Source organism: Paenibacillus sp. HWE-109 (genome assembly GCF_022163125.1).
In the GTDB taxonomy this organism is placed as follows: domain Bacteria; phylum Bacillota; class Bacilli; order Paenibacillales; family NBRC-103111; genus Paenibacillus_E.
In genome coordinates this window covers 6,166,256-6,223,926 of record NZ_CP091881.1, presented here as the reverse complement: position 1 = coordinate 6,223,926, position 57,671 = coordinate 6,166,256, and the positions used below count along the sequence as shown (strand labels likewise).

Annotated in this window: 48 protein-coding genes (2 of these 48 running past the window's edge); 28 read left to right on the top strand and 20 right to left on the bottom strand. The window is 48.1% G+C overall.

The features are described 5' to 3' along the window. Positions 1–1,386, bottom strand: the 5' portion of a protein-coding gene (locus LOZ80_RS26575) for an AraC family transcriptional regulator (protein ID WP_238167487.1). The gene continues 201 nt to the left of window position 1, outside the view; the window shows 1,386 of its 1,587 coding nt (coding positions 1–1,386); its start codon is at positions 1,384–1,386; the stop codon falls past the left edge of the window. Between the two features lie 289 nt (positions 1,387–1,675). Here LOZ80_RS26575 and LOZ80_RS26570 point away from each other — a divergent pair, with 289 nt between their 5' ends. The 9 genes from LOZ80_RS26570 (at position 1,676) to LOZ80_RS26530 (ending at position 10,541) form a co-directional block, all read left to right on the top strand. Then, the gene (locus LOZ80_RS26570; RefSeq protein ID WP_238167486.1) at positions 1,676–2,608 is read left to right on the top strand and encodes a hypothetical protein; all 933 of its coding nucleotides are present in this window, start codon (positions 1,676–1,678) and stop codon (positions 2,606–2,608) included. A gap of 77 nt (positions 2,609–2,685) precedes the next feature. Further along, complete coding sequence (locus LOZ80_RS26565) at positions 2,686–3,423, top strand: ABC transporter ATP-binding protein (protein WP_238167485.1); 738 nt, start codon at positions 2,686–2,688, stop codon at positions 3,421–3,423. Continuing rightward, positions 3,416–4,165, top strand: a complete 750-nt coding sequence (locus LOZ80_RS26560) for a DUF2705 family protein (RefSeq protein ID WP_238167484.1) — start codon at positions 3,416–3,418, stop codon at positions 4,163–4,165. The genes LOZ80_RS26565 and LOZ80_RS26560 overlap by 8 nt, the downstream gene beginning before the upstream one ends. Positions 4,166–4,170: 5 nt before the next feature. Then, a complete protein-coding gene (locus tag LOZ80_RS26555) occupies positions 4,171–5,646 on the top strand; it encodes a sensor histidine kinase (protein ID WP_238167483.1) in 1,476 nt (491 codons plus the stop codon). After that, positions 5,643–6,332: a response regulator transcription factor gene (locus LOZ80_RS26550; protein WP_189014723.1), complete on the top strand. Its 690-nt coding sequence runs from the start codon at positions 5,643–5,645 to the stop codon at positions 6,330–6,332. The genes LOZ80_RS26555 and LOZ80_RS26550 overlap by 4 nt, the downstream gene beginning before the upstream one ends. A gap of 146 nt (positions 6,333–6,478) precedes the next feature. Next, positions 6,479–7,162 carry an MgtC/SapB family protein gene (locus LOZ80_RS26545; protein ID WP_238173124.1) on the top strand — a complete coding sequence of 228 codons (684 nt, stop codon included), beginning with the start codon at positions 6,479–6,481 and terminating at the stop codon, positions 7,160–7,162. A 1,574-nt stretch (positions 7,163–8,736) separates the two neighbouring features. After that, positions 8,737–9,678 (top strand): TrmB family transcriptional regulator, encoded by a 942-nt coding sequence (locus LOZ80_RS26540; protein ID WP_238167482.1) that lies wholly within the window; start codon positions 8,737–8,739, stop codon positions 9,676–9,678. Between the two features lie 24 nt (positions 9,679–9,702). After that, positions 9,703–10,356, top strand: coding sequence for an HD domain-containing protein (locus LOZ80_RS26535; RefSeq protein ID WP_238167481.1), 654 nt, complete (start codon positions 9,703–9,705; stop codon positions 10,354–10,356). 35 nt (positions 10,357–10,391) lie between these two features. Then, positions 10,392–10,541: a hypothetical protein gene (locus LOZ80_RS26530; RefSeq protein WP_238167480.1), complete on the top strand. Its 150-nt coding sequence runs from the start codon at positions 10,392–10,394 to the stop codon at positions 10,539–10,541. An 82-nt stretch (positions 10,542–10,623) separates the two neighbouring features. On the opposite strand, the gene LOZ80_RS26525 is transcribed toward LOZ80_RS26530, so the two are convergent. Then, positions 10,624–11,451 (bottom strand): DUF2935 domain-containing protein, encoded by an 828-nt coding sequence (locus tag LOZ80_RS26525; RefSeq protein WP_238167479.1) that lies wholly within the window; start codon positions 11,449–11,451, stop codon positions 10,624–10,626. Between the two features lie 165 nt (positions 11,452–11,616). On the opposite strand from LOZ80_RS26525, the gene LOZ80_RS26520 reads away from it, so the two are divergent. The 4 genes from LOZ80_RS26520 to LOZ80_RS26505 are packed head-to-tail and all read left to right on the top strand — an operon-like array spanning position 11,617 to position 15,485. Continuing rightward, positions 11,617–12,864 carry a DUF445 domain-containing protein gene (locus LOZ80_RS26520; protein WP_238167478.1) on the top strand — a complete coding sequence of 416 codons (1,248 nt, stop codon included), beginning with the start codon at positions 11,617–11,619 and terminating at the stop codon, positions 12,862–12,864. Positions 12,865–12,906: 42 nt separating this feature from the next. Beyond that, a complete protein-coding gene (locus LOZ80_RS26515) occupies positions 12,907–13,746 on the top strand; it encodes an ABC transporter ATP-binding protein (protein WP_238167477.1) in 840 nt (279 codons plus the stop codon). Continuing rightward, positions 13,679–14,443, top strand: a complete 765-nt coding sequence (locus tag LOZ80_RS26510; RefSeq protein ID WP_189018391.1) for an ABC transporter permease — start codon at positions 13,679–13,681, stop codon at positions 14,441–14,443. Before LOZ80_RS26515 ends, LOZ80_RS26510 begins: the two co-directional genes overlap by 68 nt. Before the next feature lie 16 nt (positions 14,444–14,459). Further along, entirely contained in the window at positions 14,460–15,485 is a 1,026-nt protein-coding gene (locus tag LOZ80_RS26505) for an ABC transporter substrate-binding protein (RefSeq protein ID WP_238167476.1), read from the top strand. Positions 15,486–15,541: 56 nt separating this feature from the next. On the opposite strand, the gene LOZ80_RS26500 is transcribed toward LOZ80_RS26505, so the two are convergent. After that, on the bottom strand, positions 15,542–15,988 hold the full coding sequence (locus LOZ80_RS26500) for a bactofilin family protein (protein ID WP_238167475.1): 447 nt from the start codon (positions 15,986–15,988) through the stop codon (positions 15,542–15,544). Further along, positions 15,985–16,998 carry a M23 family metallopeptidase gene (locus tag LOZ80_RS26495; protein WP_238167474.1) on the bottom strand — a complete coding sequence of 338 codons (1,014 nt, stop codon included), beginning with the start codon at positions 16,996–16,998 and terminating at the stop codon, positions 15,985–15,987. Before LOZ80_RS26495 ends, LOZ80_RS26500 begins: the two co-directional genes overlap by 4 nt. A gap of 230 nt (positions 16,999–17,228) precedes the next feature. Here LOZ80_RS26495 and LOZ80_RS26490 point away from each other — a divergent pair, with 230 nt between their 5' ends. Continuing rightward, a complete protein-coding gene (locus tag LOZ80_RS26490) occupies positions 17,229–18,425 on the top strand; it encodes a WD40/YVTN/BNR-like repeat-containing protein (RefSeq protein ID WP_238167473.1) in 1,197 nt (398 codons plus the stop codon). Positions 18,426–18,581: 156 nt separating this feature from the next. Continuing rightward, on the top strand, positions 18,582–20,459 hold the full coding sequence (locus tag LOZ80_RS26485; protein ID WP_238167472.1) for a DUF6583 family protein: 1,878 nt from the start codon (positions 18,582–18,584) through the stop codon (positions 20,457–20,459). An 870-nt stretch (positions 20,460–21,329) separates the two neighbouring features. Here the strand turns inward: LOZ80_RS26485 and LOZ80_RS26480 are convergent. The 5 genes from LOZ80_RS26480 to LOZ80_RS26460 form a co-directional block, all read right to left on the bottom strand. After that, the gene (locus tag LOZ80_RS26480; RefSeq protein ID WP_238167471.1) at positions 21,330–22,058 is read right to left on the bottom strand and encodes a polysaccharide deacetylase family protein; all 729 of its coding nucleotides are present in this window, start codon (positions 22,056–22,058) and stop codon (positions 21,330–21,332) included. 286 nt (positions 22,059–22,344) lie between these two features. Then, a complete protein-coding gene (locus LOZ80_RS26475; RefSeq protein ID WP_238167470.1) occupies positions 22,345–22,848 on the bottom strand; it encodes a hypothetical protein in 504 nt (167 codons plus the stop codon). 25 nt (positions 22,849–22,873) lie between these two features. Continuing rightward, positions 22,874–24,055: an MGDG synthase family glycosyltransferase gene (locus LOZ80_RS26470; RefSeq protein ID WP_238167469.1), complete on the bottom strand. Its 1,182-nt coding sequence runs from the start codon at positions 24,053–24,055 to the stop codon at positions 22,874–22,876. A gap of 64 nt (positions 24,056–24,119) precedes the next feature. Beyond that, positions 24,120–24,698 carry a thymidine kinase gene (locus LOZ80_RS26465; protein ID WP_238167468.1) on the bottom strand — a complete coding sequence of 193 codons (579 nt, stop codon included), beginning with the start codon at positions 24,696–24,698 and terminating at the stop codon, positions 24,120–24,122. 45 nt (positions 24,699–24,743) lie between these two features. Continuing rightward, positions 24,744–25,721 carry an HD domain-containing protein gene (locus LOZ80_RS26460; protein WP_238167467.1) on the bottom strand — a complete coding sequence of 326 codons (978 nt, stop codon included), beginning with the start codon at positions 25,719–25,721 and terminating at the stop codon, positions 24,744–24,746. 377 nt (positions 25,722–26,098) lie between these two features. On the opposite strand from LOZ80_RS26460, the gene gltB reads away from it, so the two are divergent. From gltB to LOZ80_RS26445, 3 genes are all read left to right on the top strand, one after another. Continuing rightward, positions 26,099–30,691 carry a glutamate synthase large subunit gene (gene gltB, locus LOZ80_RS26455; RefSeq protein ID WP_238167466.1) on the top strand — a complete coding sequence of 1,531 codons (4,593 nt, stop codon included), beginning with the start codon at positions 26,099–26,101 and terminating at the stop codon, positions 30,689–30,691. A 53-nt stretch (positions 30,692–30,744) separates the two neighbouring features. Continuing rightward, the gene (locus LOZ80_RS26450) at positions 30,745–32,229 is read left to right on the top strand and encodes a glutamate synthase subunit beta (RefSeq protein ID WP_238167465.1); all 1,485 of its coding nucleotides are present in this window, start codon (positions 30,745–30,747) and stop codon (positions 32,227–32,229) included. 214 nt (positions 32,230–32,443) lie between these two features. Next, positions 32,444–32,908: a hypothetical protein gene (locus tag LOZ80_RS26445; RefSeq protein ID WP_238167464.1), complete on the top strand. Its 465-nt coding sequence runs from the start codon at positions 32,444–32,446 to the stop codon at positions 32,906–32,908. Between the two features lie 416 nt (positions 32,909–33,324). On the opposite strand, the gene LOZ80_RS26440 is transcribed toward LOZ80_RS26445, so the two are convergent. Both LOZ80_RS26440 and LOZ80_RS26435 read right to left on the bottom strand, forming a co-directional pair. Continuing rightward, the gene (locus LOZ80_RS26440; protein ID WP_238167463.1) at positions 33,325–34,014 is read right to left on the bottom strand and encodes a response regulator; all 690 of its coding nucleotides are present in this window, start codon (positions 34,012–34,014) and stop codon (positions 33,325–33,327) included. A gap of 132 nt (positions 34,015–34,146) precedes the next feature. Then, complete coding sequence (locus LOZ80_RS26435; RefSeq protein WP_238167462.1) at positions 34,147–35,349, bottom strand: sensor histidine kinase; 1,203 nt, start codon at positions 35,347–35,349, stop codon at positions 34,147–34,149. 111 nt (positions 35,350–35,460) lie between these two features. Here LOZ80_RS26435 and LOZ80_RS26430 point away from each other — a divergent pair, with 111 nt between their 5' ends. Together LOZ80_RS26430 and LOZ80_RS26425 are read left to right on the top strand one after the other, a co-directional pair. Beyond that, complete coding sequence (locus LOZ80_RS26430) at positions 35,461–36,396, top strand: ABC transporter ATP-binding protein (protein WP_238167461.1); 936 nt, start codon at positions 35,461–35,463, stop codon at positions 36,394–36,396. Beyond that, a complete protein-coding gene (locus tag LOZ80_RS26425) occupies positions 36,380–37,324 on the top strand; it encodes an ABC transporter permease (RefSeq protein ID WP_238167460.1) in 945 nt (314 codons plus the stop codon). The genes LOZ80_RS26430 and LOZ80_RS26425 overlap by 17 nt, the downstream gene beginning before the upstream one ends. Positions 37,325–37,397: 73 nt before the next feature. On the opposite strand, the gene LOZ80_RS26420 is transcribed toward LOZ80_RS26425, so the two are convergent. The 3 genes from LOZ80_RS26420 to LOZ80_RS26410 form a co-directional block, all read right to left on the bottom strand. After that, positions 37,398–38,132: an HAD family hydrolase gene (locus tag LOZ80_RS26420; RefSeq protein WP_238167459.1), complete on the bottom strand. Its 735-nt coding sequence runs from the start codon at positions 38,130–38,132 to the stop codon at positions 37,398–37,400. 86 nt (positions 38,133–38,218) lie between these two features. Continuing rightward, entirely contained in the window at positions 38,219–38,671 is a 453-nt protein-coding gene (locus LOZ80_RS26415) for a bactofilin family protein (protein ID WP_238167458.1), read from the bottom strand. 4 nt (positions 38,672–38,675) lie between these two features. Continuing rightward, positions 38,676–39,704, bottom strand: a complete 1,029-nt coding sequence (locus LOZ80_RS26410) for a M23 family metallopeptidase (RefSeq protein ID WP_238167457.1) — start codon at positions 39,702–39,704, stop codon at positions 38,676–38,678. A gap of 194 nt (positions 39,705–39,898) precedes the next feature. Here LOZ80_RS26410 and LOZ80_RS26405 point away from each other — a divergent pair, with 194 nt between their 5' ends. Then, the gene (locus LOZ80_RS26405) at positions 39,899–40,990 is read left to right on the top strand and encodes a ParM/StbA family protein (RefSeq protein WP_238167456.1); all 1,092 of its coding nucleotides are present in this window, start codon (positions 39,899–39,901) and stop codon (positions 40,988–40,990) included. Between the two features lie 334 nt (positions 40,991–41,324). Here LOZ80_RS26405 and LOZ80_RS26400 read toward each other — a convergent pair whose 3' ends face one another. The 3 genes from LOZ80_RS26400 to LOZ80_RS26390 all read right to left on the bottom strand — a co-directional run bounded on the left by LOZ80_RS26400 (position 41,325) and on the right by LOZ80_RS26390 (position 45,792). Beyond that, positions 41,325–42,695 carry a GerAB/ArcD/ProY family transporter gene (locus LOZ80_RS26400; protein ID WP_238167455.1) on the bottom strand — a complete coding sequence of 457 codons (1,371 nt, stop codon included), beginning with the start codon at positions 42,693–42,695 and terminating at the stop codon, positions 41,325–41,327. Between the two features lie 261 nt (positions 42,696–42,956). Further along, positions 42,957–44,129, bottom strand: a complete 1,173-nt coding sequence (locus LOZ80_RS26395) for a Ger(x)C family spore germination protein (RefSeq protein WP_238167454.1) — start codon at positions 44,127–44,129, stop codon at positions 42,957–42,959. Continuing rightward, positions 44,116–45,792 (bottom strand): spore germination protein, encoded by a 1,677-nt coding sequence (locus LOZ80_RS26390; protein ID WP_238167453.1) that lies wholly within the window; start codon positions 45,790–45,792, stop codon positions 44,116–44,118. Before LOZ80_RS26390 ends, LOZ80_RS26395 begins: the two co-directional genes overlap by 14 nt. 219 nt (positions 45,793–46,011) lie before the next feature. Between LOZ80_RS26390 and cls the strand changes: the two genes are divergently transcribed. Next, complete coding sequence (gene cls / locus LOZ80_RS26385; protein WP_238167452.1) at positions 46,012–47,439, top strand: cardiolipin synthase; 1,428 nt, start codon at positions 46,012–46,014, stop codon at positions 47,437–47,439. Here the strand turns inward: cls and ligD are convergent. Then, positions 47,431–48,318: a non-homologous end-joining DNA ligase gene (gene ligD, locus LOZ80_RS26380; RefSeq protein ID WP_238167451.1), complete on the bottom strand. Its 888-nt coding sequence runs from the start codon at positions 48,316–48,318 to the stop codon at positions 47,431–47,433. The genes cls and ligD overlap by 9 nt on opposite strands. Positions 48,319–48,545: 227 nt before the next feature. Here ligD and LOZ80_RS26375 point away from each other — a divergent pair, with 227 nt between their 5' ends. Then, positions 48,546–49,142: a nitroreductase family protein gene (locus tag LOZ80_RS26375; RefSeq protein ID WP_238167450.1), complete on the top strand. Its 597-nt coding sequence runs from the start codon at positions 48,546–48,548 to the stop codon at positions 49,140–49,142. A 634-nt stretch (positions 49,143–49,776) separates the two neighbouring features. On the opposite strand, the gene LOZ80_RS26370 is transcribed toward LOZ80_RS26375, so the two are convergent. Beyond that, positions 49,777–50,232, bottom strand: coding sequence for a VOC family protein (locus LOZ80_RS26370; protein ID WP_238167449.1), 456 nt, complete (start codon positions 50,230–50,232; stop codon positions 49,777–49,779). A gap of 131 nt (positions 50,233–50,363) precedes the next feature. Then, positions 50,364–51,257 carry a helix-turn-helix transcriptional regulator gene (locus LOZ80_RS26365; RefSeq protein ID WP_238167448.1) on the bottom strand — a complete coding sequence of 298 codons (894 nt, stop codon included), beginning with the start codon at positions 51,255–51,257 and terminating at the stop codon, positions 50,364–50,366. A 303-nt stretch (positions 51,258–51,560) separates the two neighbouring features. Between LOZ80_RS26365 and LOZ80_RS26360 the strand changes: the two genes are divergently transcribed. The 5 genes from LOZ80_RS26360 to LOZ80_RS26340 form a co-directional block, all read left to right on the top strand. Further along, on the top strand, positions 51,561–53,243 hold the full coding sequence (locus LOZ80_RS26360; RefSeq protein WP_238167447.1) for a hypothetical protein: 1,683 nt from the start codon (positions 51,561–51,563) through the stop codon (positions 53,241–53,243). Between the two features lie 152 nt (positions 53,244–53,395). Then, on the top strand, positions 53,396–53,962 hold the full coding sequence (locus tag LOZ80_RS26355; protein WP_189018268.1) for a sigma-70 family RNA polymerase sigma factor: 567 nt from the start codon (positions 53,396–53,398) through the stop codon (positions 53,960–53,962). Positions 53,963–53,966: 4 nt separating this feature from the next. Beyond that, entirely contained in the window at positions 53,967–54,830 is an 864-nt protein-coding gene (locus tag LOZ80_RS26350) for an anti-sigma factor domain-containing protein (RefSeq protein ID WP_238167446.1), read from the top strand. Between the two features lie 250 nt (positions 54,831–55,080). Continuing rightward, positions 55,081–57,312 (top strand): AraC family transcriptional regulator, encoded by a 2,232-nt coding sequence (locus LOZ80_RS26345; protein WP_238167445.1) that lies wholly within the window; start codon positions 55,081–55,083, stop codon positions 57,310–57,312. A 276-nt stretch (positions 57,313–57,588) separates the two neighbouring features. Next, positions 57,589–57,671, top strand: the 5' portion of a protein-coding gene (locus tag LOZ80_RS26340; RefSeq protein ID WP_238167444.1) for an extracellular solute-binding protein. The gene runs 1,513 nt beyond the window's last position; only the first 83 of its 1,596 coding nucleotides appear in the window; it begins with the start codon at positions 57,589–57,591; its stop codon lies off the right edge, out of view.

The following is a 57,671-nucleotide window of genomic DNA, read 5'->3' as shown; positions in this document are numbered from 1 at the left end:
GCGATCTGCATCGAAACCGGGCAACTGTTCAGGAATCACCTGCTGATTCGTCTTGATGGGATCCACGCCGCGTGCAGGCACAATCTGAAGATCATCATACAATACAGTGGCAAAGCTTCTGCTGCCCAAAACATGATACTGATTTCCGGTTATTCTCAGGATAAGGAGACTATCGTCCTTCAGGAGAGATTTCACTTGAGCGCTTACCAAATGAGCTTTCCGTTCATAATTTTCAAGCCAGACTTCGGCTATTGCTGTTAGGCCCAGAAACTGAGCGATCAAGTGCAATTGCTTACGCCAATCGGTCTCTGTCCAGGGAACAACAAAGGTGGGGGCAATTTCTTGAAGCCTCGTCTGTTCTTCGGCGGGGATATGAATGTCAAGGCCGATTATAAAATCGGGTTTAACAAGCCGAATTTCCTCCCGTTTACGCACAAAATCAGAACTTAACGGAACTACAGCCTCTGTTGCATACTTTCTCTGATAATAATCGGTCCACGGGTGATCAGCCGGGGCAGCGCTGGGCGTGATCTTAAGCGTAAGCAGATATCCGATGCACAAAGAATCGTAGGCAACGATTTTCAGCTTGCTGTTCTTCATAAAGGTTGCGGGAGGCATGCCTGCGATCTGTTTGAATTTACGTCTAAAATAAATGTCATCCTGATAGCCCACATGCCGAGCGATGTCCTTGAGACGATAATGCTCACCTGTTCGCATAAGCTGCTGCGCTTGTTTGATCCGAAAGTCTGTCAAATAGTCGATTGCACTGCAACCATACCTTTTTTTGAATAATCGCATAAAATGGCGGGAACTCATGCCCGCAACCTTGGCTAGTTGCTCAATTGTCAGATCATGTTGGTAATGCCGCTCGATATAGGCTTTTGCACTTTCAAGTGCGGATTCCGGGTCGTTTCCTTGGTTGAGAAGAGCATCTTGCAAGATGATATACAGCACTTCTTGAAAGAGAATTTGACTGCGAAATCGTTTGAGCGGATCCCCGTCCGATAACTCGTGATAAATGGTTTCACATAAAGCATTAACAGAGACGGGAGAAGAAGTAATCACTTCACCTTTGATCGGAAATACACTTCCCTGCCTGATAATTTCCGCAGAATGGCCGAATGCCCCTGCCTCTTCAATCATGTCAAATCGCAAATGATAAAATCCACGTTCATCAAATGAGTGCGCCGCAGCCTGAATCAGTTGACCGGGAGCGCAAATATAGGCACTGCCTTGCCGCAGCTCGATAAATTGACCGTCAATGGTCAGCCAGCCTTGGCCGCTTGCTGCCAGAATGAGGGTATAAGACTTAATGAATTGAAGCCTTAATTCCCAAGCAATGGCGTGGTTTTGAAACAGTTCGATCTCTCGGAGCTTAAAACTCATATGATCAAGGGACTCGTACGCCCTATTATTAGCTTTATTTTCTATATCCAGTAGGACCACCCTCCTTAATGCTAGCTGAAGAAGCTGAGCTTTGATTCATTATAGTATTACAGTGTTGTGAGGTCTATCCGTTTGACCGTTGCCCACTTTATAAAATTTTAAGAATTGTTTTAGGCAAGCTTAATAGGTGTTTTAGAGGCAATTAAGATCGGGGGGATAAGATGAATACATGGAAGCGAGGAACGCATCCAAATTAGATAGAGCGTTGAATACGCGGAGGCAAACAGATATGAATAAGAAGTTAGCGATGATGGGACTTGGTGTAGCGGTAGGCAGCATGATGCTTGTGACTTCGGTATATGCAGGAGTGGGAGATGCTCCCGGATATGAAGCTTTCAAATCGGCTTTCAAAGAAACAGCAACAGTAGACAATGTAACCCGTCAGGTGAATGTGAGCTTGAAGGACAACGGTGCGCCGCTTCTGAATGTGACATCGACGATCAAAAGCAGCGGCAAGAATCAAGCTGGAAGCGCAGAAGTAACCGTGAAGAGCGGTGCGGAGCAGCAAACGATTCACTTTTACAACCAAGATGGCAAACAAATTGTGAAAACAGACGATTCTGATGTGTATAAATTGTTAGAAGGCGATGGCATGCAGGGCAAGTTCAAAGAGCATGAACGTGCCAACCACACACCGGACCCGCAAGTCATAAGCGAAGTGGAAAATGTGGTTGATGCCTTAGTCGGCAATCTGAAAAATTATGTCACGATGGATCAAGCATCAGGCAATGTGAAGAACATCCATTTTAAACTGTCAGGCAGTCAAATTTCTCCGGTCGTGAACACGATTGGCTCACTGGTCATCAAACATGGCACAGCTGAGAATAACGATCGTCCGCTGCCGGCCAAAGCTGATACGCTGGGTGTAGACGTAACGACACTCAAGAATAGCTTGCCCCAATTAACCTCTGACATCAAGATGGATGAGGTTGAAATGAACGCAAGCGTGGATGCGGATAACCATATCACGAATCAAACAGCGCAAATCCATATTTCCGGCAAAGATGCTGGCGGAAAAGCACATGACGTTGTACTTAGTGTGGATATGACATTGTCCAGCTTGAACTCGACAACACCGGATACCGTTGATTTGAACGGCAAAAAGCTGGAAACCGTGAAGTTCGACGAGAACTCCGGCAAAAACTGGGGTAAACACGAATAAGTATGAACTCATAAAGAAGGGGAGGGCTCAACGTTCAACACAAGTTGACCTCCTTATTTCTTGAAAGGCGGACTCGCATGACAGCGATCGTAGAAATTAACAATCTGACAAAAATGTATAAGAACAAGCGCGGCATTCAGGAAGTAAACATGACGGTGCAGCAAGGCGATATTTATGGCTTCTTCGGACCGAATGGGGCAGGCAAAACCACAGTCATGAAGATCATGACAGGTTTAGCCCGGCCGCAGCAAGGCCATGTGAAGTTGTTCGGCCACGACGTGTCGACCCAGTATGAGCAAGCGATGTCCAAGGTCGGCGTGCTGATCGAAACGGCAGAAGCCTTCACGTTCATGAGCGGCCGCAAAAACCTGGAGCTGGCAGCAAGATTCTATCCGGGCATCGGCAAGCAGCGCGTAGACGAAGTGCTGGAGATCGTAGGTCTGACCCCGTTTCAACAGGAGAAGGTAGCGGGCTACTCGCTTGGGATGAAGCAGCGCTTGGGACTCGCCGCGGCGATGCTGTCGAAGCCGGAATTGCTCATACTGGATGAGCCTACCAATGGTTTGGACATCGAAGGGATGGTCCATATACGCGAAATTATTTTGCGATTGGCCAGGGAGGAACGAATTACGTTCCTGATCTCGAGCCATCTAATTCATGAAATGGAGCTCATGTGCAACCGGATGGGGATCATTCATCAAGGACGGCTTGTTCGTGAAGGACTTATTTCCGAATTAGCCAAAGGCAGCGCATCGCTGGAAGAGGCCTACTTGCGCGAAATTACAGAAGTCAGGAGGCTCGCAGCCCATGCTTAGTTTAACCGCCAACGTCTGGAATGAAACGATTAAAATGGCAGCCAAAAAGAAAACGATATTCTTTCTGGCCGTAACCGTTATTCTGCCGGTACTTGCAGGCGTGCTGCTGGAACGCTTCCAAAGCGGAATTGGGATCGGCGCCATCGCCTCTCAGGACTTCCCGATTCTGATGCTCGGCTTACTAACAAGCATATTCCTTCCGCTCTTCGTCTTCATGGGAGCCGCAGATGTCTTCTCCGGTGAAATGGGTGACCGAACCATGAAAAACACACTCACACGGCCCATCACGCGCTTCAAAGTGTTTACTTCCAAACAAATTGCGCTTGGCATCTATATTGCGCTATTTCTGGTGGCAGGTTTGCTGGCCTCTGTTATATCCGCGTTGTTTTTCCAAAACTTTGGAGGCTTTGGCACGGTTGTTAAGTGGTTTCTCGCCTATGGCTCAGCTTTTGTTCCCCTACTTGTACTCAGTATTATGGCTGTGTTTCTGGCGCAATTCTTTTCCAGCAGCAGTTCCGCTTTGACCGTCAGCATACTTCTATATCTAGCGTTTAAAGTAGCCGCCTTCTTCGTTCCGCAGATTGCTACCTATTCACCTACGGCTTATATGGATTGGCACATGCTTTGGATCGGCAGCCAACTAGCCATAGGCAAAATCAGCAGTATCTTTATGTTTCTAGCGGCATGTAGTATATTGTTTTACACAGCAGGTTTTTATTTTTTCGATAAAAAGGAGATTTGACGCGGATGTCGATTCGTTTACGGCTGGTACTTTCTTACATCGCGATGCTGCTGGTACCGCTTGTGCTCTCTATACTAGCCGTGATCTTAATCAGCATCGCAACCTTCGGAAGCTTGAAGTCCGGTTTCCAAGTAGATTTCTCCCAAGGCAATCCCATAAAGCGCGTTGTCGATCAGGAACTTGAGAATGTCGCTTATATGAAAGCGAAGACAGATACAGAACCGGATGCCTTCCTGGATCCTGCCTTCATCAAGGATTTGGAAGCGCGGTTCCATAAGATCAATATGGGCGTAATTATTCGCAAAGATTTGGAAATTACGTACGTTTCTCCCTACATCAAAGAAGGGGAAGCGGGGAATACGACCAAACTGCCTTCCTACGGCACCTCATCGGGCGAATTTCAGCGCAACCAAGGTTCCCTGTGGATAACTCGGCAGCAAGATTTTTTATTTTCGGATAAAAGCAAAGGCTCCGTATTCGTCTTCCTGGACGGAGGCCCTTTCCAGAAATATTTGCACCAATTTTCCAAATCGGTCATCGTGACGTTTATTCTCATTCTCGTTCTAACCAACGGGGTATTGACCTACTTTGTTTCACGCAGTATCATTAGGCCGCTAAAATCGCTTAAACGTGCAGCGGAGGAAATCAAAGAAGGCAATCTCGACTTCGAAGTTGTCCGGCATTCCGATGATGAGATCGGAGAGCTGAGTACGGCTTTTGAAGAAATGCGGCGCAAGCTGAAGAAGTCTGTTGAGATTCAACTGCAATATGAAGAGAACCGCAAGGAGCTCATTTCGAATATTTCGCATGATCTCAAGACACCGGTTACGGCGATCAAAGGGTATGTCGAAGGCATCATGGATGGCGTGTCGAATTCGCCGGACAAAATGGACCGCTATATTCGTACCATCTACAATAAAGCCGCTGATATGGATCGGCTGATAGATGAATTATTCTTATTTTCCAAGTTGGATTTGGGCAAAGTCCCTTTTCAATTCGAGACTGTGGATCTGGGCCAATATGTGCAGGATTGCGTGCAGGAATTGCAGTTCGATATGGAGAAAAAAGGGGTTCGCTTCGCGCTTACCGAGCTGCCGCAATCGCCTCTGTATGTAACCGCAGACCGTGATAAGCTGAGACGTGTTCTGCTGAACATTATTGAAAATGCAGTCAAGTACAGTGATGAAGGCAACCGCAGCATTACTTTAACTTTGAGAGAGATCGACGGCCATGCCGTCATTCAAATTATAGATAACGGTCAAGGCATCTCCGAGGAGGCGCTCCCGCATATTTTTGACCGGTTTTACCGAGCAGACCCTTCACGCAATACAGCGACCGGAGGGAGCGGGCTTGGGCTCGCGATAGCCAAACAAATCATGGAAGAACATGGCGGCAGAATCGGCGCGACCAGCATGATCGGGCGGGGGACGACGGTCTACATGGCATTACCGCTTAGTCAGCAGGAGGAGAGCGAAGGATGAGTCGGATCTTAATCATTGAAGACGAACAAAGCATCGCCGAGTTGGAACGGGATTATTTGGAGATCAGCGGCTATGTGGTTGATATAGAGAACAGCGGTGACAAAGGGCTCCAGCGGGCGCTCACGAACGATTATGATTTGATTATCCTCGATCTGATGCTGCCCAAAGTAGATGGATTCGAAATCTGCCGACGTATTCGCAGCGAGAAAGATATTCCGATCGTAATGGTGTCCGCCAAAAAAGAAGACATCGACAAAATCCGTGGGCTGGGCCTCGGCGCGGATGATTATATCATTAAGCCTTTCAGCCCCAGCGAAATGGTAGCCAGAGTCAAAGCCCATTTGGCAAGGTATGAGAGGTTGATGGGCAGGCGTGAAACCAAGAATGACGAAGTGCGCATTCGCGGTCTTATGATTGATAAAACAGCGCGCCGCGTCTTTGTGAATGAGAAAGAAGTCGTGTTCACCACCAAAGAATTCGATTTGCTGACTCATCTGGCGATGAATCCCAACCGGGTGTACAGCAAAGAGCAGCTATTCGATCTTCTATGGGGAATGGACGCGATGGGTGAAATTGCCACCGTCACGGTACACATCCGCAAACTGCGGGAGAAGATTGAGCAGGATCCATCCAATCCACAATACATCGAAACCATATGGGGCGCGGGATACCGCTTCCGCATATAAGTCAAAGTCTGAGAAGAGTGCCTAACTCTTCTCAGGCTTTTTGGTGTGCGGCATAAAAGTTTCCTTTATTAACTAGCGGTCATTTACAACTCTCTAATGTTAAGATATTGTAAATGTTAGTTCAATCAGAGGAGACAACCACGATGATGATTTCCGTAGATTTTCATATTTTAATTAAATTGGGCATTTCTGCTATTTTCGGATTAATTATTGGCTTGGAACGTGAAATTCGCAATAAACCGTTAGGACTCAAGACTTCATTGGTCATTTGCCTGAGCAGCTGCCTGCTCACCATTGTTTCCATTGAATCATCGAATAAATACGCCGTTGCCGGACTCCATGTGATGGACCCAATGCGGCTTGCCGCGCAGGTAGTTAGCGGTATTGGTTTCCTCGGAGCTGGCGTGATTCTGCGCAAACACAATGATGTTATTATCGGTTTAACGACAGCGGCGATGATTTGGGGAGCAGCAGGCCTCGGCATTGCTGTGGGAGCTGGCTTCTTCGTCGAAGCTTTCTTCGGACTGGTGCTGATTATGATCAGCGTCGTGGTTCTGCCCTATTTTATTAAGAAAATGGGCCCTCGACCGCTCATCATGAAAGACCTTCGCGTCCGGCTTGTCGTCTCCCATGAAGGGAATCTGACGACGATTATCAAGGCTATTATTGCCCGCGGGTACAAGATGAAAAGCGTGCATATCAAAGAGCTGAACAAGGAGCAGCAGGAGCTCCATTTTATCGTTTTCATCGATCGGAAATATGCTTCCGAGGTTTATGATGATTTGAAAAGCATGGCATATATTGAGATTGCTGAGGTTGAGACTTTGTAATGTGGAACATAACACAACACAGATCGGATAGGGACGGAGCGGGACAGAACAGAACAGAACATAACAGAATACAGATCGGATAGGGACGGACAAAGGCCTTGTGCTTTGGTCCGTTTTTTTTCTGCGTAGTTAATTGATTAGGAGCATTTGAAGATTTGCCACAAATAGAGGATCGTAGTTCACTTTCAGCTTGGACGTGCTGCCGCACAGTCCGGGTTTTGCAGCTACTTTCCCTTGCAGCTACTCTCAGCGTTCTCCCAACCATCTGTCTAAAGTAGCTAAATTCAAGATTCTGCTCCAGACAACAGGAGGAATCTTATTCCGTTGGCCAATGGAATTGTGAATTTTGTTGCCCATCGGGCCGTTTGATTGGATTTATCTAATCAACAACGTGAGGAGCTCCTTAGACTTTGGACGTGCTGCCGCACAGTCCGGGTATTTCAGCTACTTTCCCTTGCAGCTACTCTTAGCGTTCTCCCAACCATCTGTCTAAACTAGCTAATTTCAAGATTCCGTACCAGAAAACATGAGGAATCTTATTCCGTTGGATACATCCAATGTAATCGTGAATTTGGCCGTCAATTGGACTGGTAGATTGGATTTATACATTGAAATCCTCAAATCTGTGGCCTATATGGCGTCTTTTATCAGATACCATTGGATAAATCCAATGTAGATTCAAAATTAACCGCCAATAAGGCTGTTTGATTGGATTTATCCAATCAACAACGCGAGGAGCTCCTTAGACATTGGACGTGCTGCCGCACAGTCCGGGTATTTCAGCTACTTTCCCTAGCAGCTACTCTTAGCGTTCTCCCAACCATCTGTCTAAACTAGCTAATTTCAAGATTCTGCTCCAGCGGGATCGGGATCTTGGAGCCTCAACCATAAACAAAAAGGGCCGCTCTCAAGTAGATACCTTTGGGGACTGCTGTTTGGTTGCTCAAGCTTTAAATTGGTTGCGATTTTGATGAATAAGAATCTTTGAGAACATCTTTTTCTCCCCATAGGGATTTAGAAATCAATCAAAGAATAATACCCCCTTGTGGGAATTGGGCTACCGATAAGGATGATTTACAGCGCTAAACGCTGAATCCGTAGCGTCCGCATCAACTTAACGCTGTAAAACAACGTTACGGTGACAAGAATTAGCGAATCCGGCCGATGGGCAGCCGATAAGGATGATTTACAGCGCTAAATGCTGAATCCGTAGCGTCGGCATCAACTTAACGCTGTAAAACAACGTTACGGTGACAAGAATTAGCGAATCCGGCCGATGGGCAGCCGATAAGGATGATTTACAGCGCTAAATGCTGAATCCGTAGCGTCGGCATCAACTTAACGCTGTAAAACAACGTTACGGTGACAAGAATTAGCGAATCCGGCCGATGGGCAGCCGATAAGGATGATTTACAGCGCTTGACGCTGAATCCGTAGCGTCCGCACCATCTTAACGCCCCTTGCGGTCCTCAGATGAACTATGTCAGTTGCAAGGATAACTACGTTTCCATGTCTAAATCATGGTACAATATGGGTCAAGAATGACTAGCGGTTTGATAAAAGGGGGAGCTCGCATGGAGGACGTTTTGCTGCACTTGAAAAATCTTGGCTTCACGGACCTAGAAGCCAAATGTCTGCATGTGCTGGCCGATAATGGCACACAGACGGGCTACGAAATTGCCAAGCAGCTTGGCGTTTCCCGCTCGAACGTCTACTCCGCGCTTCAGAAGCTCGCGGAGAAAGGGGCGGTGCTCACCAGCCACGGTGAGCCGACGCATTACCAGAGCGTGCCGATCGAGGAGATTGGTGAGCGCATTGAAGCGGAGCTGCAAGCCTCGATCCGCTATGTGAAAGCGCATATGCCCAAGCAGGAGGCGCAAAGGTCCGAGTACTTCAGCCTCGAAGGAGACGCCAAGGTCATGGAGCGAATTCGCAACGAGCTGAGGAAAGCAAAGGAAGAGGCGCTCTTGGACCTATGGCCGGAGGAAGCGAAGCTGCTGAAGTCTGAACTTCGCCAAGTGCCATCGCAAGGCGTGCGCTTGTTGGTTGCGACGACCAGCGAGGTAGACTTGCCAGGTGAGGCTCACCTGTTTAAGCACCGTCGTGACGAAACTTCGTCCGCGCGGAGCGGCCGAAAGTTTACGGTCCTCATTGACCGCAAGCTGGCTATTATTGGGACAAGAGGAGGCGACGAGCCGACTCTTGCGATGCTGACGGAGCATCCGGCAATGGTGGAACTGCTGCATGCACATTTTTTCCAAGATGTGATTCTTCATGAATTGCAACAGGATATGGGGACCAAGCTGGAGGATAAATACGGGAAAAACTTTAAACGTATTATTCAGAAGTACAGCGGTGTGAAAGAAGCGGATACGGGGACCGACGAGGTGAAGGCTTCAGAGGATAAACCTTCGGAAGGCAAACAATTAGAAGGCAAGTCCGCAGATGGCAAATCAACTGAAGGAAAGTTAACTGAAGGCAAGTCCGCAGAGGGCAAGAAGAAAAAGAAAAAATAAGATTGTTTTCTTGGGGGTTTTAGGATGGCTGAAGGGCATGAGAGCATACTGCGCGCAGCCGAAGCGCTTGTGAAAGAGAAGCTTGAACGCGACAGCAGCGGCCACGACTGGTGGCATATCTATCGCGTCGTGCAGACGACCAAGCGCATCGCTGCCGAGGAAGGCGCCGACGCTTTCGTCTGCGAGCTTGCTGCGCTGCTTCACGACGTCGTCGACGAGAAGCTGAACGCGGATCCAGCCGCTGCGCAGCGCGAGCTGGAAGCGTGGCTGGCCGCTAGCGGTGCGGCTGCGGCTGAAGTGGAGCACGTGCTGGAGATCATCGGCACGATGTCGTTCAAGGGCGGCGCGCGTCCGCCGATGCGCACGCTGGAAGGCCGGGTCGTGCAGGATGCCGACCGGTTGGATGCAATAGGCGCGGTGGGCATCTCGCGCGTCTTTGCCTATTCGGGCTGGAAGGGCCGCCCGATTCACGATCCTTCCGTCACCGCGCGCGAGCAGATGACGGAGGCGGAATATCGCGCAGGCAATGACACCGCGATCAATCACTTCTATGAGAAGCTCCTGAAGTTGAAGGAGCTGATGAATACGCCGTTCGCCAAACAACTGGCGGAGGAGCGGCACCGTTTTATGGAACAGTACTTGGAGCAGTTCTATCAAGAGTGGGAAGGCCAACGCTAGGCTGTTCATCGTCCGAGCATCACAAGGCTGCTCCAATGCCAAAAACCTCAATTCCATCACATGGAATTGGGGTTTTTGGCATAGAGAAGCTGCAAGGGAAAGCAGCTAGCTTGATGGACGTTGCGGCAGAACTGAGCCCAACGGACCCGCCGAACCTGCCGCATCATCATTCTGCGTTCCAATGAACGGTATAGACGTTATCGAGTCATTGATAGGCGGAATGGATCAAATAAAGGTTATTGAGTTCGTATGGGGGCTGCCTCAATGCTACTCAAATGACGGCTTGGTTAGCGGGCAATTCGGCAGGGACAGAATTTCTACCTCATATGCAGCTAACTTATGTAAGAAATAGCAAGTTTCCGGCAGGTGATGCTCCAGGAACCTAAGCGTTACGCGGCTGAGCAGCTCGGTATGCTGGTATTCCACAATGACACCTTCAACGACACGATAGAAACCGATGACCGTTTCGGCCACCTGTCGCGCGAATTTTTGCTGAACAGGAAAGTTTGGCGGAGTGAAGCGAAGGAATCCGCGGATAGCGGTGTTTTTGACGATGTGAGCGCTGAATTGTTGGGCGTATAACTGGGTGCTTTTGATCAGATCCATTTCGGTTGGATCAAGGTGATTCCCTAGCAGGACGGCATGACCGAGCTGATCTTCCAGCCACATTTCCATCAAGGTGACAAGCGGCAGGGGTTCATAGGGGACACCGTTCATCCAATAGTGTAAAATACGAAGGTACTCACCGTTTTCCAGAAGTGTGCCATTAAAATAAACAGGCGTTAAAGAAATGACGACTTTATTTTGAATGCGCAAATGCTGCAAATACCCCTCAAACTGATAATACCCCTGAACAACGGGGTAAATATCCTTGGAGAGCTGAACCATCGTTTCCGAGGAGACTGGCAGTAGGGGATCTGTTTGTAAAACACGATTGCGGAGTTCCTTGAAGGCGGCGATGTAGCGCTTTGCGATGGCGATCCATTGCATTTCTTCATTTGCAAGTGCCTCGTCCACAAAGATGGCATGATCCTGCAAAATTTCAACCCAGAATAAATGTTCCTGCCAAGGCGTGATATGTTCATTAAGACTCATGATTCATGATCCCTCCTGTCTGTCAATTGCTGCAGAGTGCCCGCCGATATACATATTATCGATGTGTATTCCGATGCTGAACGTTCAAGAACAGTTTTCGTCGTATTTTGTGGTAAAATAGAAGGAATGAGTTCACAAATTCGAGCAGAGAGAGATGTTATGACGATGAAAAAAGAAGCAAAGTATATAGCGACGGTCTCTTTAGGGGTTATGGGAGCAGGCTTTCTGGCTACATTGCCCGTTTCCTCGACCATTTGGGGAGGGTTCTTGCAGGGTGGTTTTGAAGCAGGCGTAGTGGGCGGTTTGGCCGACTGGTTTGCGGTTAGCGCTCTTTTCCGCCATCCTCTGGGCATACCTATTCCACATACGGCGTTGTTGCCCAAGAATCGGGATAAAATTACGAAAGCACTTGTCTCCACGGTGGAGAATGAGCTGCTGTCCAAAGAAACCATCCGGGCTCGCTTGCAGCAAATTCGCTTTCTTGAGCGTGGGCTTGCGATTGCTGAGACCAACCTGGACAACGCTGCCGTTCACAAAGGGCTAACGACACTTGCCAAGCAAGCGCTCAGCGCCATTGATTTGGAGAAACTGACACCGCTGATTGCAGAAGAAATGCATAAAGCGCTTCAAGATGTCGATACCGGCAAACTGGTTCGTGCCCTCGCGGATACTGTCATCCAAGGTGGTTACGACGGCAAAACGTTCGATTTCGTCATCGATAAAGTAGAAGCTTGGGCGATCAAAGCGGAAACCCGTGATCAACTCGGCGCGATGGCGCTCAAAGCATTCGAAGGGTTGCAGTCCAATGGTTTCATGGCTTTTGCTGTGAATGCGTTCCTCGGTATGGTCAATGAGGAGAAAATCGGCGGTATTATTCAGAACTTTGTGCTCTCTTATATTGAGCAAATGCGTACGAAGAATCATCCGCGCAGAGAATCCGTGCTCTCGTTTATTCGCAGTGAATTGAAGAAGTTGGAGAGAAATCCTAAGCTTTTGGCGGAATTGGACAGTTTGAAGTCGAAGCTGCCGGATATGTTGGATCTGGACGAGAAGCTGGCAGGACTGCTGGAGCGGTTGAAGACCAAGGCAGAGAATTTCGTGGATCAGCCCGATTTTGTGCCTGGTTATGTTCTTCCGATTGTACGTAAAATGCTTCGCTCGATCCAAGAGAATGCTGACATGATAGAGCGCGGCGAGCATTTCATTCAGGATCAAATCGCGGCTTATTTGGAACAAAATCATAGTAAAATCGGTCAACTGGTCAAAGAGAACCTGGATAAGCTGACGAACGAGAAGCTGACTCAGTTGATGGAAGACAAGCTTGGCCCTGATTTGCAGTGGATTCGTGTCAACGGTGCGATCTGTGGATTTATTATCGGTTTGGGCTTGGCCGGTTTGAAAATGCTGTTTTAAGGGAAAACGACGACGGGACAAGCCCGAGTGGAGGTAAGCATCTTGATCGAGATTAAGGGAGTCAGCAAGACGTTTGTGCAACGAATCGGCGGCAATTACCAAGCGCTGGACAATATTACATTAACGATTAAAAAAGGCGAGTTCGTTTCCCTGTTAGGACCATCCGGATGCGGGAAATCGACCGTGCTGAACTTGGTGGCAGGCTTTGATACACAAAGCGAGGGCACGATTGAGGTTAATGGGAAAAAAGTAAGCGGCGCAGGTGCCGACCGTGTTGTTGTTTTTCAAGAGCACGGCCTGTTCCCCTGGCTGACCGTACTCGACAATGTGGCTTTCGGACTCAAGCAGAAAGGCATGGCCAAGAAGGATCGTCACGAGCTGGCGATGGAGCAGATCAAATCGGTGCATCTCAGCCGTTTTGCTGACCGTTATCCGCATGAACTCTCCGGTGGCATGAAGCAGCGGGCTGCGATTGCTAGAGCGCTGGCAATGGATCCGGAAATTTTGCTCATGGATGAGCCTTTTGCCGCTCTTGATGAGCAGACACGCCTTATTTTGCATAAAGAATTGGAAGAAATCTGGATGCGTACGCGCAAAACGATCCTCTTCATTACTCATAATATCCGGGAATCGGTCATTCTTTCTGATCGGGTTCTTGTGATGTCCACCCGTCCCGGGACGATTAAGAAAGAGTTTGCTGTGCAGGCAGCAAGGCCTCGGGATATGGCTGATCCGCTGCTCCATCATGTCGAAAATGCGATTATGGATGCGCTCGCGGATGAGCTGGAGAAAGTGGTAAGGGAGGAGACGGGCGATGAGTACCGCATTAAGAAGAACGATTTTTCTGGTACTGCTTCTGATAGCTTGGGAGGCGGGATTTAGACTATTTGGCTGGGGCTGGAAGTTCCCTTCGGTTACGCAAACCTTGCAAGCGTTTTATGATGGATTGGTCCATGGAGAACTGTTGCAAGCAACGATAGCCAGTATGATCCGTTTATTGGTTTCGTTTGCTTTATCTTTGGCCATTGGGACAACGTTAGGTTTCCTTTTCGCCCGTTATCGGCTGCTTGATGATACGCTTGGATTTCTCGTTGTATCCTTGCAAACGATTCCTAGTATTGCTTGGCTGCCCTTTGCTATTATCTGGTTCGGTCTTAACGAATCTTCGGTTATTTTTATTACGACGCTTGGCGCCACTTGGACGATGGCATTAGCCAGCCGCACCGGGATCAAAAACATTCCGCCCATCTATTTGCGCGCCGCTCAAACGATGGGCACAGGGAATGGATTTAACATGTTCGTGCAGGTGATGATTCCTGCGGCATTTCCACATTTAATCAATGGCGTGCGGACAGCATGGGCTTTCGCTTGGCGTGCTTTGGTGGCCGGTGAGCTGATTGCCAAAGGCGCCGGATTGGGTCAACTTTTGCAGGATGGGCGGAATTTGGGGGATACCTCGCTCATGCTGTGCATCGTTATTATTATTGCCGTTCTGGGCACCGTTTCCGACCACTTCTGCTTCAAGAAACTCGAAGATAAAGTGCTAGAGCGCTACGGCCTCGCTGGCTCGAAGTCTTAAGGTGGGAGCGGGTCGTATGAGAAAACGTATATGGGTGCTAACGCTGATTGTCGTCGCTGCTGCTCTGCTGGGCGCATGCGGGGAGAAGCTGACTTCGTCCGGGAAGGCTGCTGTTGTTCGGGTAGGTGTTTTTAAAAATGTTACGCATGCCGCGGCATATATCGCTCTGGAGAAAGGCTACTTCGCCCGGGAGTGGGGCAATGACGTGAAGATTGAAGTCACCGCCTTCGATAACGGCTCTGATTTATCGATTGCCATGGCGACGGGGGATATCGATGTCGGGTTTGTAGGTCCGGGGCCAGCGACCACCTTCTTTCTGAAAAGCGCAAACTACCGCGTTGTTTCTGGCTCCAATAACGGTGGGGCCGTATTAGTCGCCCGCAATGGATCGGGAATTAACAGTGTGAAAGATTTAGTAGATAAAACAATTGCGATTCCAGCCAAAGGAAACACGAATGAGATTTCGCTTCGTCTGCTGCTGAAACAAGAGGGAGTAAGCTTGGGCCGTGCGGCCGACAATGCTCATCTTATCGTACGTTCTCCTTCGGACGCCTTGGTTTCCTTCCGACAGCAGGAGATTGATGCCGCGCTCGTCCCTGAGCCATGGGGCACGCAGATCGAGAAGGCTGGTCTCGGCAAAGTGGTCGTAGACTGGAAGGCGATCCCGCCAAACAACGGCGATTACCCGACCGTCATCATGGTCGCCAGCGACAAGTTCATTGCTCACCATCGCGATATGGTGAAAGGGGCAATTAAAGCGAACATGGATGGCATCACGTTCATCCAGAACAGCCCGGATCAAGCGTACGATCTCATCAACAACCAGCTGAAGAAATACAGCGGCAAAGGGATGGACAAAAGCTTAATCAAGGCTTCGTTAGGCAGATTGAAGCTCACCACGGACGTTGACGTCAAGGTGATGGAGGAGATGGCGAAAGTATCCATCGATGCCCGATATATTAAGGACATTAAGGAAAATGAGCTGGACCTCAGCAATTTCGTCGATCTATCCATGCTGGCTGAAGTGAAAGCGGGTAAGTGATAAGAAAAAAAAGAGGCTGCTCTCGAGGTTATGTACCTTGAGACAGCCTCATTTTTTTAATTTCCGCCAGAAGCAGCTTGCTGCTCGCTCTTCTGCTGTTTGTGCGCTTTGGCGTCGATGACCTTGCCGCCGCCTTTCTCGCTGCCTGCGGCGATGTTCATCGCACTGCTGCCTTGGAAGATCCCGCCCTCCTGGATGACGAAGGAGCGCACATCAATATTGCCGACCAGCACGCCTGAGCTGGTGACGATGAGCTTGCCCTTGGTGTGGATATTGCCTTTGACTTTGCCGGCAACGATCACATCGCGGGCCTGGATGTTGGATTGCACGACAGCGTTCTCCCCAATGGTGATATCGCCTGCGCATTCAATGTCGCCATTGAGTTGGCCCTCGATGCGAAGGCTGGCTTCGGACATGATTTTACCTTCACAGATGGTGCTGCCGCCGATCAAGGTATCGGTTGTTTTGGCGTCGATCCGTCTTGCTTTCGAGCTTCCTATCATGGGTTTTCATCCTTTCTATCCGTCTTGAGATAAGGTTTGGGGTCGATGGGAACGCCGTTCTTCTGGACTTCGTAATGCAGATGAGAGCCTGTGCTTCGTCCGGTCGTGCCGATGAGGCCGATCTTTTGACCTTTCTTTACTGATTCTCCGCGTTTGACGAGCATTTTATTCAGATGCATATACTCGGTTTGGAGTCCACGGGTGTGATCGATAATAATGTGATTGCCGTGTTCGTTGTCAAAGCTGGCTTCAATCACTTTACCTGCAGCAGTCGCATACACGTCATCATTCATTTCGCCGTCGAGATCGAAGCCTGTGTGCATGGAGGGTTTGGAGGTAAAGGGATCGATGCGTACGCCGAAACCGGATGTAATACTGTGTGTTACCGTCGGCCAGAGGGTAGGGGTGATGCTGCTTACATACAGTGCTTCTTTCAGCTTAGCTTCCGATTCATTCAGATGAAGGAGCAGGGCATTAATATCTCCGACTAACGAAAAAAGTCCTTCTTTGGTGCTGTTCACCAAAAGAGAGACATCTTGCGAAGTAACGGGGACATCGCTGCCTCCGATATCGGAGTTTTTGCCCTTAGGCTGCTGAGTGCTAGGTGCGGCGGTCTTTTTGCTTGTCCCTTTCGCTCCTTCCGTTTCACTCATCAATTCGATCACATGATCGATCTTCTTAATTTCTTCCAACTTCAATTTAAATTCATTGGCCTGCTGGGATAAGTCAATCAAATTGGCTTGAAGTTGTTCCAGTTCACTATTTTTATGAGTAATTTGATCAACCAGTTGGCGTTCTTGTCCATCGAACACTTGCTGCATGTTGTTTCTTGTTCGATGGGAGTGGGTATTCATGAGGTAGATCGTGACAAAAAAACCAATCAGCACGAGCAGGATCACGCTGGGCACAATATAGAGGCTACTGTGCGGAAGCTTGAATCTTACGGTACGGCGGTTGGCGCCCGGAATGATCATTAAGGTGAACTCTTTTTTACCCCAGATGAATCTCAACCGATCCTCTTCCTTTCCGTAACAAAGTCCCCCTCCTTGATTGGATTGTATTCATGTTAAGAGGGAGTCATGCCTATTTTCTCATTTTGAAAATCAGACCAATAGGTCTGGTTGATTATGGGACATACTAATTTTGTCATCCGTTTAATTGGTGAAGGTATCAACTTTTTGCCGGAAAGCTACGTCTATAGAAATAGAAAAATTATTCTACACAAGAGAGAGGCGCAAAAATGATGATTAAAAAATATATGCCAATAGCAGCGATAACCCTTTTCGCCCTAACAGGTTGCCAGTCTTCGGGAGGCGCAAGCGGAGCGGTTGCCGTTACGGAATCACCGACTTTGTCAGCGACAGCATCCGCAGCTCCTACAGCTCCGGCTCCAACCCCAACTGCGGCTCCAACCACAGTTCCGAACAAAAGCACATCTTCATCGAACGTATCGATGTCTACGATAACCGCTGTGCGCTTAGCGGATGCCAAGTCAGGATGGATTGGCGGCAAAGGCTGGATCGCACATACGAATGATGGCGGGACTCAGTGGCAGGTTCAATACCAAGGGGCGGGGGATGCCAAACAGATTTTTGCCTTGAACGGTCAAGATGCCTGGGCCGTGTTTGGCGAGGAAGGCAAGCTGGTGAACACCAAAGACGGAGGTCAGCATTGGGCTTCCGTAGGGCAAATGCCGAATGCTGCATTCTTGCATTTCGTCACGAAGCAAGAAGCTTTTAGCGGTAATGCGCATACCGTTGACGGTGGTGTGAAGTGGACGAAGATGCCTGTACCCGAAGGGACGGTCGGAGATGCTTATTTTCATGACGCCAAGAACGGTTGGGCCGTGAAGCAGGTGAAAGATGCGATTGAAGTAGACCGTACGCAGGATGGAGGCAAAACGTGGAAAGCCGTCCTGTCGCGTAAATCCGCAGTTGCCCCTACGGGAGCGGTGATTCGCTCAGCAGGTGCTGACGATGCCTGGGTCGAGCTGATTGGCGAATCAGGCATGACTCAAACTTCCTACTCGCTGTTCCATACGAAGGATGGCGGGAAGAACTGGCAGACGGTTCTGGCGAACAGCACCGCTGGCGGCGGACCTGCCCCTGGGTTCCAGGCAGGAGACAACACAGGGCCAAAGAACACGGGCACCAAGCCCGGACCCTTGTACGTCGTCAGTCCTGACGTAGCGTTCATGGGCGGGCAGTGCCCGAGCTGCGATAAGCCGAACTCCGTTGGATGGACGAAGGACGGCGGCAAAACATGGGTGAACGGCCAAGAATCGTTCACTGGCTACGGCGAGCTGCTGCTGGCAATGGCCGACGCGAACCACGGCTGGCTGCTGACGAATGATACTGCGCAGCCGAGCGTGATGTATACCACCACTAACGGTGGTGTGAAATGGCAAAAGGCGCATACCTTCGATGCACCCAAATGATTGAAAAAAAGGCTGCAACTCTAGGTTTCATAACCTAGGGGGCGGCCTTTTGTCCTATGTAAAAAGTAATGAAAACCAAATTATGGTATACAACGTAGCTAATTCCATGGTAAAGTGGGCTTTATGTCTGTTTCTAAACATGGAGGGGTTACAAAAATGACTACGTTTGACAATCAATTTGGGCAAGGTCCCACTCGAAAAAAGAATCGTCTCATCTGGCTGATAGCGGCTGTTATCCTAGTTGTTGTGCTTGTTGGCGGGGGCGGAATTGTTGCTTACGCGCAATTTGATGTTTTCAAAAGCACGAAGCTGATTTACTTGCAGTCTGAAATCAAACAAACGACAGGCGCTCAGCAGGCACTTTCCAAAGCCCTGGATACATACAGCAAGGAAATGGAACCTATGCTTAACAAGCCGGTTCATTCTCTGTTCGAGATTTCCGATTTGACGCTGGATATGGCCAGCTCCGATGCAAAGACTAAAGCCATTCTGGACTTTATCAAGAAGAGTAAGCTTTCGGTTGATGCCCAGCAGGACAATTCAGCGCAAAAACAAGTCTACAACATCAAATGGACGCTGGATAACGCAGCTTTCCTAGATGTGGAAACGGCGATTGATCCAGAGCGACTGGCGGTCCGTATTCCGGCTTTTTATGACAAATATGCTTACGTCAATGTGAAGGACTTGGAATCCTTACGCAAAGAGTTCAATTCCAGCAATATTCCTAAAAAAGTACTGACCTACAACGATGTTATGGCAGCTGTCTCCATCAAAAAGGATGAGCTCGAGAAAGCATTGCTGCCATATGCCAAACTCTATGCCGATAATTTGCAGGAAAGTCAGTTTCAGCTTGTCAAAGACGGTCTCATGAATGAAGAGAATGCCAATATCAAGAGCCGCGAAATCACGATTACATTCAGCCAAGAGGACGTAAAACGGATGGTGAACAGTTTATCAGACAAACTTGCCGCCGATACGGTATTGCAGGACATCATTTTCACGCGTGCCAAAAACATGGCTCAACTGTTGAACGATAGCGGCTATCCAACCGAGGCGATAACCCAAGAGAAATTTACGAATTCTTGGAAAGATTTTGCCGACAAGATGAAAAAGTCATCTGAAAAAGGCGATTTAGGCGACGGTGGGAAGATGATTGTCTACATCAATAACGATCATGACATTTTGGAACGTAAGCTAATGTTTCATGTGAAAGAAAACGGCAAGAACAATGAAGTCGTGCTCAAAGCGGCAAGTTGGGAAGATAAAGAGTTCCCGCAGCACTTGCTGTTAGCGGCTAACGTGAAGGAAGAACAAGGAGCAACGACGGAACTCAAACTGCTGAACACATCCAATCTGGATGCGAAGGGCGGTAAAGGCAAATTAACGCTCAATGTGAACGAAACTGGAAGCAAGAGCGCCGCAACAGCAGGAACGCTGCTTGTCGACTACGATTTGAGCCAAACGAACGAGAAACAATCAGGCACTTATACATTTAAATTATCCGGCAGTGGTGAAGCAGAAGGAACGATGGAGGGCAAGATTACAAGTTCCTCAGAGAAAAAAGGGAATGCAACGGATGCCAACTATGATATCAGTCTTACTTTCAAGGATGTCAAAGTAGAAAGCGATTTGAAGGCGTTGGCGTTCAAATTGCATAGTAAACAGGAGACGGGTGTGGAAGTCAAGCTTCCTGCATATACGAAGGATAATTCCCTTGATGTCACGCATATGACAGACCAGGATCGTACGCAGTTTATGATGGATCTGATGGCAGGGGCACAGAAGTTTATGGAGACGCACAAGGATTTACTGCAGAATCTAGGGATTCCGCTTGGAGGCATGCTGCCAGGTGCAGATGATTACGGGTATGGCTACGAGGATGAAGAGTTCCCGTCAGACTGGGATTTAAATCTGGATACAGATAGTCTGCAATCAGAGCTTGCCGATTCGTTGCAGGATCTGACGCCTGAACAGCAGGAAGCACTGCTGGAAGCGCTGAAGTCGATGGAAAAGCAAGGATTGAAAGCAAAGTAAGTTTACTGGAGTGACGCCCCCTGCCAAGTTTGCGCTTTGAGACTCCTCGCCATGATGGAAGGTGCGCTGCGAATTAAGGTAGCTGAAAGAGGTTGTCTCCCAGCGAACCATATAGTAAGAAACCTAGCCGTGGGCTAGGTTTTTTCTTGTAATAATAGAACGTATAAGTTTTGGGTGAATTTAAGGGGTTCTCCCTTTTAGTTGACGTTCACCGCAGGCCTCTTTGCTTAGGAGGTTTTCGGTCTTGAATGGCATCTAATGAACTGTAGGATGCTTATCGACGAGAAAATGGCTACTTTGGAGATGTAATGAACTGGATTGGCGTTATCCGGTACTTTACTGGCCGAATTGCTATCAAATGCTTGCAATAGCGCATCTGGAATTCATTAGATTTTCAGAATGAGCGATTTTGGCCGAATAAAGGTTATTGGGTTCGTAAGGAGTCTTGCGAAGGTGCATGGACTTGAAGACCTAGCGCAGGTTAGGTTTTTCGTGCAAATATAAGAGTTTATATGTTTTGGAGTGAGCGCGGAGTTACTCCAGCCTCCTTGTGCGAACAGAGGGAGGGAATTATAGTCCGCTATTTTGCTGTTTCAAGGCAAATTCAGCGTTTTTCGAGGAAATAAGACCCTGTAGTTGCGCTAATCCCATAGCATCCCTGCTATTTGCCTATATAGCGTCCTCTAGTTCCCTTAACAGGTTTTGTCGCTACTAAGAGGCTGATCTCTCAGGGCGGCGAAGCCGTTTTTCTTAGATTTCAGTATTAACGCTGAAAAACATCGTTAAAGCTAAGGCGGAGCGCATTTCCCCTGCAGTAAGACTGAAAAACAGTCTTAACCGCAGGGAACTGCACGCCGCCGCCGCATGGATCTAATTAATTGATTTTGCCGGTATGGCTTTATTGTAGCCAAGCAGCTCCGATACGGTAATCATCCGGTATCCGCGGCTTTTTAACTCTGGCAAAATGATTTTCAAAGCGGCAATTGTTTGCGTAGGACCTTCAATATAATCGTGAAAAAGCACGATGTTGCCGTTATTCACATTCTTTAATACTCGATTTACAATCTTATTCACGCCTGGCGTGTCCCAATCTTTGGTGTCCAGCTGCCAACTCCACATAATCATCTTGTAGCCTTCATCCCTGACGATTTGCACAAGCCTTTCATTATAGAAGCCTCCGGGTGGACGGAACAGCTGTGAACGCCGGCCTGTTGTGGCATAGATGAGGGCTTCCGTGTCGTTGATTTCCTTCTTGATATTGTTTTTCTGACTCAAATAGGCATGGCTGTAGGTGTGATTGGCGATTTCATGTCCTTGGCTTAGCGTTTGACTAAGAACGTCTGGATATAGCTTGATTTTGTTGCCTACAACGAAGAAGGTGGCTTTGGCTTCATATTGTTTAAGCAGCTCTAGTATTTGAGCGGTGTAAGCCGGATGGGGGCCATCATCGAACGTGAGCGCAAGTACTTTCTCATCCGTCCTGATTTCCCAAACGATGTCTCCCCGTGTTTCGTAGTAGGCGCGATCCTTTTTCGGAGCGGCACTTGCCCCTGACTGCATCAAAAATAAACCGATACACAAAATTGCAATGATTCTCATGGGGTCTCCTTGGATGTTGTGGCTGCTAAGTTAGCATCCCCAAATATGGAAATCCAATTCAGGATAGATTTGGGAGTATGTAGTATGGAAGTGGTTGTTTTGGATGGCGGTGGTTTGGAAGTGGTTGTTTTGGATGCGGTGGTTTGGAAGTGGTTGGTTTGGATGCCGGTGGTTTGGAAGTGGATAGCTTGGATGCCGATGGTGTGCATGTGGATAGTTGGATGCGGTTGGTTTGAACGTGTATGGTTTGGATGTCGATGGTTAGATACAAATAAGCGTCATGAAGTTACGGCAGAGGCTTGTCGCCGTTACCGTTACCATTACCATTGCCACCAGCGCCGCCATTGCCATTGCCATTGAAGAAGGTCGTCGTTAACGCCCGGATCTTCTCCATAAATTTGCCGTAGCCGAAGCCAGTTAAGAAGGCGACACTGATACGGGCAGCCATGGAATCGCCAACCTGCAGTAGCAGGATGCCGCTTTCGAACAGAACGATGGTGATAATAGCTGAGCCAAAGCAGAGCACAGGCCGCATGAGATACCAGTAGATCCACTGTGTAGTGAGATCATGATAATGTTCGTGAAACATGCGCAGCCCGTATAACGCGCCTCCTAGAGCCCCTGCGAATCCGAAACAGGCATAGTCATGATACTGAACGACATCCATACCGAGCAGCTTGCCTTGAACCGTTCCACTGCCAAGCACGGCCATCATCCATAGACTGCCAACGAACCACATAAGTAAATACACGAAGATGAACGGTTTGCCTAATCGGTGAATGGGGTCCATATAGAAAACACCGCCCTATACATGGTTAATACCATTGTATGAGCGGTGTAGTTGTTGATGCCTGAATATAAGGTCGCTTCGCGGATAACTTCAAATATTGCATAATCGTTGAGGAACAATCCTGCGCGCTGTATTTCTGATGGTTGCGAATCTTGCTTCTGCGCTGCGAAAGCTCGGGATATTGTTCAAGCAGCAGCTTGAACCAATGATCGATCATCGCCAGTGACGTAATCTTTTGGCCATATCCTTGTTCCTGGAAATATTGGCAATTCTTCTCTTCTTGTCCCGGAATCGGGCTGTAGAACAGCATTGGGATGCCTTTGGCCATCGCTTCCGTACACGTCATTCCGCCTGGCTTCGTAATCAGCAGATCAGAGATATCCATGAGCTTGTTGATTTCATTGGTATAACCGATCAGATGAACATTAGGCTGCCGGAAAACCTCTTCCTCCAGCAGTTGCTGACGGGCTTTCTCGTTCGTTCCCACACAGATCAGGAGTTGAATATCCTTGCTCCAGCTGGCTAGGTAGGTAAGGAGCTCTTCTTTTTCTTCCTTCTTAAAAACGCCCCAACCGCCGCCCATGACCATAACCGTAGGCATCGCATTCAAGCCGAATTGCTGGCGGGTTTGTTCTTTGCTGTGCTCTAGTCGGAAATTAGGATGTACCGGAATTCCGGTGACCTCAATATTCGTTTCGGGCACTCCGCGGCCCAATAAGCGTTCCCTCACTAGCGGGGTAGAGACCAGATACTTGTCCACTGCCGAATCAATCCACGTGCCATGTACATCATAATCGGTAATAATCGTGAAGAGGGGGACAGCAAGTCCCGCACGTTTCAACCGAGATACTATAATGCTGGGAAAAGGGTGTGTACAGATGATAATATCCGGCTTTAATTGTTGGATAATCGCTTTGGTTTGAGAATAGAACATGCGGTGCAGGAAAAGTCCAGCAAACCGGTTCAACGATTTCTCATATTGATTTCGGTAAAGCATACCCCAAAGTTTGGGTTGTGAAGTAACCGTGCGGCGGTATGCCGAGAAGATCCAAGGTGCAATGGTAGGATGCAAGAATGCGCCAAGCTCGATGACACGCGTGATGACTTCCGATGAACTTTGGCGAAGTTCGACGGAGAGAGCGTGAGCGGCTTGTGTATGACCTTTCCCGAAGCCCTCGGATAAGAGCAAAATCCGTTTTTTTCGCAAGGAACTCACCTTTCTTTTACAACCATCTCAATAGATTTGACGTCAGCCCCTGCAAAACCCTTCATTAGGCGTTCAATGAAGACTTGAGCTTGGAAGCATAGCACTTGCGGCAAACCGGTACATAGCTTTCATTGCCGCCAATTTGGATTTGCTCCCCATGGAATATAGGCTCACCGTCTTTGCAGCGCATATTCATAATGGCTTTCTTGTCACAGTACCAGCATACCGTTTTGATTTCTTCGATCGTATCTGCGACGGCAATCAGCGCGGTGCTTCCTTCGAATAATTGCCCCATGAAATCAGCGCGGAGGCCGTAGGCAATAACGGGAATGTTCAAATCATCGACAATAACAATCAAGTGTGCGACTTGCTCTTTACTTAAAAACTGAGCCTCATCGACGAGAATGCAATTAGGCTGCTCTGTTCGTGCCAGTTCAATCATATTGAGCGTATCGTCCACGACAATTGCGTTCTTTTGCATGCCAATGCGGGAAACGACTTTGCCCACGCCAAAACGGTCGTCGACAACCGGTGTAAGCAGCAGCACTTTTTTGCCTTGCTCCTCGTAATTGTGCGCCACGCGCAGAACTTCAATGGATTTCCCACTGTTCATCGTGCCGTAACGGAAATATAATTTTGCCAAGATGGGCCAGTCCCCTCTGAAATTGTAATGATCACGAACAGTCTCTTATATTGTAAAAAAATAAGTAGCTGTTAGTGTATCCAATTCCGCCAATTTGACGGCAGCTTGGAAGCTCGATTCGGATGCGGGTTTATCACCGATGAGCGGCTGTTTTTTGTATACTTTGCGGATGTTTACTTCAATGCTTCCTGGAACCGGTTCGTCCGTTACTTGAATGCGCTGAGGCTCATAGAGCAAGACATGCATGATGTCGCGTGACGTCTGATTCTTGCTTTGGAGCAGATCTTGAATAAGCTCGTGATCCAGCAGGGAGGGGAGGCGTTCCCTCATGCCCGGTGTTGATTCACTGTGATGAGCGACCGCTTTAGCCAGGAGAGCATCCATAGCCAGAAACTGCGGCCCCAGGAAGATGCGGTGATCTTCAACAACGGCATGCACAAGCGCAGCAGCTGTATCTTCATCTGTTTCTATGTAAGGACCGCGCAGTCGAAGCTTTCTCACCAGTTCGGAAGGCGGCATGAGCTGTTGTCCGGCATAATACGTATCACGCAGGAAGCTATCCAGATGATCGAGACCCATAATGGATGTTTTGTTCGTTAAAGGACTGTCTTGATGTAAAATAGCGACGATCGAAGCAGGCGATATGCCGTGCTTGTTAAGAATATCCGCAACGGTTCCGTTAAGAATTAATTGCTCTGTATGGCTGTGATGATCATAGCCGAGCGTTTTCTCAACGGCATGGGAAAAAGGCAAGTGTCCAATGTCATGCAAAAGTGCAGCAAGGCGAAGCAGAAGTTCATCCGGGTAAAAATGGGCCATTAGTGACCACACGCCAATCGTGTGCTCCAACCGGGAATGGGTCATGGGCGAGAATAACGCCGATGCACCAAAGTGATGCAGAAATTTCAAACGGCGGACCGGCTGCGACCTGAAAAGCTCGGCTTCAACCGGGTGGGCCTGCATATGCCACCGGTACAAAGGCTCCCAAATCATCCCGCTCGAAAAAGTATGCTGTAGACTCAAAGCAGAGTTCCTCCTAGGCTGTGGAATCTGGGTGTAATGTTACATTGCAGCGCATTAGCTATCATAGCATGAAACATAGAAAGTTTGCTATCATGGGCAAATGAAAATGAAACGCCAAATATGGTTTTGACCACGGGTAGCCTGAAATTAAGAATGGATCTGTTCCTATTAAAATGAAAACCTTTTCAAACTAATATTTTTCAATTGAACAATACGATTTCAAGTGGTAATATAATATAAAAAATATTGCGACTATTCCATTTATTTCTAATCTTCTGATTTCGGTGGAATACACACAGCATGTTTCGACAATTTCATACTTTAAACGTACCTTGGAAAAAGTGTGTACAAAAACCAGAAAAGAAAGGTTGCACAACATGACCAAAAACGGGTTACCTCCCAAGCAAGGATTGTACGATCCTCAGTTCGAGCGTGACGCCTGCGGTATTGGCTTTGTAGCGAATATTAAAGGGGTTAAATCTCATGAAATCGTCAAGCAAGCGCTGCGTGTGCTTTGCAATTTAGATCATCGCGGTGGCCAAGGAAGTGAGCAGAATACGGGAGACGGGGCAGGCATTTTGATGCAAATCCCGGATACGTACCTGCAAGCAGCGTGTGCTGCGGACAATATCAAACTTCCTTCAGCAGGACACTATGGTGTAGGTATGGTCTATTTGCCTCAGGAGTTGGAGGCCCGGCAAGCATGTGAGAGCATCATCGAGCGCATCGTTAGTGAGGAAGGGCAGCAATTCTTAGGTTGGAGAACCGTTCCAACGGACAATAGCTCTCTGGGGGAATCTGCGAAGTCAGCGGAACCTTTTGTACGCCAAGTATTTATTGGACAACAGGCAGGTGTGGCTAGCAATCTCGATTTTGAACGGAAATTGTACATTATTCGGCGTAGAAGTGAAAACGCTGTCATAAAATCGCGAAGCGAGTCGCAATTTTATTATTCTAGTTTGTCTAGCAGAACGATTGTATACAAAGGCATGCTAACGCCGGAGCAGGTAGATGCTTATTATCTGGAACTGCAGGATGAGAAAGTGGATTCGGCGCTTGCGCTTGTTCATTCTCGTTTCAGCACGAACACATTCCCGAGTTGGGAACGCGCACATCCCTATCGCTACCTCATTCATAACGGTGAAATCAATACACTCCGCGGCAACGTAAACTGGATGCACGCTCGGCAAGCGATGTGTGACTCCGACCTCTTTGGCGAAGACTTCCAACGCATTCTTCCTATTATTGATACGGATGGCTCCGATTCACAAATGTTCGACAACACGCTGGAGTTTTTGATGCTGGCGGGACGCTCCTTGCCTCATGCCGCGATGATGATGGTGCCAGAACCCTGGTCCAAACATGAGACGATGGACGATAAGAAGAAGGCATTTTATGAGTATCACAGCACCTTGATGGAACCATGGGATGGCCCGGCTGCGATTGCCTTCACGGACGGCAGTCAAATTGGTGCGATTCTGGACCGCAACGGGCTGCGTCCATCACGTTACTACGTGACAACAGATGATCTGATTGTGTTGGCTTCTGAAGTCGGCGTTCTGGATATTGAGCCAGAACGTATTCTCTACAAGGATCGTCTCAGACCGGGACGCATGCTGCTCGTTGATACGGTAGAAGGACGTATTGTGGCTGACGAAGAAATCAAGAGCCGAATCGCCGGGGAACAACCCTATCGCGATTGGCTGAACGAGCATCTTGTGTCGTTGGAAGATCTGGAGGAAGCGCCGATGGTCCTCGGTTCTGATCATGACACGGTGCTTCAACGGCAGCAGGCTTTCGGCTACACCTTTGAGCAGCTGCGCAAAACTCTCGAGCCAATGGCCAAAACAGGCGTAGATCCGATTGGTTCCATGGGCACAGACGCACCGCTTGCTGTGCTGTCTGACCGACCGCAATTATTATACAACTACTTTAAACAATTGTTCGCACAGGTGACTAACCCGCCGATTGATGCGAATTTTGAAGAAATTATTACAGCGCAAGGCACAACAATTGGACCTGAGCGCAATTTAATCCATCCAGAACCGGAAAGCTGCCGTCAAATTCGCTTGAAATCTCCCTTCTTATCCAACGAAGAGCTGGCAAAGCTGCGTCACATTCAGCGGGATGGCTTTAAGACGGTGACGTTATCTACGCTATTCGAAGCAACCGAAGGAACGGAAGGTTTGGAGAATGCGATGAAAGCCCTGTATGCGGCGGCAGATGACGCCATTGGTGAAGGAGCTTCGCTGTTGATTCTTTCTGACCGTGGCGTGGATGCCCGCAAGGCGCCAATTCCGGCCCTGCTCGCGACATCGGGTCTGCACCATCATCTGATTCGTGAGGGAACGCGAACGAAGGTAAGCTTGCTTGTCGAGTCAGGCGAACCTCGTGAAGTGCATCACTTCGCACTGCTGCTTGGTTACGGGGCAGGGGCTATTAATCCTTATCTGGCTCTTGAAACGTTAGACGATATGATCAGACGCAACCAGCTTGCAGGTATCGACCTAGAGAAAGCGACGTACAACTACATCAAAGCGGTAACCAAGGGCGTAGTTAAAGTATTGGCTAAAATGGGAATCTCCACGATTCAAAGTTATCGGGGGGCGCAGATTTTCGAGGCGATTGGCCTCAGCCAAGCGCTGGTCGATGCGTATTTCACTTGGACCCATACGCCGGTTGGCGGGATTGGCATTGACATTGTGGCGCAAGAAGCGCTTATTCGCCACAATCGCGCGTTCTCTCAGCAAGAGGGACGCGATAAGGTGCTTGATACCGGCGGCGACTTGCAGTGGCGACGAGATGGCGAAGACCATCTCTATACACCAGAGACGGTGCATGCTCTGCAAGCTGCTGTTCGCACGAACAATTATGCGATGTACAAGAACTTCTCGAAGCTGATCAAACGGGAAGATGAGAAATATATGGCGCTGCGCGGGCTTCTTAGCTTCAAGGATGGCCGCCAGCCGGTTTCAATCGACGAGGTGGAACCGGTCGAAGCGATCTTCAAGCGCTTCAAGACAGGAGCCATGTCTTACGGCTCCATCAGCAAAGAAGCGCACGAGACGATTGCGATTGCGATGAACCGCATCGGCGGCAAGAGCAATACCGGCGAGGGAGGCGAGCATCCGGAGCGCTTCACGCCGGATGAGAATGGCGACCTTCGCCGCAGCGCGATCAAGCAGGTAGCCTCCGGCCGCTTCGGTGTCACGAGCCATTATCTCGTCAATGCCGATGAGATTCAGATCAAGATGGCGCAGGGCGCAAAGCCCGGCGAGGGCGGGCAGCTCCCGGGAACCAAGGTGTACCCTTGGGTTGCAGAGGTTCGCGGCGTGACGCCAGGCGTGGGCTTGATTTCGCCGCCGCCGCATCACGATATCTATTCAATCGAGGATCTGGCGGAGCTGATCCACGATCTCAAGAATGCCAACCCGCGGGCGCGGATCAGCGTCAAGTTGGTATCCGAAGTTGGGGTTGGCACAATCGCTGCCGGCGTAGCCAAGGGGAAAGCGGACGTTGTCCTCATCTCCGGTTACGACGGAGGTACGGGCGCGTCGCCGCAGACGAGTATTCGCCACGCGGGACTGCCGTGGGAGCTTGGTCTGGCGGAGACCCATCAGACGCTTGTGCTCAACAACCTGCGCAGCCGTATTGTCGTCGAGACCGACGGCAAGCTGATGACAGGACGCGACGTCGTCGTCGCTGCCTTGCTTGGCGCAGAGGAGTTCGGCTTCGCTACAACTCCTCTTATTACAATCGGCTGCGTGATGATGCGTGTCTGCCATCTGGATACATGTCCGGTTGGGGTGGCTACACAAAATCCGGAGCTGCGCAAGAAATTTGCCGGTGATCCGCAGCATGTCGTCAACTTCATGACCTTCATCGCGCAGGATGTGCGCGAGATGATGGCAGAGCTGGGCTTCCGCACCATCGAGGAGATGGTCGGACGGACCGATGTGCTCGAGTCGAAGCAAGCTGTCGAACACTGGAAAGCCCGAGGCGTCGATTTATCGCCGCTGCTGCATCAACCCGCCGTGGGCGAAGACGTAGGCCGCTTCTGCCAAATGACCCAGGATCATGGCCTGGATCGCTCTCTGGACGTTACACAGCTGCTCAGCATCTGTGAGCCGGCCATCGAGCGCAAGGAGCATGTGCATGCGATCCTGCCGATTCATAACGTCAATCGTGTTGTAGGTACGATTGTCGGCAGTGAAGTGACTCGCCGTCATGGCGTAGACGGCTTGCCTCATGATACGATTCGCCTCCATTTCAACGGCTCTGCCGGTCAAAGCTTCGGTGCATTCGTACCGAAAGGCATTACGCTTTCTCTAGAAGGTGATGCGAATGACTACGTCGGCAAAGGGTTGTCAGGCGGCAAACTGGCGATATTCCCTTCCAGCAAGTCGAGTTTTGTGCCGGAGGAGAACGTCATCATCGGCAATACAGCATTCTATGGCGCAACGGACGGAGACGCGTATATCCGAGGTATTGCCGGAGAGCGCTTCTGCGTGAGAAACAGCGGGGTTCGCGCCGTGGTTGAAGGCGTGGGCGATCATGGCTGTGAATATATGACGGGCGGACGCGTCGTCGTGCTTGGATCCACAGGCCGCAACTTTGCTGCCGGCATGTCCGGCGGTATCGCCTACGTGCTCGATGAGTCGGGAGACTTCAAGAGCAAGGTGAACCAGGAAATGGTTTACCTCGAGCAAGTCGAGGAAACGTTCGAAATGAACGAACTGAAAACAATGATTCAGCATCATGCTACATTTACGGATAGCAGCGTTGCCCACAGGGTTATTCAGCACTGGGATGAGTACGTTTGGAAGTTCGTGAAGGTAATACCTAAGGACTACAAACGAATGTTTGATGCCATCGAGAAAGTAAAACGTTCCGGACTAAGCCAGCAGGAAGCCATTATGGTTGCTTTCGAGGCGAATATGCGAGATGTTTCACGCGTCGGTGGAAACTAACCATTTAGAGCAAAATTTGCTTAAGCAAAATGCCTAGGAGGAATTAAACGGTTATGGGTAAACCAACTGGTTTTATTGAATATCGTCGTGAAGTTGCGTCTGAAGCTTCTCCGCTGGTCCGAATCGGCCATTGGAAAGAGTTCGCGACACCGCTGACGGAAGATAAATTGCAGACGCAAGGCTCCAGATGTATGGATTGCGGCATTCCATTCTGTCACACGGGTTCGCTGATCAGCGGGATGGCTGCTGGTTGCCCGGTGAATAATTTGATTCCCGAATGGAATGATCTGGTGTATCGCGGTCAATGGCGGGAAGCTCTGGATCGTCTGCATAAGACGAACAACTTTCCTGAATTTACAGGCCGTGTTTGCCCAGCGCCATGTGAAGGGTCTTGCACAGTAGGCTTGAAGGACTCCCCGGTTGCGATCAAAAGCATTGAAAAAGCCATTATCGACAAAGGGTTTGCCGAAGGCTGGATTACCCCGCAAACACCGGAAATTCGCACAGGTAAAAAGGTTGCTGTCGTCGGCTCGGGTCCATCCGGACTTGCAGCCGCCGCTCAGCTGAATAAAGCGGGGCACTGGGTTACCGTCTATGAACGAGCTGACCGTATAGGTGGGCTATTAATGTACGGAATTCCCAACATGAAGCTGGATAAGAACTATGTTCAGCGCCGTGTAGACCTGCTTGAAGCGGAGGGCGTTACCTTCATTACTGGCGCTCATGTCGGCGTGAACTATCCGATCGAGAAGCTGCAGGAAGAGTTCGATGCCATCGTTCTCTGTGGCGGTGCAACGAAGGGCCGGGATCTGCCGATTGAAGGCCGCGAACTGAACGGTGTTCACTTGGCGATGGAATTCCTCGGCAAGAACACGAAGAGCCTGCTCGATTCCGAGCATGCCGATGGTGCCTTCATCTCCGCCGAAGGCAAGGACGTCATTGTCATCGGCGGCGGGGATACCGGAACGGATTGCGTAGGCACTTCCTTGCGCCACAAGTGCAAGAGCGTTACGCAATTCGAGATTATGCCCAAATCGCCAGATACGCGTCCATTAAACAATCCTTGGCCGGAATGGCCGAAGGTCCATAAGGTCGATTACGGACAGCAGGAAGCGGCGGCCTTGCAGGGTGAAGACCCGCGTACGTATCTCATCAATACCAAAAAATTCGTTGGTGATGAGCATGGCAACTTGAAAGAACTGCACACGGTTCTGATCGAGTGGCAGAAAAATGACAAGGGCGCTTTCGTGCCTGTCGAAGTGCCTGGCAGCGAGAAAGTCTACCCAGCTCAGCTGGTGCTGATCGCGATGGGCTTCACAGGACCGGAGAACACGGTGCTGGATCAGCTCGGGGTCGCCAAAGACGAGCGTTCCAACGCAAAGGCGGACTATGGCAAGTTCGCCACGAGCGTGGAGGGTGTCTTCGCAGCAGGTGATATGCGCCGTGGGCAAAGCCTGGTTGTGTGGGCTATTAATGAGGGGCGCGCAGCCGCTCGTGAGGTTGACCGTTACTTGATGGGATCTTCGAATTTACCATAGGCTTTGTTCAAGCGACTGCTTGCGGGTGGAGGTTCTACCTGTAAGCAGTTTTTTGATGGTTAGAATTTTAATGCTGTTGGACTAGTCGCCATGACCACAGCTGGTTTGCCTCATTAGAATAGTTAAGCGTGAACATTTCCCGAACTTCATGTACAATAAGAGGAAGAAGCAGTTAAGGTTCAGGCTGCAAGATGTACGGGATGGAGGAAAGCACATGAAGAAAGAAGATCTCATTACGTCAGCAGAACTGCACGCTCTGCTAGCTGAGAATGGGGAGTACCCGGAGGGGTTTGAGTTCCATGAACCGATCGGGGCACAGCATCTGAATTCTTTGCAAAAAGCCATTGTGCTTCTTTCCAAGCAAGTAGAGGTACTTCAATCGCAGCTTCATGAGCAGTTTGAACTTCAGAACAGACAGCAAGAGCAGTTGCTTAGGCAATTCAGGCATCAACTTGAAAACAAGCTGCATGAGGATTTAGTTCGGACGATTGTTGTCCAACAGCAGTCTGCGATTCAAGAAGAAACAATGGAGGTAGACGAGTCCTCCGAACTAGCGCCGGAAGCGATTGAATTCAAGGAACAAGCGGATGAGGACATGCAGGCGCCGTACTCCCGAGTGAGAACCTACAGCAAAATTCGAAAACGGAGAAAGGGCTTCCTGGAGAAGCTCTTTGAGTAGCTTAACTGGAAAACCTCCAGTCCGTTGTACCGTTTCATAACAAGCAAGGCTAACTAGAGGGAAAAGCTCCTGTTAATTCTGACGTTTCTCGGTTAAAACGAGAGAAAGGGCTGAATTATAGGGAGCTTTTCCTTTTAAGCAGGCACTATTCTTTGTTTGCAGCACAATTAGCTGGAGGAAATCCTGTTAGCATAGAAGGGGAACTGCACACGGAGCAAACCATATGTTCAATTTATCAACGAATTGAATTTGTAGATACAACAGAAAAAAGACTTTGGCGTCATTGCGTAATTGGCCAAAGTCTCTTTCTGTTCCCTTTCCCAAATCTGCGCAGTGGGACCACCATCATGATGGAGGGTTCGATGCGCTGAGAAAGGGCAGCTAAACGTGCTTATCTAGCTTGCTTAGCCAGCCAGCTACAGCATCCCTTCCTCATGCGCCTTTTTCGAAGCCTGGACACGGTCGCGAACATCCATTTTGGAGTAGATGCTGGAGATATAGTTCTTCACGGTGCCTTCGGAAAGAAATAGCTTTTCAGCAATTTCTTTGTTGTTCAGGCCGTCGGCGATGCAATGAAGCACTTGAACTTCGCGCTCGCTAAGCCCATAGGCATCGGTGCGGGCAGGCTCTTCAGCGACGGGCTTCTGACCAGCGTCAGATGTAGTTGATTCGGCAGCGCCTCGGGCTTGCTGCACAAGCATCTTGGCGATATCCTGCGGAATGAGGGTACCGCCTTGATGCACCCATTTGATGCCGGCTGCAAGATCTTTGGGATGAATGGCTTTGAGCAAATAGCCTTCGGCCCCGGCCCCCAGCGCGTCAACGACATAGCTGATTTCTTGGAAGGTGGTCAAGATAATGACGCGAATATCAGGCCAGGTGGCTTTAATTTGCCGGGTAGCCTCGACGCCGTCCATGACAGGCATGTGGATGTCCATCAACACGACGTTGGGCTGCTGCTCTTCGCATTGCTTGAGCGCGACGCGGCCGTTCTCAGCCAGGCCTACGACTTGAATATCCGGATCCATGTCGAGTACGATGTGCAGGCTTTCTCTAATTAAATCCTGGTCATCGACCAGGAGCAGTTTGAGTGGGGTGGTGGTCATGGCAGACGCCTCCTAAGCGTTTATCGCCAGCTAACTGGCAGGATGGTTACAGCTGGGTATTCAGGCTGGGTATTTCAGACTAGAATGGCAGCAGCCTCATTGTACCATGCAGGCACAGGGGGCGTGAAATGTCTATAGAGAGGACAACTGTTTGGCAGGAATAGAGCAAAGAACGATAGTGCCTTGACTTAAAGAGGAGCTGACTTGCAGTAATCCTTGTACGGCAGTTATACGTTCCTGCATAGCATTGATGCCGAAGCCAACTTTCAGGTGATCGGTGCCGACACCATCGTCTTCGATCCGAATTTGGACTTGATCAGCGGTGTAGGACAGTACGATTTCGACGGAGGCGGCTCGGCCATGCCGCTTGGCATTGGTCAGCGACTCCTGCAAGCAGCGGATAAGGGTGAGCTTGGTTTGCTTAGGAATGTCGTATTCATCGCCGATTGTTGTGAATTTGATCTGGGTCCCGGTATGGAGAGCGAATTCGTTAGCGAGTCTCGTCAATTGCTGAGAAAGCTGCAGATCTCCCTCTTTGGGGACCATTTGATGGATGCTTCGGCGTACTTCTTCAAGTCCGTTGCGGGTTACGCCCCTGAGAACATCCAGCTTTTCTTTGGCTTTGTCCGGCGCAGCTTCGATTAGATAGGAAACGGCGTCCATCCCCATGATTACGGAGGTGAAAGTGTGTCCAACGGTGTCATGCAGTTCCCGGGCCATACGATTGCGTTCCTCCAGAAGCGTTAGCTGTTCAATTTGGTTGGCGTACTGCTCAAGCGCATTATTTTGCTCATGGATGAGCAGATATTGACGTTGATTTTCGGCTAAAAGTTTTTCCGTTTTCTCATTCGAGGTCACGACGCGCTGCAAGCTAAGTCCAATGGAAAAAAATAGGATCGCATTTAAAATAATGCTGAATAATTGCCCAATCCCCATTCCATTGTGTAGGATGAAATAATAGGCTACTGGCATGGCGACTATGAAGACCGGAGCGGTCCACCACGCATTTTTTCGATCAGTGAGGAATCCAATGACCATTAATGGGCAATTAATAGTAAGATAAGCATCCTCTTGCATCCAGGATAAATAGATTTGTAGTGGAATGCCTGTTAGCAGCACTGCAATGGGATAGCAAGTTGAGTCGATATAATTGGGTCTCCAGAATATAAACGGAATGCTGTAGGAGAGGAGAATCGCTAGTATTGCTTGGATGGTAGTAATAGGTGCGTGTTCACTCATATGCAGAAGCGCATACAACAAGCCAAGCAGCACAGATCCTGTTAAAACGATAAATAAGGACCATTCGACACCATGCCACGGTCTTCTTTGGATCATAAAAGGGCTCCTTTGCACAAGATCATATGAGATCATTGTACATAATATTTACGGAAAACCATAGTGAATGCAGTCATATGACTTATTCACAGCAGGAGAGGAGAGAGTGAAATGGCCGTTATAACAGACGCCGGCGCGCCGATTGTTCAGATCGAGCGCATTACGAAGCGTATAGGTTCCAAAACGATTATTGATCAACTCAGTTTTGAGGTTCCACGCGGCGAGGTTTTTGGCTTCCTGGGCCCCAATGGGGCGGGGAAAACAACAACAATTCGGATGATGGTCGGGCTGATGTCTATTACTGAGGGGGATATTCGGATTGGGGGGTATTCGATTCGAACCCATTTTGAACAAGCGATTCGTCATGTTGGCGCGATTGTAGAGAACCCGGAAATGTATAAGTTCATGAGCGGCTATCACAATTTGGTCCATTATGCGAGAATGTTCCCCGGCATCGGGCAGGAGCGGATTCAAGAAGTCATTGATCTGGTCGGAATGGAAAATCGGATTCATGACAAAGTGAAAACCTACTCGCTAGGCATGCGCCAGAGATTAGGGATTGCGCAAGCGCTACTGCATAAGCCGGAGGTGCTCATTTTGGACGAGCCCACGAATGGATTAGATCCGGCAGGGATTCGGGAATTGCGGGATCATTTGCGACAGCTTACCCGGGAGGAAGGGATATCGGTTATCGTGTCCAGTCATTTGCTCGCAGAGATGGAACTGATGTGCGACCGAGTTGCCATTATTCAGAACGGGAAGCTCGTGGATGTCAGGTTGATCAAAGATTTCGCACAGGCGGATGGCAGACAGCAGGTGGCCTTTGAGCTGGATGCGATCGATCAGGGGATTAAGTTGGCAGCAAGTCATGATTTGAGAAGCGAAGTTCAGGGGGATGTCCTCATTCTGACGCTCGACAAGCAAGAAACAGCAGTTTGGAACAAGCGGTTTGTAGAAGCTGGTCTGAATGTTTACAGTATTCGGGCTGCGACGAAATCACTGGAAGATCAATTCTTAGAAATGACGGGAAGTGATCCGATTGTTTAATTTAATTCAAAATGAGCAAATGAAAATCTATCGCCGACTGCGCACATGGATTCTTGGCGGGCTGTTGGTTGCCATTGTTGTGATGGCTTCCATATTTTCGCATCCGAATAGCGATACATCCGATAAATGGAAAGTAAGAGCTGCTGAAACGATCGAACACAATACGAGGGAATTGCAAAATCCAGATCTGCCGGACAAAATAAAGCGGGACTTGAGAGAAGAATTGGCCGAGCAGCAATATAGGTTGGATCATAATTATCAACCGCTCGAAAATACACTTTGGGGCGGTGTCCTGGGGACTTCAGGGCTCATCATGTTGGTAACATTGTTCACCGTTATTATTGCAGGCGATATGGTAGCGGGGGAGTTTACATGGGGGACCATTAAGCTTCTACTGATCAGACCAGCGAGTCGAGCCAAGATTCTCTTATCCAAATATGTGACTACCCTGTTATTTGCGGCTACGCTCTTAGTCGTGCTTTTTCTAAGCTCGCTTATTGCAAATGGATTTCTCTACGGTTTTCAAAGTCTCAGTCTCCCGCATCTGACGGTGAATGCTGCTGGGCAGGTGCAAGAGAAAAGCATGCTTGTGTTTGTGTTTGCGACGTATGCCCTGAAATTGATTGAGCTTGTGATGATCGTCACTTTGGCTTTTATGATTTCTACGGTATTTCGCAGTGCATCACTCGCTATTGGTCTTAGCATTTTCATTATGTTTGCGGGTCAGATCATAACGCTGCTGTTGATGAGATATAGTTGGGGCAAATATTTCTTGTTTGCCAACACGGACTTAACGCCATATTTGGCTGGGCAACCGCTGGCTGAGGGCATGACGCTGGGCTTCTCGATTACGGTATTGGTCTTTCACTTCGTGTTGTTTAATGTGCTTTCTTGGGAAATATTTCGGCGGCGCGATGTCGCGGCTTAAGGAATAGGTACGAAGAACCCAAACAAAACCCCTCCCACCCGAAACTCAGGCTGGAGGGGTTTTGAATGTCATCTTATTTCAAAATATACGATTGAATCGTGGTTGGAACTTCCTCCAACGATTTGAGTTGGAAGAATGCGCCTTGTGGAGCGACATCAATCGTTCCGGTGTTGTATTCCCAATCCTTGTGAGCTGGAATATGGATGGAGTGGATGCCTGCATGAAGGGCGGGCAGCACATCCGTTTTGACCGAATTTCCGATCATCCAAGTATGCCTGCGGTCAAAGCGCTGCTCTTGCATGATCGTTTCCATGAATTCTCTCGTCTTGTGGACGGTGACGAAGATGCGGTCTTCGAAGTAGGCATCCAGGCTGAGATCCTTCACTTTTTTCATTTGAATGGAAGCTTCGCCACCCGTGTACAAGTACAACCGATGTCCGGCATGTTTGAGCTGATCCAGGGTTTCATTCATCAGTGGATAAGGCTCAGCTGTGTAGGCGTAGACCGTATGTCCTAATTCCATGAGCCAAGACTCTTCCTTAGGACTGGTCGGACGGTTGTACTGCGCTGCGAACCAGTGGTAGGTTTCAACGAAAGATTGAGGAAAGCGGTCAGGCATGAAACCATGGATCTGAATGCCAGCCAGGTCAATCTGCAGCTGCCTTTGCTTGATGTCCTGTGCGTGCAGCCCGTGCCCGGAATACCAGGTCAACATCAGGTCTACGAACTGCTCAATGACGAAATCGAAATATTTATTGCAATGCACCAAAGTATCGTCGAGGTCAAATAGTATCGCTTGTTCTTTCATAGGCCTAATCTCCTGCATCAGTTAGTTAGAAATGAATTTCCAACTAGTATATCATGTCAGCCAGGCAACTCCTAGGGCAGAGCTGATTACATAGCAACTGTATTTCCTTTGAAAGCGCCATTCTGGTTAGACGCGGGCATGCCGCCATTCTCTTGCTCGTTAGTATGCAGGGGAGCGGCGGACACTGATTTGGTATCCATTTTGCTGTTTCCTTGGAACAGGCCGCCTTCTTCAATGATGAAGGATGCGGCATTAATATTGCCTTGCAATGAGCCGGTTGAAGTAATGGTCAACTTGCCTTTGGTTGTAACGTTGCCTTGGACATTGCCGGCAAGTACGACATCTCTCGCTGAGATATTAGACTTCACGAGACCGCGTTCTCCAATGATTACGTCTCCGGCGCATTCGATGTCGCCTGTGATGCCGCCTTCAATGCGGATGCTGGCTTCGGATTTGATGCGGCCTTCGAAGGTGGTGCCTTCTCCGATCAAGGTATCTGTCATATTTGGATTCAACAAACTTTTCTTGGTTTTAAACATGTGATTATTCATCCTTTCGAATCGCTTTGAGATAAGGTTTAGGATCGATGCTTTCCCCGTTCTTAAGTACTTCATAGTGAAGATGGGGACCTGTGCTGCGGCCGGTGGTTCCGACGAGACCGATTTTATCGCCTTTTTCTATGGGGTCACCTTTGTTCACTAGAATTTTATTTAAATGCATATACCAAGTGCGCAGTCCTTTAGAATGCTCGATAACGATATTGTTGCCATGGTAGATATCGGAACCGGTGCTGACCACTTTCCCATCCGCTGTTGCGTAAACAGGATCATTGGCTTTGGCACCGAAATCAATACCTGAATGGAAGCTTGGCCGGTGGGTAAAAGGGTCTGTGCGGTATCCGAATGTGGATGTAACCAGTTTGGTGGATGTTGGCCACAGGGTAGGGGTTATCCGCAGCAATTGCTGCTTGTCCGCTACTTTTTGTTTGGTTTCCGTCAGGCTGGTTTGAAGTTCTTTGACTTCGCTGTTTAGAGCTGTGAAGGAAGCTAGCGTCTCTTCACCTAATTTAATAATGTCATCCTGTGAGACGGGATTGGGACTCCCGCCGACACCGCTCTCCCCAGCAGTGTCCATCTCTACATTAGGTCCGTTAAGGGCGCCAGATGACGAAGTGCTGGCAACGGCTTTACCCGTTGTGTTTGTATCCAAGCCTGCAATGGTTTTGAGATCATTTTCGAATTTTTTCATTTCTTCAACCTGTGATTTCATTTGTTCAGCTTGCACGGACAGTTGAATCACTTCGTTTTGCAGTTGCTCGATTGTCTTGTCCTTGGAGGTCAAGGTAGCGCTCCACTGTTGATTGGCCCCGCTTAACTTGGACTGCAGGTCACTGGCTTGTTTCAGAGTATGTGAATGTAAAACATAGATCGTCGTCGTGATGAGCAGCAGTAGGGCTATACAAGCGGCTGCGATGTAAGCGAATAAATGGGGAATTCGAAACCTGACGACCGATTGATTGGCATCGGGTATGATGACAAATGTCAGTTTTTTGGCTTTCCATTTGAACTTCATAGAGGCTTATGTATCTCCTATCATGGTTGAATTTGGCAAAGTTCATCTACAACATTCGTCATTATGTGATAAAAACCTTCTTAATACCTACTAGTCCTACTTAAAATGAGTCCAAAGTAGGAAGGAATCCTGTCGGAAATAATCGAATCTACTTAACAAATACAGGGAATTAGAGATTCGGAGTGGAGGCATGCATGATTAAGCTTGCAGGTATTGATATAGGGAACGATAGTATTAAGTTGGTGTTAGATGGGTCTAGAGAACCGCTCGTGATTCCCAATATCATTGCACCGGGGTACGAAAGGCACATTTTGCAAGAGGAGGATTCCCCTTGGAAGGCGCTGGACGTCATGATTTACAGTCCCTCCTTATCCCAAAGAAATCAGCGCTATTTCGTGGGACAGCTGGCTTTGGAGCATGAAGACAATTTGGAACTGGAAGATACAGATAACAAAGCAATATCCGATCAATCCTTAATTGTCGCGCTTACCGCACTGGCCTATCAAGGCCTAGTTAACCAATCTTTCAACGCCGGGTACGGCAGCATGGACGAAGTGGAGTATACGCTGGGAACAGGCTTGCCAGTACGCGCATTCGCGAAATACAATCAGCAGTTCGAGCAGCGGCTGCTCGGTGAGCATGAAGTAACGTTCCTGTCGACGCCGCATTTCCAAAACCGCAAGATCAAGGTAGCCATCCGCAAAGTGGCTGTTTCCATTGAAGGTGCAGCGGCTATGTTTCATCTGGCTACACATGACAGCCTGCTGGTTAAGGACGAAGAGATCTACAATGGCTGCATCGGCGTTTGCGAGATTGGTGCGCTGACAACAGATTTCCCGGTTATCAAACGGATGGCCATTGACAATCACTTCAGCCATGGTGAGCAAATCGGAATCGCAACCTATCTGGATGCGGTTATTCGCGACGTCGAAGATGCTTACGGCTACGTTTATCCAAGCCGGGCCAAGTTGGTGCAGCGGATCAAGAATCGGGAATTCACGATTCAGTTGCTCGGAGAAGGCCAAGTTGACATTCGTCCGATCGTGGATCAACATTTCCGGCGTGCTGCACTACGCATGATTGAAATGATTAAAAAGCGTTGGCGCAAGTACCCTGATATTCAATGCTTCTATGTCATTGGGGGAGGCGCATCTGCCTTAAAGCCTTATATTCAAGAGGCAGCAGGCTCCTTGAAATTGCGTTTCGCGAATGAAAGCGAATTTCTGAATATGTATGGCTATTTGAAAGTAGCCAAGAGCCGGTTGAACCAAGCCGCTCCCGTCTAACTCTTTGAGCACTTGCCGATAGGCAGGTGCTTTTTTCATAAATATAAGAGTTTATATGTTTTGGAGTGAACGCGGAGTTACTCCAGCTGCCTCCCGCGGACGTAAGGGAACTACGATACGCTATTTTAGCCAAAAGTGTCATTTTCGGGAGGGTGAGGGAACTACAGTACGCTATTTTGCTGTTTCATGGAAATATCAACGCTTTTTGTGGAAATAAGACCCTGTAGTTCCGCTATTACCCTCGCAAGCCTACTTTTTGCCTGATTAGCGTCCCCTAGTTCCCTTACTAGGTTTCCGCTAAGAAGTATCAGGGCGGCCAAGTCGGTTTTCTTCATTATTTACTCGTTTCAGCTTGCTTCAGTACACTCACCTCCATGTAGGTTGTCACCCCTGTCAGGAATAAACAGCAGGCAAATCCAAACGCGCAGACCGTTCCAATTGAAGGATGATATTTGCTAAATACAAGACCAATGAGTAGGCAAACGGTCGAAATAACCATTAGTATATTGCCTCCCCATAGCCATTGTTTGTAGGATAAGCGTCCGCTCATTTTGGCTACCTTCTGTGTAGGCTTCTCTTTGGGTTCCGTATCGGGTACCGTCGAGGTCGTTGTATTCTGCTGTTTGCGTTGCTTTCTTAAAGCAGCAATCAGTAATACAGCAATGACTAATGGCTGGTAAGCCAAAACAATAACTGGCGAACTATAATTGGAGAAAGACAACAATTCGGTTGTACTTTTGAAAGATAGGTAAGTGGTTAAGGCCATAAGCAAAGAAACAGGCTTGTTGATCGTCGGGTAGTTGCGCTTCTTGAAGAGGGAACTGATCCCAAGAAGAAGCGCCATATAGATCGCAATAATTTTGCAAGTCACTGTCGGATACCAAACCATTAGCATTATCAGATCCACGCGATCGAGAAAATCAGTCACATGAATCATTTGGACCAAATTGTAAGTGGGATATAGGAAATTTCCCGGCATTTTCGGCCCAAGCACCACGAGTATGGCAAAAATGAGATAGGTGAGCAGAAACAGGCCTAACAGCGAACCATGGCGGATAGATGATCGAACCTGATTAGCGTTGTACATCATATGAAGGAAAGCGCCCAGAATGAAAATATCCCCTGCACTGCCAATGGTCAGCAGGCTGCTCGCAGCTACGTGCTGGAGCGGCATGGTCATCGCCGGCGTAATAAGGCGAATATAGATTTCGTTGGTGAGCAGCAGAGGCATACTCAAGGTGGCAATGACGAAGAGTGGATAGAAGAGGTCATTGACTCGAGCGATGACTTCTACGCTGCTTTTACCAAAATAGATAAGCAAGAAGCACGGCAATAAGATTAAAATTTCCAAGGGCGTGTCATGCAGCAAGAGCGTGGAGCTGAACCGAGATGTCGCAGAGATATCTCTGGTTACAATTTGCCAGAAGTGAAACAGGATGATGAGATTGACAATGGTGCCTCCCCAATTCCCTAACAATTCTTTGGAGATTTCGAAAATATTTTTTGCTGGAAACACTTTTGCCAAGAAGCCAAAGAAACTGGCAACCCCAAAGACGTAAAAGACGGATAGCAAGTAACTGTACCAAGCATCCATTTGGCTGATGCGGATCAGTACATTTTGCAAGGTGAGAATGCCTCCGCTAGTAATAACGGAAGAGGCTAACCAGGAAAGCTGTCGCTGATTAATCACTTGTTTTCGATCCACGGGACATGTCGCCTCTTTTCTTAGATACCGATCATTCGTTTAAACCATGGTGAAACCGTGTGAATGAAGAACCGCGATGGCATAAGAATGGGCCAATGCATATATTTGCTGACGAAGAGTACGATGCTTAGCAGGATGAAAACTCCGTAGGCCATCCTTATGCTTTTTTTTTCTTTCATCAACATTCTTCGATCTACGATCACTGAGAGGACTAATGTGACTACAAAACTGAGCATGAAGATGCCATTCATGAGATAAGGTTTACATCCCTTCTTTAATGACATTGTTGTTAATAAGACCAGTCTCCGGAATAGAAGCATTGACGGTAATAACGAATTTAGCTTCCTTGAACATCTCCTCCCACTTCGCTTCAAAGTTATTTCTCCAGGCATTTGGCTGATTTCGCCAGACGATCAAACCGAGTTGAGCCGAATCCGTTCCTGCTTTTTGCATCTGCTGAATAGAGGCTTCTATGGATTTCTTTACTTGTTCGGCAAACTTCTGCTCCACTTTGTGCAGGGTTTCTGATTTATTCAGATCCTGATTGGATTCATCCTCTCGAACCGTGCCGATAGCATCCACAATTACTTGGAAAATGACTTGGTCCCCTTGGAGCTTAGGTCTTATTTGAGTCTGCCCGTTGGTCACTTGAATAGAGATATCTTTGCCTGGAAGCAAGGCAAAGGTAATCAGATGTTCCCTCACTTGATTGCGGAGCCACAGGAGACCATCCGCTTCATGATTGCGGTAAATACCAATTAAACGGTCCCCTTTGAATTGACCATAGCCGAGCATTTGAATTTCATGTGAAGGTTCCTTGGCAGCCTGTCCCTCCTTGGGCTGAAAGTAGCTTAAAACAGGGTCGCTGTTAAAGCTTAAGGTCATCCCTATATCTTTGGTCGAGGTCGCCATGGATTGTCGGGATTTGGTTAATTCGCGAATAACTTCAGCCGGAAATCGCTCGAATTTGGGCTCCGTGTTGAGGAGGTCATAGCCCTTGCCTTTCGTGACGACGAGGAATGAAGTCATCCGGCTTTCCGGTGAGCGCGGAACCGTATCGAACAGGGCGGCGATGCCGGCTTTCGCAAATTGTTCACCAATGACGATAGTTCGGCGATGAGAAAGGAAAATGCGGCGGGACATTCGCTTCTGCAGCTTTTCATTTGCTTCGCGCAAGGTGACCCCGGTATCGGAATCAATATAGTAGCTCTTTCCTCCCGACGTACCGCCCCCGCCTCCGCTGGCTCCCCCCATGGAACCTGGGAGCGGAAGCATATAAGAGACGCGATACCTTCCGTCATCTTCGAGATCTACAGAGGATGTCAGGACGAATGCGATGTCATTGGTCTCGGTTCGGTCCCAGCATCCCGTAAGACTTAAGCACACAAGCGCTCCCAGTATAGCTAGCAGGAGACGATGTCTAGGACGTCCCATTCTGATTTCCCTCCTCGCTTGCTTTATGCTTGTGGGCAATGGAACTGCCATCGAGTCCTCCGTCCTTTATGATCTGTTGTGGCAGCTTCTCATCCATCCGCTGCACATCCTGGATATCCAAGAATTCAGCGCGCTTGTCCATTTGCCACACAGGCGCGCGTATGAAGACATCCTTAATATCATTCGCTGACAAGGGACCCAGTGGCGATAAATAGGGAATGCCGAATGAGCGCAAATTCGCCATATGGCCAAGCAAGATCATTAAGGAGAAGAAGATGCCATAGAACCCGAACAGGGAACCGGCCATTAGAATCGGGAAGCGCAGCATCCGGATTGCGATCGCGCCGTTAAAGCGCGGAATGGTGAACGAAGCGATACCGGTAATGGAAACCACGATAACCATAGGTGCGGATACGATTCCTGCTTGAACCGCTGCTTGTCCGACTACAAGTGCGCCAAGGATGGATACGGCGGAACCGACTGCTTTGGGCAGTCGGATACCAGCTTCCCGCAAGGCTTCGAAAGTGATTTCCATAATGAAGGCTTCCACCACGGCCGGAAAAGGGATGGCTTCTCTGGAGGCAGCAACGCTCAGCATGAGGGTTGTAGGCAGCAGATCTTGATGGTAGGTCGTAATTGCTACGTATAACGCAGGTGTCGTAAGGGACAAGAACATGAATACATATCGAAGCAGCCGCAAGAGAGAGCCAATTTGAAACCGTTCATAGTAGTCCTCGCTCGTTTGCATAATTTGGATAAAAACGAAGGGGACGATCAGTGCAAAAGGTGTGCCATCAGTCAGGATGGTGACGCGTCCTTGCAAGAGTGCCGCGGCAACGACGTCAGGACGTTCCGTATATTGTATTTGCGGAAAAGGTGAATAAGCATTATCTTGAATCAGCTCTTCGATCATGCCGGATTCCAGGATGGCATCGATCTTGATCAGTTCAATTCGTTTGACCACCTCTTCAATCAAGGAGGGCATGGCCAGGTCATCGAGATAACAGATGACGAGATTGGTGTTGCTCTCTTTGCCGACGCTCATCGATTTCATCTTGAGGCGAGGCGTCTTGAGCTTGCGGCGGATCATCGAGGTGTTCGTGCGGATACTTTCCACGAACCCTTCCTTGGGTCCGCGTACGACGGTTTCCGTCTCCGGCTCGCCGACGGAGCGCTTCTCGGTACCGCGGATGCCGAGCAGAATCGCCTTGGCGTTGCCCTCAACAAGCAGCGCGGCATCGCCGCCTAACACGGAGACGAGCAGATCTCCGTAATTATCGGAGATCTGGGTTTGCGATACCGGAAGTATTGTTCCTACGATGCGCTCAATCGACGTTTCGCCGCCGCCGAGCAGCATCAGCGATTTCATCGTATCGTTAAGCAACTGCGTATTGGTGAGCCCATCCACGAAAAGCAGCAGAGCAGGAATATGGGGTTCGATCTCAAATTCACGGACGACGATGTCCGAACAGTCTTCGAAGATAGCTTTCATGAATTTATGATTTTCATCAAGCAGAAGGGATAGCTTCGTTTTCTTGAGCTCTTCGATGAACTGATAATCCAAAGAGTCGCTTAGTGCAGAATGCTCATTGATCTCATCGGGCTTGTTTGATGTGCGTTTATGCAGGATGCTTTTCATCAATTGTTTGGATGTTTTGACCATGCGAAGGGCACCTCCTGCCGGGTTCGGGATGAAGATCATAGGAATGCGTTTATTATTTTTCTCGAAATGAAGGATTTTATTACGAAAGTTGGAAAATTTTAATTATTGAGGTGGGGGGACAGGGGCTACAACATGAAAGGTATAGATGGGAAGCACTTGGCAAAAGCTAACGGGGCAAGGGATTTGGCGTCGGCAAGCGTGGGATGAGGGAGGTAGCTTATGCTTTGGCTGGTCATTATTTTGCTTCTTTTTATTTTTCAGACAGCCACGATCCTGATCGGGGAGTACAAAAGGCCAGCCAAAACGGTAGCATGGCTGCTCGTGCTTTTCATTTTTCCAATTATCGGCTTCATCATGTACTATTTCCTCGCCAAGGAATACTCACAACGCAAAATGGTTCGCCGCAAAGGGCGCCGCAAGATGGCGGAGATCAAGCATCAGTGGATGGGCTTTAAAGGTACTGTATCCGAAGAGAGCGAAGAGGAGTATGAACTTTACGAGGATACTAGACTTTGTGGATTGCTCTATAACATTCCGGGCTCCCCCATTACGCTGAACAATCAGATTGAAGTCCTGACGAATGCGGATGTTACCTACGAAGCCATGCTGAGTGCCATTGCCACGGCGCAAAAACACATTCATTTTGAGTTTTACACAATTCGTGATGATCAAATTGGTGTAACCTTTCAAGATGCCTTGATTCGGAAGGCGAAAGAGGGCGTCAGTGTGAGAGTGATTTACGACGGGGTAGGAAGCTACGCCTTGTCACAAGCGTACATAAACAAATTTAAACAAGCTAATGTGCAAATCTATCCTTTTTTGAGACCGCTCATCGCCTTCTTCGATAAACGAATGAACTATCGGAATCATCGTAAAATTATCGTGATTGATGGCTTGGTCGGCTTCCTGGGCGGGATTAATATCGGTGATGAATATTTGGGGGCTGACCCTAAACTGGGCTTCTGGCGAGACACACATCTTAAACTCTATGGGGATGCCGTTTATTATTTGCAGCAAACCTTTATAACGGATTGGATGTTCGTTAGTAAGGAGCGTCTGTCGGATTCTACATTTTTTCCCGAACATGGGGTACCTGCCTCATCGCTTGCCCAGGTGATCTCAAGTGGTCCAGACGCGCATTGGGATGCGATTCAGGAAATGTTTTTCGCGGGGATTGTCGCGGCAAAGAAGCGCATTTACATGACAACACCCTACTTCATACCCGATCCGAGTATTACGATGGCGCTCAAAACAGCCGTTATTAGCGGCGTGGATGTGCGGATTATTTTACCCTACCAAGCAGATTCCAAGATTGTGCAGTACGCGTCACGTTCTTATTTATTGGAGCTCATGCAAGCAGGTGTTCAGTTCTATTTGTATCGCAAAGGATTCATTCATGCCAAAGTTATGCTGATCGATCATTTGATGGCGACAGTTGGAACAGCCAATGTGGATATGCGCAGCTTTTTCAGCAATTTCGAGCTCAATGCCGTGATGTTCAACAAAGATGTAATCGGACGGCTGGAGGATGACTTCTTAATGGATTTGAAGGATTCGGATGAGTTGAAATTAGTGGAGTTCGAACAAAGATCCCGCATAGAGAAGGGGAAGGAGATAATAGCTCGCTTACTCTCTCCTCTATTCTAAACGGGTTAAAATAGCGTCCAAATTCTGCAGAGGGACAGTTTGGATGAGGTCGCCAACCTTGCTCAGACGGTCCACAATGTTAAGTAAATTGAAATCGCGAGGCTCAGGCCGCAGCTCGACTTCCTTCCAGAGAAGCGGCGTAGAAACAGACGCATCTTTTCTCGCTCGGGGCGTATAAGGTGCGGAAAGTGTCTTCCCGTACCAATGCTGAAGGTAGTCGATGTAAATTTTATCGCCGCGATTCTTTTTGAAACGCTCGATGGTGAACAGGTTCGGATATCGTTTGACGACGTAGGACGCAATGAAAAAGCCAACCTTCCGCAATTGCTCGAAGGTGTAGCCCATCTGAATAGGGATATAGATTTGCACGCCTGTTGCGCCAGAAGTTTTGGCGATCGACTGAATACGTAGGGAATCCAGCACCTCGCCAATAATATGCGCGGCTTCCATAATCCGTGGTTCTTCCTCCAAGGTAGGGTCGATATCGATCAACCACTCTGCTGGCAAGGTTTCGCCGATGCGGTGGAAGGAGGGGTGAAATTCCAAGCTAGCCAGATTTCCCAGCCACAGCAGGGTGGGCAGCGAGTCGAGATTGACATAGTCAATGCCATCAAGCGGTGCCAGCTTAACGAAAGCCGGTACTGGATTGGGGGCATTTTTTTGATAAAAGGACTTTTGGTGATAGCCATTGGGAAAGCGGATTGTTGTCAGGTGCCGATTGTGGCAATAGCGCAGCAAATAGGGGGACAGTTCCGTTAGTTTGGTGATGTAGTCTGCTTTGGTGATGCCCATTTCGGGCCACAACGGTTTACCGGGATTCGTAATGGTCAACTCATGGCCTTCCACGATCAGTGTACCTTTCGTTGTTGCAACTGTCATCAGAGTCGCCTCCTGGTTAGGATGTATCCCGATTATTCCCTGTGAACGGAATTTCCAAACATTTTACTAACAAAATGTTAGTGAATTAGATTGACAAATCCTCGAAATAGTATGATAATAATAAAAGTTAATAACATTTAGTTAGTAACGATTGAAGTTATAGTTAATTCTGTTTCGTGATTTTGGGTGAAATTATTATTTATATAAGAAAGCGGAGGAGAATCCCTATGAGCAACTTTTTAACAGCAGTGAAAGAAAGACGTACGTTTTATGGTTTAAGCAAAGAGGTGGTCGTTTCCAACGATCGCATTCAAGAAATCGTGAACGAGGCTGTGAAGTATTCCCCAACATCCTTCAATTCACAAAGTGCGCGAGTGGTCGTTCTATTCGGTGAGCAATCCGATAAATTGTGGAACATTACGAAAGAAACGCTGCGCAAAATCGTGCCTGCGGACAGCTTCGCGGCTACGGAAGAAAGAATCAACAGCTTCGGCGCTGGTTCCGGTACGGTTCTGTTCTTCGAAGATCAAACGGTGGTTGAGCAGCTTCAGGCTCAGTTCGCAGCATATGCGGATAATTTCCCGATCTGGTCCAACCAATCTTCCGGTATGCTGCAATTCGTTGTATGGACGGCCTTGGAGCAAGAAGGTCTCGGAGCATCCTTGCAGCACTATAACCCACTGATCAACGACGAAGTTGCCCAAACGTGGAACCTGCCAAGCGAATGGAAATTGATTGCCCAAATGCCGTTCGGCAAACCAACTTTCGTGCCTGGCGACAAAGAATTCCAACCGCTTGAAAGTCGTGTGAAATTCTTTCAATAAGAAAAGCTGAGCACCGCAATTATAGAGAACCTAGCCGCCACAGGCTGGGTTCTTTTTGAGTTGCCTCGATTGTCTCTTTCGGAGGGAACTGCAGTGCGCTGTTTTTGGGTTAGTTGACGTCCACCGCGGGCCTCATTACTCTTTGGAGGTTTTCGGTCTTGAATGGCATCTAATGAACTGTAGGATGCTTATCGACGAGAAAATGGCTGCTTTGGAGATGTAATGAACTGGATTGGCGTTACTCGGTACTTTGTTGGCCGAATTAGTATCAATAGCTTGAAATAGCACATCTGGCATTCATTAGATTTTTAGAATGAGCGATTTTGGCCGAATAAAGGGTATTGAGTTCGTAAGGAGGCTTGCGAAGGTGCATGTACTTGAAGACTTATCCGTAGGATAGGAATAAAAAAGGATCAACCAGAAAGAACTGGTTAACCCTAAAATACGAATGGGAAGCTTAGATGTGGGAACTTAATCAAAAGATAACAATCACTTTTGAGGGCTCAATCCATGATGGTGAACATTCTACTTGGCCTTCTCCTGATTAACAACAACTGTCCCCCGCACTGTCGTATTTAGCCACCGATCTCCTGGTTTTCGTATGTACTTTGCAAAGACGTAGGACTTTTCTTGATTAACCAATCACCTGAGCTAATTCGAAAATATTCCCCCACGGATCGGCGAAAAATGCGAGGCGGCGATGGATGGCCTCCAAGTCAAATGGCACCCCGATGAGGGTAACCCCTTTTGAATCCAAATAAGCAATCGCTTCATCCACGTCGTTCACGGTCATGCAGAGGTGATGGTAACCGGCTTTATACATACTGCTGTTAATATCATGGTAAATAGAAGCGTCATTGACCTCTCCGTCTCCAATAATCTCAAAGTAAAAGGAGTCGTCATGGGGTGGAGCGACATAAGCAAGGTGCAGGTCTCCAAACGGCCATTCTTGAATGACGCGGAAGCCAAGCTTCTCCACGTACCAGCTCTTTGCAGCCTCGTAGTCTGGTACACGGATGGCGATATGATGACCTTTCAGTGACGTGATCGGGGTGGCAGCAGAATCCTGCCGAAGGTTAGAGTCGGGCATGTTGTTTCCTCCTTGGGTTCAATAGGACTAGACTTCGTCTGGATTACATGTATAAATGTACCAGATGAATGCACCCTATACTTTGTTCGGAGGTCCAAATCTGTTGTTCATTCAGCTCAGGGTTAAGATCATCAGAGCTTTGGCGGTTGTTTAAGTGCGGAAGGTGGGATTCCGAATCTCATCTTAAACACTTTGGAGAAGTGTGAGACGTTCTCAAAGCCCGTTGAGAAGCAAATTTCAGTTACGGATAAGGACGAATGGATTAGCATTTCTTGTGCTTTATCCAATCGGCGATTTCGTATCCACTGGAGTGGGGAAGTATTATAGATCGCTTTGAAATCACGTTTGAAGGAGGATAGGCTTCGGCCAGATAAGTAGGCGAGATCATGCAAGGTTACGGGGTTTGTGATATTCGCATCAACGACGTCCTTGATGCTTTTTCGTTCTTGGCACTTAATCTGAGCAAGCTCAGACAGGAAAATATCATTTCTATCGGCTATGCCAAATAATAATTCTAATAACTTCACCTTAACCAGCCCATCTCTAATCCGTTCCGGTTCATTGAAATACGGTTTCAATGATTCCAGATAGCTGAAGAGTCTATCATCAATCGTATGCACAGATATCGGAGCCGGTATCCTGGCTGCTGAAGTAGGAGTATAATCTGCTAGTTTCATAAACTCGTTAATTAATTCGTCTTTTAAGAAGAACATCATATAGTTGAGTACATAATCGAGGTTGGATTCCCCGCTTTTTTCATATTGGAACGCAATGGATTTATGGATCAGCACCATTTCATGCTTGTTTACCGTATGCACCTCGGTTCCAAACCGTACGGTATACATCCCTTCAATTACGAATAAGAGCATATGGTCTTCTAGAAACAACGTGCCGGTGGCGCCTTCTGTACGTGTGCAAGATTCAATGGCAGACAGTCCACGCATTCTCAATATTCTTTGTTGATGGGTTGGTGTTTTGATTAGAATCCGAGGTATTTTTGTTAATTTATTCATGGATACAGCCAATGGACATGACTCCTTAGGATGATATTTGTAGACTATACTTAGATATAAGTTTTGGAAACGTTTATTTTACCATGCTAATTCTTTTTGATGAAGCCTTTTCCTTCAGTTCCAAAATATAGTTTTGTCAAGGACAACAAATGAAAACGGCAGGGGAATAGCAGCCAGCCAATAATGTCCTGTTGATTCCGTGCCGAAGATTATTTGGCTTAACTTGTGGATTACAAATAATTCGTGAGAACGATCAAACCGCTTGCTGTTCCTCATCGTTTACTTCATTAGAAACGTTAAGGAGGAATAGCAAGCATGAAAACTATCAAAAAAGGTATCCTGTCTTTCTTTGTGCTAACAGGCCTGGTGGCGGGGGCGACAGCCTTCTCGGCAGCGGCAGCTGAGCCGCTTAAGGTGAAATCCGAAACAGATCTGGCTGGGGATCTGGGCATTCTCCAAGGTGAGGGAAGTGGTCTGACGGCGGAGTACTTGAACAAATCAACGACGAGATTGCAAGCCGCGGTCATGTCATTACGCTTAAAAGGATTGGAAGCAGACGCATTAGCCTATAAAGGGATGGCCAGTTTCCAAGATGCAAGCCGTGTATCGCAAGAGAATCAAGCCATTCTGGGCTATTTGAAAGACCATCCGTCGTTAGGCTGGCAGGGTACGGGCGATGATAAATTTGAACCATTAGCCGCTATTACTGCGCAGCAATACTACAAGGTACTGTTGGAATCTTTAGGCTATATGCAAGGAACGGATTTTGACTACGCGGGTGTCATCCCCTTTGCTGGCAAAAATGGCTTATCCCAAATTGCCGATGTCAAAACATTCAAAAACCTACATATTGCAGCAGCAACCCTCGAGGCGCTCAAGGCACCTATCAAAGGAACTACAAAAACACTGGGTACTGATCTGGTTGAAAAGGGTAAAATCAGCGCAAGCAAGCTGGATGCATTAGCCAAACCAGCGCTTTCCTTGAAGCAAAGCAGTACGCTAGGCAGTTATCTAACGGATGATAAGGGCATGACACTGTACTATTTTAGTAAGGATGTCGCGAATGTTAATTCCTGTGTGGAACAATGCTTGACGAATTGGCCTATCTTTGGCGCCCATGATTTCACAGTTCCTGCTGGATTCAGCGCAGCGGACTTCCAGATCTTCACTCGGGCTGACGGCAAGGAGCAGGTGACTTACAAAGGATGGCCTTTGTATTACTTCATTAAGGATCAAAAACCGGGAGATACAACAGGAGATAATGTCGGCAAAGTCTGGTTCGTGATTAAACCTGCGAATGGCGGCGTAGCCTTGGGCACCAAAGCTGAACTGGGCAATTATTTGACGGATGCGAGCGGTAGAGCGCTTTATTATTATGACAATGACACCAAGGGCGTCAGCAATTGCTCAGGTAAATGTTTGGAGAAATGGCCTGTCTTTGCTAACGCTGCGATTGCTGCGCCAACGGGTGTTAATTCTGCTGATTTTGGCACTTTAGTTCGTGCGGATGGCAGCGTGCAAACAACTTATAAAGGATTTCCGCTTTATTACTGGGCTGGTGATACGAAGATGGGTGACACTACCGGGCAGGACGTAGGCCATGTCTGGTATGTTATTGATCCAGCGAAATTTACGGGTACGAAGGCTGCCAATGCGTCTGTTAAAACAAGCAAATCCGATGCTTTAGGCACCTATTTGGTCGATGAGAACGGGATGGCTTTGTATCTGTTTACCAAAGATCTTGCAGACCCGAATTCATGTGTGGGACCTTGTTTGGTCAACTGGCCGATTTTCTATGATGAGAATCTCACCGTATCTGCTGATCTCACGGCCAGTGATTTCGGAGTTCTAACGCGTACTGACGGAACCAAACAAAGCACCTACAGAGGTTGGCCACTGTATTACTGGATCAAGGATCATAACCCTGGCGACACCACGGGACAAAATGTAGGCAAGGTCTGGTTCGTCCTTGATCCGTCCAAAATCACAGCGAGATAAGGGATGTCTAAACCATTATTTCATCGCGCTCCGACCTGCTGAATCGTTCAGCGGTGTTGGGGCTCTTTTTCTATAAATCTATTGCCAAGACATCTTGCTGGAGATAAGGTAGAAGGTAATACAACTTTATTTCGACTCGGGGTGTGCTGGCTATGCGCAATCGAACGGATGGGGAGCTGATGAAGCTCGTCATGGGAAAAAACCATCTGGCTTTGGAAGAACTCTATGATCGCTACGCGAAGCTTGTTTATTCCTTTGCGCTCAAGTCGATGAAGGAAGAACAGGCCGCGCGCGAAATTGTTCAGCTTGTTTTTACACGCCTATGGACCACGGAAAAAGGGTTCGACGCAAGTAAAGGCGCCTTCGTGAATTGGGTGATCACGGTGACCCGCAATATCACGATTGATTATTTAAGGCAGAAGCGGAAACTGGATCAAGTCATCCGTTTTGAGCCCAAAGAATGGGAAAATGAACTTGTTTCTGGTGATCCTGATCCAGATTTGATCATGACACGTAAGTGGATAGGAGAACAAATTCACGAAGCGTATGTCCATCTAAGCGAAAGCCAGATTCAATTGATTGACATGATGTATTGGCAGGGTTATTCGCTGAGCGAAATCGCAACCCGGATGAATGAACCGCTGGGTACGATCAAAAGCCGGCTGCATCAATGTTTAAAAATACTGAGGAAGCATCTGACAGCTGTGAGGGAGGGATGACGTTATGAAAGAACATGAAACGGTGGACTGCGGTTACTTGGTCAACTATTTGACAGGCGACTGCACGGAATTGGAGCGCGCGGCTTTCGAACGGCATCTGCGAACTTGTGTCACATGCCGTGAGGAGTTAAGCGATTTACAAGAGGTTTGGCAGGCGCTGCCTTTTGAGATGGAGGAAGTGGAAGTTCCTGCTGATTTGAAGCAGCAGGTGATGCAGTCCATTATTCAGCTGCCGAGTGAAGTGGAGAAGCTGAGTGAGGTGGTGAGACCGGCTGAGGCGGAGAAACGGAGCGAAGTGGAGAAAACTGGTGAAGCGGAGAAACCAACTGAGAAGCGGACGAGTGTGCCGGAGCTGACACCAGAGATGACACCAAGTCAGACACCGAGTCAGCGGGCGAAGCGATCCTACAATTGGGTGTACGGCGCAGTTGCCGCCATGGTATTGGGACTCGCTGTAGGGATGTGGTGGAATGATCGTCAGAATCAACCGAACCTCGCAGCTAATCCTGGCTTACAGCAGCCGGCTGAAATTGTGCGCACCTTCCAGCTGAAATCGTTCGAAAGCACATTGCCTAACGCTTGGGGGACCGCCTATGTACTGCAAAATGGCGATGTCCACAACGTGGTCATCAACGTGCAAGGACTCAAAACTACGCAAGGAGAATCCGCTTATCAGGTTTGGTTCAACCGCAGCGGAAAAAGATACAACTGCGGCACACTCCGCGTAGATGAGAAAGGCACGGGCGTGCTGACGTACAGCATCCCTGTGAAAGTAAAGGACTTTCAAATCGATTCCTTCGGCATAACGCTTGAACCCGATGCGAATGGCTTGCAGCCACGCGGCAAGAAAGTCTTGGGGACAACGTAGGCTAGGCTGGGAGCTAACACGACTTTTTCGTGATGACAATCACGGGGGAGTCGTGTTTTTTTAGTCGCGGGGTTCTCGACACTCGAGGAACTACGTGCTTTGTTAAAAATTGATTAAAATTCCTCCAATAGAAGTTATTTAATATTACATATAATGTTAGATATTTTTTGTAATTATCCAATCTATCAAGTATGATAATTTAATAAAGCGTGGGAACGATGGAAGAAAACGTAGCGGAAGGGGCAGTGTGATGAAAAAAAGGTACAAAAAACAACTACTTTCTTACTTTCCTCTCTTTTTATTAACTATATCTGTCATGGTGCTGCTTGGTTTATTTGTCGTCTCCGACATTTCACGAAAAGAAACCAGAAAGGCGAATGGCATCTCAGCCGCTTATGTATCAGATGCGATGTCGCGTTCCTTGACGGAAATTCAGAATACTTTGCTGAGAGAATTGACGACGAATGCCTCGATCAAGCAATTTGTTGATCATGACAAGCGGCAGGCCGGTGATGAAGGCTTGCTGCTGTATAATATAACTGAAACTTTGAATGCACTCGTGCTGAATAATCACTTGATTCATTCTATTTATATGTACCGCGCCGATGATAACTTAATTATTAAACAAAATCAGAAGGATACCCTCGACACCTTTCCAGATAAAACATTTATTAAACAAATGTGGGAGCATTCCCAAACGGAACGATGGTCGGATGTGAGAATCATTCACGAGCGGAATCCAAACGTGGATATTCCTGTCATTTCCCTGGTGAAAAAGCTGCCGATTCCGTTCGGAAATCAAGGGATTGTTGTCATTAATGCCGATGTTCGCGTCCTGCAGGAATATCTGGATACCTTTAGTGATCATAAAGTGACTTTTATGCATGTCGTCAATGCCCAGGGACAGGTGGTGATGTCTTCTGACCCGGGAGGCATCAACGTTGAGTCGAAGAATGAGGAAGTTCTCACCCAGATTCGCATACCGAATACAGGATGGAGCATTCAAAGCGGCATTAGAGCTGGGCAATTATTTGCGTGGGTATCCCTGATTTCGTATGTATGGCTTGCAGCTGGCATCGTGACCATTGTGTTCTTGCTCGGATATCTAATTTATATCTCCAAGCGCAACTACCGCCCAATTCAGCTCATGGTGAATAAACTTGATTCTATACAACTGCGATTTCTGCCGGCTGGCCGCAGTGTGGATGATTTATCCTTCATCGGGCAAGCAATGGAAGGCTTGATAGAAACAACGCATCACTATGAACAGCTGCATCATAAGAATCTTCTTGTTCGGCGCAGACAACTGTTCATTGAGTTAATGTACGGAACAGGATCCATATCGGAAGAAGATTGCAAAGAGGGTATCCCTGTCTTTGAAACTAGACGTTCCTACACGAATCTAGGGGTTATCGCCGCAGAGATAGAACAGTATGAGGTTTTTACACAGGATCATGTCAAAGAGGATCAGAAAGTGCTTAAACTGGCGCTGCAAAATATATTGCAGGAGTTCTTTGGTAGCCGCTTGTCAGTCTGGAGTGAGTGGATCGATGAGCAGAGAATTGGCATCCTTTATGCGATGGAGGCGGGGGAAGAGTTGGGTGCATCCGAACTCGTAGGTCTTATTGAATGCAGTCAGCAATGGATCGAAGAACATTTTGGCATTGTTTTTGTGTTTGCGGGGGGCGCCGTTGTCCAAAGGTGGTCTGAGATAGACGTGTCCTATCAATCGGCTAGCCATGCTTTGAAGCATAAGCTGACACGCAATCACAAAGCGTTGATTATGACGGACCATTTATCCGGTCGTCCTGCGACGGAAACCTATAACTATTGGCCTAAGGCAGCCGATATCGCCAAATCCTTTCGCCTTGTACAAGATGGCTGGCGCCAGCAACTTACCGAGCTTTTCAGCGATTTCCGGCAGTACGTTTTGCGGGATAAAGATATCACAATGGTGTTAGAAACGATGATTAAGCTGCTTGAGCGGGAAATTAGCAATGGCATGGGTTCCTCCGATAGTATGCGAGTGGCTTGGGAACAGTCTAATTTACAGCAAATTGTAAAGGATAGTGCGACTTTGGGTGAACTTGAAACGAAGCTGTCAGCTGCGCTCAATGAATTGTACAGAACCTATGTGTCTGTATGTGAGGCGAATAGCTATCAAGCTGTCATTATCGAGATGCGGAATTACATTGAGGAGCATTTCGAAGATCCAGACCTTTCTCTCAAGCACTTGAGTGACAGGTTTGGCATAAATGGAAAAAATGTCAGTCATATGTTTAAAGAAGCCTTTGGCATGAAATTTGTCGATTTTCTTATGGATTTAAGAATCGGTAAAGCGAAGAAATTGCTGACGGAGACTGATTTGGCACAGATGATGATTGCCCAGCAGCTTGGCTATTCCAACTCTATAACTTTTGGTCGTATGTTTAAACGAATTGTGGGCGTAACGCCAGGGGACTATAGAAAAAAGCATGAATGAAAGCGATATTTTTAAAAGAATCAACGGTCTGTTAAACCTACGTTTAGCAGGCTGTTTTTTTACTTTGAAAATGATGGAAGATTAGATGACATGGGAGAGTCAGAAAAAAGTTTATTGCATATTTAAAGTGTGTATAGCGGGTTAGAATGGCAAAACATGTGAGTTTATATGCCGGAAACTAGTTTATTGATCGATTTGACTGGTGAATGCCATACTGAAGGTGTTCCCGGCCGGAACGAGGGTTACATAACAGGGAGATAGGGAGTTGTACGTTATATGAACAATCGCAGACTTGTTAAACAAGCAGTCCTCATGCTTTCATTAATCAGCGTATTATCCGCATGCTCGAATTCATCCAA

Bases quoted from the DNA above. Each gene is read 5' to 3' on its own strand.
- LOZ80_RS26570 (WP_238167486.1), top strand. From the start codon at position 1,676: ATGAATAAGAAGTTAGCGATGATGGGACTTGGTGTAGCGGTAGGCAGC.
- LOZ80_RS26565 (WP_238167485.1), top strand. From the start codon at position 2,686: ATGACAGCGATCGTAGAAATTAACAATCTGACAAAAATGTATAAGAAC.
- LOZ80_RS26560 (WP_238167484.1), top strand. From the start codon at position 3,416: ATGCTTAGTTTAACCGCCAACGTCTGGAATGAAACGATTAAAATGGCA.
- LOZ80_RS26555 (WP_238167483.1), top strand. From the start codon at position 4,171: ATGTCGATTCGTTTACGGCTGGTACTTTCTTACATCGCGATGCTGCTG.
- LOZ80_RS26550 (WP_189014723.1), top strand. From the start codon at position 5,643: ATGAGTCGGATCTTAATCATTGAAGACGAACAAAGCATCGCCGAGTTG.
- LOZ80_RS26545 (WP_238173124.1), top strand. From the start codon at position 6,479: ATGATTTCCGTAGATTTTCATATTTTAATTAAATTGGGCATTTCTGCT.
- LOZ80_RS26540 (WP_238167482.1), top strand. From the start codon at position 8,737: ATGGAGGACGTTTTGCTGCACTTGAAAAATCTTGGCTTCACGGACCTA.
- LOZ80_RS26535 (WP_238167481.1), top strand. From the start codon at position 9,703: ATGGCTGAAGGGCATGAGAGCATACTGCGCGCAGCCGAAGCGCTTGTG.
- LOZ80_RS26530 (WP_238167480.1), top strand. From the start codon at position 10,392: ATGCCAAAAACCTCAATTCCATCACATGGAATTGGGGTTTTTGGCATA.
- LOZ80_RS26525 (WP_238167479.1), bottom strand. From the start codon at position 11,451: ATGAGTCTTAATGAACATATCACGCCTTGGCAGGAACATTTATTCTGG.
- LOZ80_RS26520 (WP_238167478.1), top strand. From the start codon at position 11,617: ATGAAAAAAGAAGCAAAGTATATAGCGACGGTCTCTTTAGGGGTTATG.
- LOZ80_RS26510 (WP_189018391.1), top strand. From the start codon at position 13,679: ATGAGTACCGCATTAAGAAGAACGATTTTTCTGGTACTGCTTCTGATA.
- LOZ80_RS26505 (WP_238167476.1), top strand. From the start codon at position 14,460: ATGAGAAAACGTATATGGGTGCTAACGCTGATTGTCGTCGCTGCTGCT.
- LOZ80_RS26500 (WP_238167475.1), bottom strand. From the start codon at position 15,988: ATGATAGGAAGCTCGAAAGCAAGACGGATCGACGCCAAAACAACCGAT.
- LOZ80_RS26490 (WP_238167473.1), top strand. From the start codon at position 17,229: ATGATGATTAAAAAATATATGCCAATAGCAGCGATAACCCTTTTCGCC.
- LOZ80_RS26485 (WP_238167472.1), top strand. From the start codon at position 18,582: ATGACTACGTTTGACAATCAATTTGGGCAAGGTCCCACTCGAAAAAAG.
- LOZ80_RS26480 (WP_238167471.1), bottom strand. From the start codon at position 22,058: ATGAGAATCATTGCAATTTTGTGTATCGGTTTATTTTTGATGCAGTCA.
- LOZ80_RS26475 (WP_238167470.1), bottom strand. From the start codon at position 22,848: ATGGACCCCATTCACCGATTAGGCAAACCGTTCATCTTCGTGTATTTA.
- gltB (WP_238167466.1), top strand. From the start codon at position 26,099: ATGACCAAAAACGGGTTACCTCCCAAGCAAGGATTGTACGATCCTCAG.
- LOZ80_RS26450 (WP_238167465.1), top strand. From the start codon at position 30,745: ATGGGTAAACCAACTGGTTTTATTGAATATCGTCGTGAAGTTGCGTCT.
- LOZ80_RS26445 (WP_238167464.1), top strand. From the start codon at position 32,444: ATGAAGAAAGAAGATCTCATTACGTCAGCAGAACTGCACGCTCTGCTA.
- LOZ80_RS26440 (WP_238167463.1), bottom strand. From the start codon at position 34,014: ATGACCACCACCCCACTCAAACTGCTCCTGGTCGATGACCAGGATTTA.
- LOZ80_RS26435 (WP_238167462.1), bottom strand. From the start codon at position 35,349: ATGATCCAAAGAAGACCGTGGCATGGTGTCGAATGGTCCTTATTTATC.
- LOZ80_RS26430 (WP_238167461.1), top strand. From the start codon at position 35,461: ATGGCCGTTATAACAGACGCCGGCGCGCCGATTGTTCAGATCGAGCGC.
- LOZ80_RS26420 (WP_238167459.1), bottom strand. From the start codon at position 38,132: ATGAAAGAACAAGCGATACTATTTGACCTCGACGATACTTTGGTGCAT.
- LOZ80_RS26415 (WP_238167458.1), bottom strand. From the start codon at position 38,671: ATGTTTAAAACCAAGAAAAGTTTGTTGAATCCAAATATGACAGATACC.
- LOZ80_RS26410 (WP_238167457.1), bottom strand. From the start codon at position 39,704: ATGAAGTTCAAATGGAAAGCCAAAAAACTGACATTTGTCATCATACCC.
- LOZ80_RS26405 (WP_238167456.1), top strand. From the start codon at position 39,899: ATGATTAAGCTTGCAGGTATTGATATAGGGAACGATAGTATTAAGTTG.
- LOZ80_RS26395 (WP_238167454.1), bottom strand. From the start codon at position 44,129: ATGGGACGTCCTAGACATCGTCTCCTGCTAGCTATACTGGGAGCGCTT.
- LOZ80_RS26390 (WP_238167453.1), bottom strand. From the start codon at position 45,792: ATGGTCAAAACATCCAAACAATTGATGAAAAGCATCCTGCATAAACGC.
- cls (WP_238167452.1), top strand. From the start codon at position 46,012: ATGCTTTGGCTGGTCATTATTTTGCTTCTTTTTATTTTTCAGACAGCC.
- ligD (WP_238167451.1), bottom strand. From the start codon at position 48,318: ATGACAGTTGCAACAACGAAAGGTACACTGATCGTGGAAGGCCATGAG.
- LOZ80_RS26375 (WP_238167450.1), top strand. From the start codon at position 48,546: ATGAGCAACTTTTTAACAGCAGTGAAAGAAAGACGTACGTTTTATGGT.
- LOZ80_RS26370 (WP_238167449.1), bottom strand. From the start codon at position 50,232: ATGCCCGACTCTAACCTTCGGCAGGATTCTGCTGCCACCCCGATCACG.
- LOZ80_RS26360 (WP_238167447.1), top strand. From the start codon at position 51,561: ATGAAAACTATCAAAAAAGGTATCCTGTCTTTCTTTGTGCTAACAGGC.
- LOZ80_RS26355 (WP_189018268.1), top strand. From the start codon at position 53,396: ATGCGCAATCGAACGGATGGGGAGCTGATGAAGCTCGTCATGGGAAAA.
- LOZ80_RS26350 (WP_238167446.1), top strand. From the start codon at position 53,967: ATGAAAGAACATGAAACGGTGGACTGCGGTTACTTGGTCAACTATTTG.
- LOZ80_RS26345 (WP_238167445.1), top strand. From the start codon at position 55,081: ATGAAAAAAAGGTACAAAAAACAACTACTTTCTTACTTTCCTCTCTTT.